58 protein-coding genes, 5 tRNA genes and 4 pseudogenes are annotated in these 48,716 nt (G+C 42.8%); 55 read left to right on the top strand and 12 right to left on the bottom strand.

Annotated elements, in window-relative coordinates; genetic code table 11:
- Positions 1-156: 156 nt before the first annotated feature.
- Positions 157-804 carry an O-methyltransferase gene (locus H2C83_RS14675; protein WP_181741944.1) on the top strand — a complete coding sequence of 216 codons (648 nt, stop codon included), beginning with the start codon at positions 157-159 and terminating at the stop codon, positions 802-804.
- A gap of 137 nt (positions 805-941) precedes the next feature.
- Here H2C83_RS14675 and H2C83_RS14670 read toward each other — a convergent pair whose 3' ends face one another.
- Positions 942-1,196, bottom strand: coding sequence for a PGPGW domain-containing protein (locus tag H2C83_RS14670; protein WP_181741943.1), 255 nt, complete (start codon positions 1,194-1,196; stop codon positions 942-944).
- A gap of 272 nt (positions 1,197-1,468) precedes the next feature.
- On the opposite strand from H2C83_RS14670, the gene msrA reads away from it, so the two are divergent.
- The 6 genes from msrA (at position 1,469) to H2C83_RS14640 (ending at position 7,321) form a co-directional block, all read left to right on the top strand.
- Entirely contained in the window at positions 1,469-1,939 is a 471-nt protein-coding gene (gene msrA / locus H2C83_RS14665) for a peptide-methionine (S)-S-oxide reductase MsrA (protein ID WP_181741942.1), read from the top strand.
- A 167-nt stretch (positions 1,940-2,106) separates the two neighbouring features.
- Positions 2,107-2,337, top strand: a complete 231-nt coding sequence (locus H2C83_RS14660) for a hypothetical protein (RefSeq protein WP_181741941.1) — start codon at positions 2,107-2,109, stop codon at positions 2,335-2,337.
- Between the two features lie 116 nt (positions 2,338-2,453).
- Positions 2,454-3,614: a cysteine desulfurase family protein gene (locus tag H2C83_RS14655; RefSeq protein WP_246333942.1), complete on the top strand. Its 1,161-nt coding sequence runs from the start codon at positions 2,454-2,456 to the stop codon at positions 3,612-3,614.
- Positions 3,611-4,807: a tRNA uracil 4-sulfurtransferase ThiI gene (gene thiI / locus H2C83_RS14650; RefSeq protein WP_181741939.1), complete on the top strand. Its 1,197-nt coding sequence runs from the start codon at positions 3,611-3,613 to the stop codon at positions 4,805-4,807. The genes H2C83_RS14655 and thiI overlap by 4 nt, the downstream gene beginning before the upstream one ends.
- Before the next feature lie 75 nt (positions 4,808-4,882).
- Positions 4,883-6,547 (top strand): M20/M25/M40 family metallo-hydrolase, encoded by a 1,665-nt coding sequence (locus tag H2C83_RS14645; protein WP_181741938.1) that lies wholly within the window; start codon positions 4,883-4,885, stop codon positions 6,545-6,547.
- 93 nt (positions 6,548-6,640) lie between these two features.
- Complete coding sequence (locus tag H2C83_RS14640; protein ID WP_220184200.1) at positions 6,641-7,321, top strand: TerC family protein; 681 nt, start codon at positions 6,641-6,643, stop codon at positions 7,319-7,321.
- 60 nt (positions 7,322-7,381) lie between these two features.
- Here the strand turns inward: H2C83_RS14640 and H2C83_RS14635 are convergent.
- Positions 7,382-7,456 (bottom strand) — tRNA-Gln (locus H2C83_RS14635).
- Between the two features lie 145 nt (positions 7,457-7,601).
- On the opposite strand from H2C83_RS14635, the gene H2C83_RS14630 reads away from it, so the two are divergent.
- From H2C83_RS14630 to H2C83_RS14580, 11 genes are all read left to right on the top strand, one after another.
- Entirely contained in the window at positions 7,602-8,717 is a 1,116-nt protein-coding gene (locus tag H2C83_RS14630) for a GspE/PulE family protein (protein WP_181741937.1), read from the top strand.
- Positions 8,707-9,714, top strand: coding sequence for a type II secretion system F family protein (locus H2C83_RS14625; protein WP_181741936.1), 1,008 nt, complete (start codon positions 8,707-8,709; stop codon positions 9,712-9,714). The genes H2C83_RS14630 and H2C83_RS14625 overlap by 11 nt, the downstream gene beginning before the upstream one ends.
- 23 nt (positions 9,715-9,737) lie before the next feature.
- Complete coding sequence (locus H2C83_RS18215) at positions 9,738-10,079, top strand: competence type IV pilus major pilin ComGC (RefSeq protein WP_181741935.1); 342 nt, start codon at positions 9,738-9,740, stop codon at positions 10,077-10,079.
- Entirely contained in the window at positions 10,066-10,530 is a 465-nt protein-coding gene (locus H2C83_RS17875) for a GspH/FimT family protein (RefSeq protein WP_181741934.1), read from the top strand. Before H2C83_RS18215 ends, H2C83_RS17875 begins: the two co-directional genes overlap by 14 nt.
- The gene (locus H2C83_RS14610; RefSeq protein WP_181741933.1) at positions 10,520-10,900 is read left to right on the top strand and encodes a hypothetical protein; all 381 of its coding nucleotides are present in this window, start codon (positions 10,520-10,522) and stop codon (positions 10,898-10,900) included. Before H2C83_RS17875 ends, H2C83_RS14610 begins: the two co-directional genes overlap by 11 nt.
- A complete protein-coding gene (locus H2C83_RS14605; protein WP_181741932.1) occupies positions 10,837-11,367 on the top strand; it encodes a hypothetical protein in 531 nt (176 codons plus the stop codon). The genes H2C83_RS14610 and H2C83_RS14605 overlap by 64 nt, the downstream gene beginning before the upstream one ends.
- A complete protein-coding gene (locus tag H2C83_RS14600) occupies positions 11,285-11,743 on the top strand; it encodes a hypothetical protein (protein WP_181741931.1) in 459 nt (152 codons plus the stop codon). The genes H2C83_RS14605 and H2C83_RS14600 overlap by 83 nt, the downstream gene beginning before the upstream one ends.
- 64 nt (positions 11,744-11,807) lie before the next feature.
- Entirely contained in the window at positions 11,808-12,002 is a 195-nt protein-coding gene (locus H2C83_RS14595; RefSeq protein WP_181741930.1) for a YqzE family protein, read from the top strand.
- A 254-nt stretch (positions 12,003-12,256) separates the two neighbouring features.
- The gene (gene ispG / locus H2C83_RS14590; RefSeq protein ID WP_181741929.1) at positions 12,257-13,366 is read left to right on the top strand and encodes a flavodoxin-dependent (E)-4-hydroxy-3-methylbut-2-enyl-diphosphate synthase; all 1,110 of its coding nucleotides are present in this window, start codon (positions 12,257-12,259) and stop codon (positions 13,364-13,366) included.
- Between the two features lie 121 nt (positions 13,367-13,487).
- Positions 13,488-13,703, top strand: a complete 216-nt coding sequence (locus H2C83_RS14585) for a DUF378 domain-containing protein (protein WP_181741928.1) — start codon at positions 13,488-13,490, stop codon at positions 13,701-13,703.
- A gap of 133 nt (positions 13,704-13,836) precedes the next feature.
- The gene (locus H2C83_RS14580) at positions 13,837-14,562 is read left to right on the top strand and encodes a gamma-glutamyl-gamma-aminobutyrate hydrolase family protein (RefSeq protein WP_181741927.1); all 726 of its coding nucleotides are present in this window, start codon (positions 13,837-13,839) and stop codon (positions 14,560-14,562) included.
- A gap of 98 nt (positions 14,563-14,660) precedes the next feature.
- Here H2C83_RS14580 and H2C83_RS14575 read toward each other — a convergent pair whose 3' ends face one another.
- Positions 14,661-14,804, bottom strand: a complete 144-nt coding sequence (locus H2C83_RS14575) for a hypothetical protein (RefSeq protein ID WP_181741926.1) — start codon at positions 14,802-14,804, stop codon at positions 14,661-14,663.
- A gap of 7 nt (positions 14,805-14,811) precedes the next feature.
- Between H2C83_RS14575 and H2C83_RS14570 the strand changes: the two genes are divergently transcribed.
- The 6 genes and pseudogenes from H2C83_RS14570 (at position 14,812) to H2C83_RS14550 (ending at position 19,318) form a co-directional block, all read left to right on the top strand.
- Positions 14,812-15,084 (top strand): DUF1294 domain-containing protein, encoded by a 273-nt coding sequence (locus H2C83_RS14570; RefSeq protein WP_181741925.1) that lies wholly within the window; start codon positions 14,812-14,814, stop codon positions 15,082-15,084.
- Between the two features lie 58 nt (positions 15,085-15,142).
- The gene (locus H2C83_RS14565; RefSeq protein ID WP_181741924.1) at positions 15,143-16,087 is read left to right on the top strand and encodes a VanW family protein; all 945 of its coding nucleotides are present in this window, start codon (positions 15,143-15,145) and stop codon (positions 16,085-16,087) included.
- A gap of 149 nt (positions 16,088-16,236) precedes the next feature.
- Entirely contained in the window at positions 16,237-17,211 is a 975-nt protein-coding gene (locus H2C83_RS14560; RefSeq protein WP_181741923.1) for a 3D domain-containing protein, read from the top strand.
- Between the two features lie 375 nt (positions 17,212-17,586).
- Positions 17,587-17,655: pseudogene (locus H2C83_RS18630) on the top strand (SEC-C metal-binding domain-containing protein); the annotation flags it as partial.
- A 3-nt stretch (positions 17,656-17,658) separates the two neighbouring features.
- On the top strand, positions 17,659-19,026 hold the full coding sequence (locus tag H2C83_RS14555; RefSeq protein WP_246333941.1) for a site-specific integrase: 1,368 nt from the start codon (positions 17,659-17,661) through the stop codon (positions 19,024-19,026).
- 97 nt (positions 19,027-19,123) lie between these two features.
- Positions 19,124-19,318 carry a hypothetical protein gene (locus H2C83_RS14550; protein WP_181741921.1) on the top strand — a complete coding sequence of 65 codons (195 nt, stop codon included), beginning with the start codon at positions 19,124-19,126 and terminating at the stop codon, positions 19,316-19,318.
- A 55-nt stretch (positions 19,319-19,373) separates the two neighbouring features.
- Here the strand turns inward: H2C83_RS14550 and H2C83_RS14545 are convergent, their stop codons facing one another.
- Positions 19,374-19,703, bottom strand: coding sequence for a hypothetical protein (locus H2C83_RS14545; protein ID WP_181741920.1), 330 nt, complete (start codon positions 19,701-19,703; stop codon positions 19,374-19,376).
- 295 nt (positions 19,704-19,998) lie between these two features.
- On the opposite strand from H2C83_RS14545, the gene H2C83_RS14540 reads away from it, so the two are divergent.
- Positions 19,999-20,838 carry a PHP domain-containing protein gene (locus H2C83_RS14540; RefSeq protein WP_181741919.1) on the top strand — a complete coding sequence of 280 codons (840 nt, stop codon included), beginning with the start codon at positions 19,999-20,001 and terminating at the stop codon, positions 20,836-20,838.
- Here the strand turns inward: H2C83_RS14540 and H2C83_RS14535 are convergent.
- Together H2C83_RS14535 and H2C83_RS14530 are read right to left on the bottom strand one after the other, a co-directional pair.
- Positions 20,835-21,269, bottom strand: a complete 435-nt coding sequence (locus H2C83_RS14535; protein ID WP_220184198.1) for a GNAT family N-acetyltransferase — start codon at positions 21,267-21,269, stop codon at positions 20,835-20,837. The genes H2C83_RS14540 and H2C83_RS14535 overlap by 4 nt on opposite strands.
- A gap of 16 nt (positions 21,270-21,285) precedes the next feature.
- Positions 21,286-21,798 carry a 2'-5' RNA ligase family protein gene (locus tag H2C83_RS14530; protein ID WP_181741918.1) on the bottom strand — a complete coding sequence of 171 codons (513 nt, stop codon included), beginning with the start codon at positions 21,796-21,798 and terminating at the stop codon, positions 21,286-21,288.
- 312 nt (positions 21,799-22,110) lie between these two features.
- Here H2C83_RS14530 and H2C83_RS14525 point away from each other — a divergent pair, with 312 nt between their 5' ends.
- The 8 genes from H2C83_RS14525 to H2C83_RS14490 all read left to right on the top strand — a co-directional run bounded on the left by H2C83_RS14525 (position 22,111) and on the right by H2C83_RS14490 (position 27,713).
- Positions 22,111-22,326 (top strand): hypothetical protein, encoded by a 216-nt coding sequence (locus H2C83_RS14525; protein ID WP_181741950.1) that lies wholly within the window; start codon positions 22,111-22,113, stop codon positions 22,324-22,326.
- 37 nt (positions 22,327-22,363) lie between these two features.
- Positions 22,364-22,440: transfer RNA gene (locus tag H2C83_RS14520), tRNA-Met, on the top strand.
- A gap of 5 nt (positions 22,441-22,445) precedes the next feature.
- Positions 22,446-22,522: transfer RNA gene (locus H2C83_RS14515), tRNA-Asp, on the top strand.
- An 8-nt stretch (positions 22,523-22,530) separates the two neighbouring features.
- A tRNA-Ile gene (locus H2C83_RS14510) sits at positions 22,531-22,606 on the top strand.
- Positions 22,607-22,623: 17 nt separating this feature from the next.
- Positions 22,624-22,698: transfer RNA gene (locus H2C83_RS14505), tRNA-Val, on the top strand.
- A gap of 268 nt (positions 22,699-22,966) precedes the next feature.
- Positions 22,967-24,028 carry a coiled-coil domain-containing protein gene (locus H2C83_RS14500; RefSeq protein WP_181741917.1) on the top strand — a complete coding sequence of 354 codons (1,062 nt, stop codon included), beginning with the start codon at positions 22,967-22,969 and terminating at the stop codon, positions 24,026-24,028.
- Entirely contained in the window at positions 24,029-25,945 is a 1,917-nt protein-coding gene (locus H2C83_RS14495; RefSeq protein ID WP_181741916.1) for an McrB family protein, read from the top strand.
- Positions 25,929-27,713, top strand: coding sequence for a DUF2357 domain-containing protein (locus H2C83_RS14490; protein WP_181741915.1), 1,785 nt, complete (start codon positions 25,929-25,931; stop codon positions 27,711-27,713). Before H2C83_RS14495 ends, H2C83_RS14490 begins: the two co-directional genes overlap by 17 nt.
- Before the next feature lie 120 nt (positions 27,714-27,833).
- On the opposite strand, the pseudogene H2C83_RS18705 reads toward H2C83_RS14490, so the two are convergent.
- The 3 genes and pseudogenes from H2C83_RS18705 to H2C83_RS14480 form a co-directional block, all read right to left on the bottom strand.
- A pseudogene (locus H2C83_RS18705) lies at positions 27,834-27,999 on the bottom strand (acetate uptake transporter); the annotation flags it as partial.
- Positions 28,000-28,328: 329 nt separating this feature from the next.
- Positions 28,329-28,562, bottom strand: coding sequence for an ATP-binding protein (locus tag H2C83_RS14485; RefSeq protein WP_376766370.1), 234 nt, complete (start codon positions 28,560-28,562; stop codon positions 28,329-28,331).
- 116 nt (positions 28,563-28,678) lie between these two features.
- Positions 28,679-28,990 (bottom strand): hypothetical protein, encoded by a 312-nt coding sequence (locus tag H2C83_RS14480; protein WP_181741914.1) that lies wholly within the window; start codon positions 28,988-28,990, stop codon positions 28,679-28,681.
- A gap of 71 nt (positions 28,991-29,061) precedes the next feature.
- On the opposite strand from H2C83_RS14480, the gene H2C83_RS14475 reads away from it, so the two are divergent.
- The 12 genes from H2C83_RS14475 (at position 29,062) to H2C83_RS14420 (ending at position 37,749) form a co-directional block, all read left to right on the top strand.
- Complete coding sequence (locus H2C83_RS14475) at positions 29,062-29,562, top strand: hypothetical protein (protein ID WP_181741913.1); 501 nt, start codon at positions 29,062-29,064, stop codon at positions 29,560-29,562.
- Positions 29,451-30,020, top strand: coding sequence for a discoidin domain-containing protein (locus H2C83_RS14470; protein ID WP_181741946.1), 570 nt, complete (start codon positions 29,451-29,453; stop codon positions 30,018-30,020). Before H2C83_RS14475 ends, H2C83_RS14470 begins: the two co-directional genes overlap by 112 nt.
- Before the next feature lie 134 nt (positions 30,021-30,154).
- On the top strand, positions 30,155-31,417 hold the full coding sequence (locus H2C83_RS14465; protein ID WP_246333940.1) for a PTS sugar transporter subunit IIC: 1,263 nt from the start codon (positions 30,155-30,157) through the stop codon (positions 31,415-31,417).
- A gap of 16 nt (positions 31,418-31,433) precedes the next feature.
- Complete coding sequence (locus H2C83_RS14460; protein ID WP_181741912.1) at positions 31,434-32,390, top strand: GNAT family N-acetyltransferase; 957 nt, start codon at positions 31,434-31,436, stop codon at positions 32,388-32,390.
- 121 nt (positions 32,391-32,511) lie between these two features.
- Positions 32,512-33,204 (top strand): PIG-L deacetylase family protein, encoded by a 693-nt coding sequence (locus H2C83_RS14455; protein WP_181741911.1) that lies wholly within the window; start codon positions 32,512-32,514, stop codon positions 33,202-33,204.
- Between the two features lie 12 nt (positions 33,205-33,216).
- Complete coding sequence (locus tag H2C83_RS14450; RefSeq protein WP_181741910.1) at positions 33,217-34,287, top strand: DUF871 domain-containing protein; 1,071 nt, start codon at positions 33,217-33,219, stop codon at positions 34,285-34,287.
- Positions 34,288-34,307: 20 nt separating this feature from the next.
- A complete protein-coding gene (locus tag H2C83_RS14445; RefSeq protein ID WP_181741909.1) occupies positions 34,308-34,619 on the top strand; it encodes a PTS sugar transporter subunit IIB in 312 nt (103 codons plus the stop codon).
- 18 nt (positions 34,620-34,637) lie between these two features.
- Positions 34,638-34,940, top strand: a complete 303-nt coding sequence (locus H2C83_RS14440) for a PTS sugar transporter subunit IIA (RefSeq protein WP_246333944.1) — start codon at positions 34,638-34,640, stop codon at positions 34,938-34,940.
- A 140-nt stretch (positions 34,941-35,080) separates the two neighbouring features.
- Positions 35,081-35,947: a MurR/RpiR family transcriptional regulator gene (locus H2C83_RS14435; RefSeq protein WP_312853933.1), complete on the top strand. Its 867-nt coding sequence runs from the start codon at positions 35,081-35,083 to the stop codon at positions 35,945-35,947.
- 278 nt (positions 35,948-36,225) lie between these two features.
- Positions 36,226-36,825 (top strand): hypothetical protein, encoded by a 600-nt coding sequence (locus tag H2C83_RS14430; RefSeq protein ID WP_181741906.1) that lies wholly within the window; start codon positions 36,226-36,228, stop codon positions 36,823-36,825.
- Positions 36,826-36,982: 157 nt separating this feature from the next.
- On the top strand, positions 36,983-37,408 hold the full coding sequence (locus tag H2C83_RS14425; RefSeq protein WP_181741905.1) for an endonuclease/exonuclease/phosphatase family protein: 426 nt from the start codon (positions 36,983-36,985) through the stop codon (positions 37,406-37,408).
- Positions 37,375-37,749: a hypothetical protein gene (locus H2C83_RS14420; RefSeq protein WP_181741904.1), complete on the top strand. Its 375-nt coding sequence runs from the start codon at positions 37,375-37,377 to the stop codon at positions 37,747-37,749. Before H2C83_RS14425 ends, H2C83_RS14420 begins: the two co-directional genes overlap by 34 nt.
- 303 nt (positions 37,750-38,052) lie before the next feature.
- On the opposite strand, the gene H2C83_RS14415 is transcribed toward H2C83_RS14420, so the two are convergent.
- Genes H2C83_RS14415 through H2C83_RS14405 form a run of 3 tightly spaced genes read right to left on the bottom strand, consistent with a single transcriptional unit; the run spans position 38,053 to position 39,767 of the window.
- Entirely contained in the window at positions 38,053-38,898 is an 846-nt protein-coding gene (locus tag H2C83_RS14415; protein WP_181741903.1) for a DUF4097 family beta strand repeat-containing protein, read from the bottom strand.
- Complete coding sequence (locus H2C83_RS14410) at positions 38,891-39,451, bottom strand: DUF1700 domain-containing protein (protein WP_181741902.1); 561 nt, start codon at positions 39,449-39,451, stop codon at positions 38,891-38,893. Before H2C83_RS14410 ends, H2C83_RS14415 begins: the two co-directional genes overlap by 8 nt.
- Entirely contained in the window at positions 39,444-39,767 is a 324-nt protein-coding gene (locus tag H2C83_RS14405) for a PadR family transcriptional regulator (protein ID WP_181741901.1), read from the bottom strand. The genes H2C83_RS14410 and H2C83_RS14405 overlap by 8 nt, the downstream gene beginning before the upstream one ends.
- A gap of 845 nt (positions 39,768-40,612) precedes the next feature.
- Between H2C83_RS14405 and H2C83_RS18625 the strand changes: the two are divergent.
- From H2C83_RS18625 to H2C83_RS17865, 10 genes and pseudogenes are all read left to right on the top strand, one after another.
- Positions 40,613-40,970, top strand: a pseudogene (locus tag H2C83_RS18625) (DUF6884 domain-containing protein).
- A 375-nt stretch (positions 40,971-41,345) separates the two neighbouring features.
- Positions 41,346-42,152, top strand: a complete 807-nt coding sequence (locus H2C83_RS14390) for a hypothetical protein (RefSeq protein ID WP_181741898.1) — start codon at positions 41,346-41,348, stop codon at positions 42,150-42,152.
- A gap of 315 nt (positions 42,153-42,467) precedes the next feature.
- Entirely contained in the window at positions 42,468-43,148 is a 681-nt protein-coding gene (locus H2C83_RS14385) for an LppM family (lipo)protein (protein WP_181741897.1), read from the top strand.
- A gap of 400 nt (positions 43,149-43,548) precedes the next feature.
- On the top strand, positions 43,549-44,049 hold the full coding sequence (locus H2C83_RS14380; RefSeq protein WP_246333939.1) for an NUDIX hydrolase: 501 nt from the start codon (positions 43,549-43,551) through the stop codon (positions 44,047-44,049).
- A 303-nt stretch (positions 44,050-44,352) separates the two neighbouring features.
- A complete protein-coding gene (locus H2C83_RS14375; RefSeq protein ID WP_181741895.1) occupies positions 44,353-44,922 on the top strand; it encodes a TetR/AcrR family transcriptional regulator in 570 nt (189 codons plus the stop codon).
- A complete protein-coding gene (locus H2C83_RS14370) occupies positions 44,903-45,763 on the top strand; it encodes an alpha/beta fold hydrolase (RefSeq protein ID WP_181741894.1) in 861 nt (286 codons plus the stop codon). The genes H2C83_RS14375 and H2C83_RS14370 overlap by 20 nt, the downstream gene beginning before the upstream one ends.
- Positions 45,764-45,780: 17 nt before the next feature.
- Positions 45,781-46,503, top strand: a complete 723-nt coding sequence (locus H2C83_RS14365; protein WP_181741893.1) for a hypothetical protein — start codon at positions 45,781-45,783, stop codon at positions 46,501-46,503.
- Between the two features lie 284 nt (positions 46,504-46,787).
- Positions 46,788-48,032, top strand: a complete 1,245-nt coding sequence (locus tag H2C83_RS18380) for a hypothetical protein (protein WP_181741892.1) — start codon at positions 46,788-46,790, stop codon at positions 48,030-48,032.
- Positions 48,033-48,042: 10 nt separating this feature from the next.
- Complete coding sequence (locus tag H2C83_RS14355) at positions 48,043-48,450, top strand: CDI toxin immunity protein (protein ID WP_181741891.1); 408 nt, start codon at positions 48,043-48,045, stop codon at positions 48,448-48,450.
- A gap of 116 nt (positions 48,451-48,566) precedes the next feature.
- A pseudogene (locus tag H2C83_RS17865) lies at positions 48,567-48,716 on the top strand (IS110 family transposase); the annotation flags it as partial.

The following is a 48,716-nucleotide window of genomic DNA, read 5'->3' as shown; positions in this document are numbered from 1 at the left end:
GGGTTTGTCATCAAGCTCAGGCATTACTATTTCATAGTAATGCCTTTTTTCGTACATATGTCAAATAACATTTTTCCAAGTAAAGCATTTGTTCTATGATTTATGAATATTTTGCATATAATATTCATATATGGTCATCGCAAAGGAGGATGGCGGTTGCTGAAAAAGGAGTATATTCGCAGATGGTTTACCAGTGAAGAAGACAACATTTTGAAGGGAATCAGCGCTGACCTGATAAAAAGAGGTTTGCCACAGATTTCAGTGCCGCCGGAAACCGGCAAATTGCTGTATATGCTGGTTCGCCTATCAAGGGCGAAAAATATTCTGGAAATTGGCGCTCTTGGCGGATACAGCACGATCTGGATGGCAAAAGCGTTGCCGGAGCACGGAAGAATCTGTTCATTGGAATTGAATCAGGAGTATATTGATTTTGCTGAAGAAAATGTGCGACGGGCCGGCTATGCCAAACAGGTCCGATTTGTTCCCGGGGATGCGATGGAAAGCATGAAAGTGCTGGAGGCTGCCAATTTGCGGTTTGATTTTTTCTTTATCGATGCCGATAAGCCGAATTATATCCGTTACCTGGAAAAGGCTATTTCCCTGGCACAACCCGGAGCCATTATTACCGCAGATAATCTGTTTCAGGGTGGGCGGATCTTTTCAGATCAGGATCAGTCGGTCTCTACCCGCACCATCTGCCGTTTTAACCGGCAAATTGCTTCAGATGAACGGTTAGAGTCGTTCATCGTGCCTGTTGGTGACGGATTGGGAGTTTGCCGTGTGAAAAAAAGCCGGCATTCATGAGCCGGTAATACTTGAGCGCCGGGAAAAACGGGAAAATGTCAGGCGCAGGCAGGGGAAAGATCAGGTTTCCCAAACTAAAAAAGGAACCCTTGTTAAATGACGGGGGTTCCTTTCGGGTTCTATCCTGAAAATCTTGCTCATTCGTGTGAAGAACTTGATTTTAACCGGAAGCGTGACAGAAAATGGGCCAGCCACAAGTCCGACGTTCGAGCCAGCTTCGGATAACGTTCACGCATTTTAAGCAAAAATCGTTCCGCCCAAGGCGATGTTTTGGAAAGAAGAATTAGTCCGATAAAGGTAAACAGGATTCCTTGAAGCATAGGTGCAAAAAATCCGATAATTCCCAGGAACAAAAAAGTCCAGCCAAGAATGGTGATCCAGATTGTCTTCATATGGATGTTCAAACCCCTTCAGTTTTTTAGGATTAGTATACCCGATCCATGAACAGGCAAAATGAAGTTTCTTTGGCAATTATTGTTTATCTGTCTCTAGATAGCCAAACCTTTTCATGGACTAATTCGTTTTGATCGTAACATACTTTACAAAGTTTTTGCAAATGATAATAGTCGTGAGAATCGTGACATCTGGCGAAAAATTCACTTGCTCTGCTTTTTAAACAGCCGATGAACTGGTAAAATATGAGGTAATGAAGGAGAGATTGCTGATGGAAATTGCAACGTTTGGTGCCGGGTGTTTCTGGGGGGTTGAAGAAACTTTTCGCAAAATCCCGGGCGTAATCAATACATCGGTTGGTTATATGGGCGGGACAACAGAGAACCCTACTTATGAAGATGTCTGTACGGATCAGACGGGACATGCTGAAGTTGTCCGGGTGGAATACGATCCGGAACAGGTATCTTATGAAGAACTGCTGGATGTGTTCTGGAACAATCATAATCCGACGACATTGAACCGGCAGGGGCCGGATGTGGGAACGCAATACCGTTCCATTATATTTTACCATTCACCTGCCCAGAAAAAAGCCGCAGAAGAGTCAAAAAGACGGCTGGAGCAGTCCGGAAAATGGAAAAAGCCGATTGTTACCCGGATTGAGCCGGCGGCAAAATTTTGGCGTGCAGAAGAGTTTCATCAACGTTATTTGCAAAAACGGGGACTGAACCATTGCCGCCTGTAACCAGCCTGGTTATATTCAAAGGCGCTGCTTCAGAGAAGCGCCTTTTTCGATACTTGTAAAAAAGCTGAAACCGGATGTAGAACCATGTCGAGAGAATACCGGGCAAGGGAAAAGTAGAGGGACAAACGCGGTATGTTCATTATCGTTCAGATACGGATGTGATTGCGATGAAGTTTGCTTGCTGCCAATACAAACCCATGCCATTTTTGCCATTTGGAAACAGCCGGTCATCCCGTCATCCGCCGGACTGGGGAGCAATGGGCGAAAAGGTGGTATTTTGCGGGGGTTGCGATGAGGAAATGACGTTTCAGGAGTATGTCAATGATTCAGGCAGTTGTCCGGCATGCTATGCAAAGACTGATGCGGGATGCAAAAAATTGGCATTATTATTATTTTGATATGGCTGGTTTTCAATGGAATGGAAAAAGCACCTGAACTCATGCCAGGTGTTTTGTTTTTGTGTTAGAATGGTGAAGTTATGAATAGAGGCAATTGCAGAAAGGAGGAGGATTGGTTGGCCTATCTCGATAATAGCGCTACAACAGAAACCGACCCGGCTGTCATTTCTGTAATGGCGGATGTGATGAAAAAGATATACGGGAATCCCTCTTCATTGCACGGAATCGGGGTAAAGGCGGAACGGCTGATGGAACAGGCACGGAAAGTGGTTGCCGATGCCTTAAGCTGTTTACCGCACGAAATCGTCTTTACTTCGGGAGGCACTGAAGCAAATAATATGGTGATTCGCGGAGTGGCAGAAGCTTATCATCATCGGGGAAATCACATGATCACAAGCCCGATCGAACATCCGTCAGTTTATCATGTTTTTCAGTATCTGAAACAGAAAGGATGGAAAATCACCGAACTTCCTGTTGACTCATCCGGGCGGGTAAACCCGGCAGATGTGGAGACAGCCCTGACGGATGAAACAGTCCTGGTTTCGGTCATGCATGTAAATAATGAAGTTGGAACGATTCAGCCGGTCGAAGAAATCGGAAACCGGTTAAAGAAATATCCCAAGGTGATGTTTCATGTTGACGCCGTCCAGTCTTTCGGCAAGATCCCGCTTCATCCATCCAGATCCCATATTGACTTTTTAACCATATCCGGACATAAACTTCATGGTCCTAAAGGAATCGGCTGTTTATACAAGCGAAAAAACTTAACGCTTCCTTCCTTGCTGCTCGGCGGGGGACAGGAACGGGGGCTGCGCTCGGGAACCGAAAACCTGCCGGCGATTGCCGGTCTGGCCAAAGCGGTTCTGTTGGCGAAAGAAGCAGAGGAAACGTTCTACCAAAAATACCAAACCTGGAAAGAAATGATCCTCACCCGGATTGAAAATGAGCTAACCGGAGTAAAGATCAATGGAGATATCGATGATGGCGGGGCTCCATATATTCTGAACCTGTCCTTTCCCGGACTGAAATCGGAAGTGATTGTACACGCCCTTGAGAAAGAGCAGGTTTATGTCTCGAGCAAATCAGCCTGTTCCTCGAAAAAGGAAGAACCCTCCAGAGTGCTGAAAGCAATGGGCCTTACTGACCAGGAAGCGCTTGGTTCCATCCGGATCAGCATGGGGCGAATGAATGTGGAGGAGGATATCAAACAATGCTGTGATGTGCTTGTCCGTACCATTCCTGCATTACAAAAAGTGATGAAGGTGCATAAACGATGAAAGCAAATTGTATTTTACTGCGTTATGGTGAGCTGGCGCTGAAAGGAAAAAACAAAAAAGAGTTTGAAAACCGGCTGGTTAAAAACATTCGTGAAAAATTGAAACAGTTTCCCGGCTGTGAGGTAACCAGAGTCCATGGCCGGATTTTTGTGGAGTTAAAAGAACATCATAGCGAACCTGTGATGGAGGCATGCTCGGAAGTGTTCGGGCTGGTTGGAATCAGTCCGGCCATTCGTACGGAAAAGGATTGGGAAAAGATCAAACAGGCCGCGCTTGCGATAACCGAAGAGCAGGGCGAACGGATTCAAACGTTCAAGGTCAACAGCAAGCGGGCTGACAAAAAGTTTCCGATCCGGTCACTGGAGATGAACCATCGGCTTGGCGGTTTTTTGCTGGGCAAACTTTCCCATCTGAGAGTGGATGTTCACCATCCGGATATGACTCTGTCTGTGGAAGTGCGCAGTACACACGCATATGTATATGGCAACAGCCTTCCGGGATTGGGTGGATTGCCTGTCGGTGTGAGCGGCCGTGTTATGTTACTTCTGTCCGGAGGAATTGACAGCCCGGTCGCCGGCTATCTGGCTCTGAAACGGGGAGCGGAGCTGCAGGCTGTTCACTTCCACAGCTTTCCGTTCACCAGTGAACGGGCGAAACAGAAGGTGATCGATCTGGCCAGGATTTTGACCCGCTTTGGCGGTCATATCCGGCTGCATGTGGTTCCGTTTACGGATATTCAGACAGAGATCAACAGACATTGTTATGAATCCTATACCATTACGGTGATGCGTCGGATCATGGTCCGCATTGCCGAACGGATCGCTGACCGCAATAAAGCACTGGCGCTGGTGACGGGAGAAAGCCTGGGGCAAGTGGCCAGCCAGACACTGGAAAGCATGCGTACAATCAATGCCGTTACCACAATGCCGATTTTGCGGCCGCTGATCGGAATGGATAAACAGGAAATCATGGATATCTCCAAGCGTATAAATACTTATGAAACATCCATTCTGCCCTATGAAGACTGCTGTACGGTGTTTTTGCCGAAGGCGCCAAAAACCCGACCTGATCGGGAAGTGGCTGAGCGGCTGGAAGCAAGGCTCGATCTGGAACGGCTGATTCAAGAGGCGGTTGATGGGACTGAAGTCATAGATTTGCGTCCGGAACAGGAAGAAGAGTTTTCCTGTTTTTGAATCGGCAGGTGTCGGCTGTACACATGCCGGATTTAAACCGGGGGCTTTCATTTTGGACTGGAGGTAGAGTCTTGTATGATTCCCTTTCAAGAAGAAGTGTACCAGTTAACAAAGAAACTGGTGGAACATCCCAGCATTGTCGGCACGTTTGGCGAGAGGGACATCGCTTATCTGATTTATGAAATTTTGCAGGAAGTTCCTTATTTCCGGGAACACCCCGATTTTTTGCGAATGACGCCAACCCGCCATGACGAATGCGAACGTTATAACGTTATGGCGCTTGTGAAAGCGGGACGGGAAAATACCAGGGAAACCGTAATTCTGATGGGACATATGGATACCGTAGATGTTGAGGATTACGGGAAATGGATCAACCTTGCATTTTCACCGGAAGAATTGGTGAAAGAATGGAACAGGAGCAATCTCCCGAAGGATGTGAAAAAAGACCTGGAGACGGGTGACTATTTGGGAGGACGCGGGGTATTGGACATGAAAAGCGGGATTGCCATCCATCTGGCCATAGTCCGCTATTTTGCCCTGAATCGCCATTTGTTGCAGGGAAATCTGTTATTTGTTGCCACTTGTGATGAGGAACGGAATTCGCGCGGCATTTTGTCTGCGCTTGCAGATATTTTACATTTGGGTAAAGAAGAAAATCTCTCCTATATTGCAGCAATCAATTCAGATTATACTTCACCCAGGTATGAGGGAGACACGTCCCGTTATGTTTATCTGGGGACTGTCGGAAAATTATTGCCGGCCTTTTATATCGTCGGCAAGGAAACCCATGCCGGTCAGGTTTTTGAGGGATTTGACCCCAATCTCATCGTGTCCGAGTTAACCTCCCGCATTGATTATAATACCGATTTGTGCGATGAGATGTTTGGCGAAATTACCATTCCTCCCGTTTCCCTGAAGCAGACCGATTTGAAGAAGCAGTACGATGTACAAACGCCGCAAACCGCTTTTGTTTACTATAACTTTTTTGTGCACAGCTGGTCTCCGCGTGAAGTACTTAACAAATTGAAGCAATTGGCGATCGATGCCTTTGAGGCTGCGGTGATGAAGTTCCAGGCAAGATACCGTTTGTACAGCGAGCTAAGCGGACATCCCTACGAAGGAATGCTGATCCGTCCGCGCGTATATACCTATGAAGAGTTCTATCAGGAGTGCAGGGAAAAATATGGCCAGGAATTTGAACAAAAAGTTTTGCAGTTTACCCGAAACATGATCAATGAGGAAACGATTGACGTGCGCGATTACGCCCGCCGGATGGTGGAGGAATTGTGGCAATGGGGGGGAGATGCGGAGCCGGTAATCATTATTTTTTACGCTTCTCCCTATATTCCGCGCGTTGTGTTAAATGAACAGGATCCACGCGATTTTCGGTTGATCGAAGCCGTCCAGAAAGCGGTTCAGAAAGTGGAGCCCTGTCAGGAAAAAGAAGTGCAGGTGCGCAAGTTTTTCCCTTATATTTCTGACATGAGTTTCGTGGCCATTAGTGACAATAAACACGAAATTGAGGCTTTTGAGAAAAACATGCCTGCCTGGGGAGCCAAATATCATATGGATATGGAAGCGATTCGGCAATTGGATGTACCCGTGGTCAACATTGGCCCGTACGGGAAAGCGGCCCACAAGAAATGGGAACGTTTGGAAGTGAGCTATTCCATGCAATGGGTACCTAACCTGACTGTCCGCGTCATCCAGCATCTTTTTGCTCCGGACCGCAAAAACTGATCTTCCGGCCAAGTTGAAAATTTCTGAACTTTGGTTATATCATACGCACTTGTGTTAATATAGAAAAATGGCAATTAGAAAAGGGGAAAGGGAATGGATATGAGTTGGGTTACAGATCCCGCTTTCTGGTTTGGTTTTTTTAACATTATCATTATTGATATCATTTTAAGCGGGGATAATGCCGTAATGATCGGAATGGCAGCTCATAGACTGCCTGAAAAGCAGCGGAAGAAAGCGATTGTTTTGGGTGCTGGTGCCGCGGTTTTGTTAAGAGCGACATTAACGGCAATTGCCGCTTATTTGCTAAACATCCCTCTGTTAATGACGGTGGGGGGAATCCTGCTGCTTGGAATCGCCGTCAGGTTATTGCTGGATAACGATAAAGAAACAAATGTCGATATCGGAGACAGTCTGAAAAGCGCCATTAAAACCATTATCGTGGCTGATGTCGTAATGAGCCTCGATAATGTTTTGGCGGTGGCTGGCGCATCCCATGGCAATGTTTTTCTTGTATTGTTCGGACTTGCTTTGAGTATTCCTATTATCATGTGGGGAAGCAATCTTATTGCCAGGCTTCTAGACAGACTGCCCTGGCTGGTTTACGTTGGCGCCGCCATTCTCGGATTTACCGGAGGACAGCTGATTGTGGAGGACCCGTTCATTCAAAATCAGGTGTTGATCGGCATGGATGTGTTAAATTACGTAATCCCGCTGGTTATGGCGGTGATGGTTGTCGTTGGGGGTTACGCCTGGAAACATAAAACGGCTGCCTGAAGACAAACTCATATGCTAGCTGAAAAAAGCGGAAGAGCGATCAGGCTCCTCCGCTTTTTTTGGCTGGGGAAGCAGGATTCGAACCTGCGCATCACGGAGTCAAAGTCCGTTGCCTTACCACTTGGCTATTCCCCACTGCTTACTTCATAGGATGGGAGAACTGGCGGGATTTTATTCAGGTCCGGATGTTTTTTAACGTACGGAGAGGAGAAGGATATTTCCGGAAAAGGGAGAAATTGTAAAAAGATGCTGTTGATTTTTGTAGAAGGGAGTTTCCAGGGTGGATGTGGCTTCTTATATTGACCAGTTGCTGTACCAGGCTGTAAGGAAGCGGGCAAGTGATATCCATATCGAACCCCAGCGCGATGAAATTCGCATTCGCCTGCGAATTGACGGACAGTTGCTGGAAACCGGCCGCCTTGATTACAGGCACTTAACAGCGCTTGTATCGCGGATCAAGGTAATGAGCCAGCTTGATATTGGAGAAAAACGACTTCCCCAGGACGGAACCTTTTCTTTTGGGAAAGCAGACCAGCACCTTCAGGTCCGTATCTCCACATTGCCAACCATCTATGGTGAAAAAGTGGTGATGAGGCTGTTGAGGCTCAGGGAAAAGTATAACATGGGCGAGTTGGGCCTTGAATCGGAACAGCAGCAGAAAATTAACAGATTGTTGGGTTACAAAAGCGGATTGCTCGTTGTGACCGGGCCGACAGGATCGGGAAAGACAACAACGCTTTATACATTGCTGCAGGTTTTAAACAGCCTGGACACCAATATCATTTCGCTGGAAGATCCTGTCGAATTGCAGTTGGAAGGCGTTAACCAGGTACAGATCCATCCTAAAACCGGCTTAACCTATTCCAGTGGCCTGAAGGCAGTGATGAGACAGGATCCCAATGTGATCATGATCGGGGAAATCCGGGATGAAGAAATTGCGAATATTGCCATTAGCGCGGCACTTACCGGTCATTTAGTCCTTACCACATTACATACCGCCGATGCCGCCAGTGCAGTCATCCGCCTCCTTGATCTCAAAATTGAGCCATACCGGCTCGCCGCGGCACTGATTGGTGTCATTGCCCAGAGATTGGTGCGGCTGCTTTGCCATGAATGCAACGGAAAAGGCTGCACCAATTGCCAGCAATCCGGATATCAGGGGAGAATCGGAGTATTTGAAGTGATGGAGGCAGACAGAACGCTTGCGGAACTGATATTGAAACAGGTCAGCCTGGAGGAATTGCGTGAACAGCTTGCAGGTTCCGGAATGAAGAGTATCAATGACATGATCAGGCACCGCATCAAAAAGGGGCAAACGACGATCGATGAATGGATGAGGGTGGTCGATGGTGTGGAGGAAGAAACTTTGGAAGGCAGAGCAATACATGGTGTTTAGCCAGCAAATGGGGCATTTGCTGGAAAGCGGGATTCCGTTGCTGGCGTGTCTGGAACTGCTGGCTTCGCAAAGGATTATTACGGAACCTGATTACAATTCGCTAAAAACCTCCTTGCAGAACGGGCGTTATTTGTCTTCATCCCTGAAAAAGCTGCTGTTTCCGCCCATGTTTATTTCTTTTATAAAGGCAGCAGAAGAACACGGGGACTATGTATTGGGCTTCAAGCAATGTGCCGCCTATTATGCGGCCAAAGCGAAATGGCAGCGGGAATTGAAAAAGGCGTACACCTACCCGCTGCTGGTATTGCTGCTGACCATTTGCGCCTTTGTCTTTATGTTTGCTGTCGTGATGCCCCGATTTTCACAACTGTATGAAACGATGGGGATCTCCTTGCCGGGGATCACGCAACAATTATTCGTGCTTTATTCCTTTATGCCCCGATTTTTGGTCTTGGGAGTTATTCTTTTGTCAGCAATACTTGTTGCAGGCCATGTTACCAAATATATTCCCGGCACAGTCCGTACATGGTTGGGGGCTCGCTGGATGCGCCTTCCGATCATTCGACGGCTGTATCAGTATCGAAATACACATTATGTAACCGTTCAGCTGGCCTCTCTCCTGAAAGCAGGCCTCTCCTTGGTCGACGCGCTTAACGTTATTCAGAATCATACTCCATGGCCTGTTCTGGTCAGGTATTTGGAAAAAGTGAAGGAGTGCCTGCTGGCGGGGAATTCCCTCTCCAGCGCACTTTATCAAAAGGCGAAACATGTCTTTTTGCCCTCATTTGCCAAAATGGCGGCCCTTGCAGAAGAGTCAGGACAACTTGACCAGGCCCTGACCAGTCTCGCAGACGGAACGGAAATGATGATCAGGTATAAACTGGAACGGATTACCAAAAGCCTGGAACCGGCCTTTATTTTTACCATTGGCCTTTTGATTGCCGTGACGGTAGTTGCCCTGTTTATGCCTCTGTTAAAGCTTGTGCAGGCACTTTAAAATTCGAAAAAGGAGTGTTCCGTATGGAAAGAAGCCGTTATCACGGCGAGAAAGGATTTACCCTTATCGAAATGCTGATTGTACTCTTTATTATTGGACTGATCCTGGCAATCGCCATCCCAAACCTGAAAGTTGCCGGCCGCAAGGCGCAGGAAAAGGCGGACCTTGCCAACAGGCAAATCATCGCAGCACAAGCCGACCATTACTTTTTGGAGTATGGGGAGTATCCGGACAGTGTGAAGGAACTGGTAAAAAGGGGTTATTTGCGTTCAATTCCTCCTTGCCCCGGCGGTCGGGGGGGATATGTCATCCACAAGGAACCGAATCTTTCCTTCGAAAGGAGAGTCACCTGTGATAAAAAATAGGCCGGGAAACAGAGGGGAGGCCGGATGGTCGCTCATTGAGACGGTTTTTACCCTGTTTCTTTTTGGGCTGCTCTTTTCTCTGTGCATGCCTGCCATATCCGTGATCGCCGAGCGGGTTGAACGGATGCTTTTGATGCAGGAACTGGCATCCCGGTTGCAATTGGCCCAGACAGAGGCAATGAGCAAGGAAACAGAAGTGACCGTGAGACTGGTTTCTGCACAGAATGAAGTACACATTGTCCAAAATGAGACAGTGCTCAGAAAGATCAGGATCCCTCCCCTGTATCGTCTGACCAGCAATTATCCCCGCCAGAGTTTTGTCTACCGCGAAACGGGGCAGGTGCAAGGCGGGACACTGTCCCTGTATTCAGGAAAACGGCTGGTAGGGAGGTTGGTTATTCAGGTAGCTTCCGGTTTGCCAAAAGTGGAGATGGTCTCCTGTGCGTTGTAGCCATGATGGGAACATCAGGGGATTTACGCTGGTTGAAGTCGTGACTGCCGGGTTTGTGGTGGGGGTATTCATTTTTTTTGCCATTCCCATTGTCAGGGAACTGCGAATCCATCATTATTCCCAAATGACGGAGATGGAGATAGAAGACAAAATGCGGAAGAAAATGGAACAGATGCAAGTCATGGATACTGTCCCATGTTCCGGACAAAAGACTTTTCAGAGCCGGTCTGGACGACGGACATTCGACTTGCGGTGGAATTGCGTGCAAATCGAGCCATTTCTTTATGAACTGGAGATGGAGGCAAAATGGAAAGGTTTCGACGGGAAGATGAAAACCAGACGGTGGCTGACACATCGTTATCATCCTTAAAAACAGAGTATGGCTTTACTTTTGTAGAGACAGGCATGGTATTATCCATCCTGGTTTTTTTCCTGCCTGCCTTGTTTTTTGCGGCCTTTACCGTGGAAAAACAAATCAGGGAAGCGTTTGGCAAAACCAGGATGCATCTGGATTATCTCTCTTTTTCAGCCTGGATTGAACGAGATATTCAAAAGGGGGTCTATTTTCAGGAAGAAGATGACATCCTGTATATTCATTCTCCGGATGGAAACGTGATTCGTTATCATCTGCGGGACCGAAATCTGATCCGGAGCGTTCAGGCCCGGGGGGAAAATCGTTTCCGGGGAACAACGATTGTGCTCAAGGATGTTTATTATGCCATTTTTTTGCCCGACATAAAAGGAGTTGGTCTGGATGTCGGATTGCAAAACTGGTACGCCCATCAGGAATTTGCAACCTATTTCTCCGCAAGAACCCAAAGCGGGCAGCCCTGGTGAACACGGCGTGGTTCTCCCTGTTGTTTTGCTGGCCATTACTTTCCTGTATACGCTTATGACACTATTTATTTTACAGATTTCCCATGCAAAGGAAATCCATCTGTTGTATGGGGAAAAAGTGGCCTGCAAATATGCAGCAGAAAGTGGTATCGCTGTTTTGCAGCAACAGTTGCGGCTTGGAAAGTGGAAGCCGGAAGAGACGTCCCGGGAACAGCTGATCCGGGTCGGTGGCCGGCAAGTTGTCATGGAAATGATAAAAAACAACTCGAAGCAGATTCATATAAGGGCGACAGCCTGGGGAAAACACGGAGTGATTCAAACCGCTGAAGCCTGTTTGGATCCGGGCACGTTTGCCATTCGGAAGTGGATTCGATAGACAGGCTTTTCCATGGTTTAAATTTTGGTTTTGCGGGTCATGCTATGGTTAAGGTGGGGTCAAAATGTCATTTAAAGATTGGATTACTTATTTGTTGCAACGTTTTCTCTGGTATGTGGAAACCCCTCGTTCCGAGCGCAAGGAATTGAAACGTTCCCAAAAAGAGCCATGGAGTACTCGCTGGTTCGGGCTGGTTCCTTTTTCAATGAAAATGGCCCTGAACAGGCAACGAAGAATGCGTGGCCGGTCCAATGAATAGTGCAAGTCAGGTGGCTTTCGGCTGACGAAACTGGATCAACAGATTCGAAGCGAAAATTGAATGAACATACAGGAGAAAAGCGGCTCTCATTGCTTATGAGGGGGAACAAAACAACTTCAGGAAAAGGAGCTGAATTGGCTCCTTTTCTGTATATAGATGTGATATACTTTTTATTACTGGGTTTTCGTACTTTTTAGTACTCATTATAATTCATATTGATGATTTGATTTATGTGAAAAAGGAGCGAATCTTTTATGGTGTTGCGTACGCAAACCAGAGCTGTGAAAGTGGGAAATATTCAAATCGGCGGAAATGACAAGATTGTTATTCAAAGCATGACAACCACCAAGACCCATGATGTAAAGGCAACAGTAAACCAGATCAAACGGCTGGAAGAAGCCGGATGCCAGCTCGTGAGAGTCGCCTGCCCTGACATGCGTGCCGCAGAAGCAATTCCACTTATCAGGAAAGAAGTTTCCGTTCCTTTGGTTGCCGATATTCATTTTGACTACAAGCTGGCATTAAAGGCGATTGAGGGCGGAATTGACAAAATACGGATCAATCCTGGGAATATCGGACGGCGTGAAAAAGTGGAAGCTGTCGTGAATGCTGCCAAAGAACGGGGAATTCCCATTCGGATCGGCGTCAATGCCGGTTCCCTGGAAAAACGAATTCTTAAGAAATACGGTTACCCGACGGCTGAAGGAATGGTGGAAAGTGCCCTGTACCACATTGGCATTCTTGAAGATCTTGATTTCCGCGACATCATTGTATCTTTAAAAGCTTCCGATGTGCGCCTGGCCATTGAGGCTTACAAACTGGCTGCACGCACCTTCGACTATCCGTTGCATCTTGGAATTACGGAATCGGGCACCCTGTTTTCGGGCACCGTCAAAAGTGCTGCCGGCCTGGGGGCACTCTTGGCTGAGGGAATTGGAAACACCATGCGGATCAGTCTGAGTGCCGATCCCGTTGAGGAAGTTAAAGTTTCCCGTGAACTGTTAAAATCATTTGGACTGGCGGCCAATGCTGCAACACTGGTTTCCTGTCCGACATGCGGCCGGATTGAAATCGATCTGATCAGCATAGCCAATGAAGTGGAAGAATATATTTCAAAAATCAAGGCTCCGATCAAAGTGTCCGTTTTGGGATGTGCAGTCAACGGCCCCGGTGAGGCCAAAGAAGCCGATATCGGAATTGCGGGAGCACGTGGCGAAGGTCTTTTGTTCCGCCACGGCAAAGTGATTCGCAAAATCCCTGAAAAAGATATGGTGTCTGAACTGAAAAAGGAAATTGACAAACTTGCCGAAGAATATTATCGGAAGCAGCAGGAAGAGGATAAGATGGAGCTTGTAAACGTATAAGACACTGGTACAAAGCCATCCTTTTCGTGGATGGCTTTTTTTGCAGCAACAGACGAGATGTATAATTTATTCCTTTTTTCGCGATACTATTTGTGATCCCACGAAAAAAGGAGGGACTGTCATGAGAAAATTGGCATTAACCCTGGTAATTGTTGGTGCGTTAAATTGGCTGTTAGTGGGACTATTCCAATGGGATTTGGTATCGGCCATTTTTGGGGGCGAGGCATTTAGGGAATCCTCCTTCGTTAGCCGTATAATCTACACCTTGGTTGGAATTTCAGGAATTTATGCCATTCGCTTCCTTTTTGATGATCGGACACAGGCCGAATATCAATAATAACCTGTTGCAAACTCCGGGCAGGCTGTCTGGAGTTTTTTGCCGAATAAATATATCAGATCATTTTATCAAATACAAACATAATATAAAATCTGAATAAATGCAGTCATCTGGAAACCGGGGTGTTATGATCATGAAACCACTCATTGGCTTGACCATGTCTTTGGAAGAAGAGAAAAAACAGTGTCTGGGCAGGAGTTATACCGATTCCGTTCTTCAGGCGGGAGGAATTCCACTGCTCATTCCTTATATTGTTGATGATCAGGCGCTGCAGCAATTGAGCCGAAAACTGGATGGATTGATCCTTACAGGCGGAGGAGATATCGATCCCACTTTGTTTGATGAAGAGCCGCACCAGAATCTGGGGGAAATCATTCCCGACCGCGATGACATGGAGATCGCATTAATCGAACAGTTCATGGTTCAGAACAAACCCATTTTTGGCATTTGCCGCGGTTGCCAAATCCTGAACATCGCTTTGGGTGGCGATATGTATCAGGACATCTGCAGCCAGAAACAAACCATGCTTCAGCATACCCAACGCGCTCCGCGGCATCATCCCTCCCATACGATTACCATTGTTGAAAATACCCTGCTCCATTCAATTTACGCAAAAGGTCAGGCAAAAGTAAACAGTTTTCATCACCAGGCTGTCAGGAATGTCAAGCCTTCCTTTCAAATTTCAGCAGTAGCCAAAGACGGGATTATTGAGGCATTTGAAAGCAGCCGGCATGATTTTGTTCTCGGCGTACAGTGGCATCCTGAGGAAATGGTGCCAAATGATACAGAAGCTGTCAAGCTTTTTCAGGCTTTTGTCAACGCCTGTATCAGAAGAAAGGAAAAACAGATTGACGGTTGAACCTGTCCTTTAAGCATTTTTGGAATCGGCCTGTCTCTGTTACATACATGGAAGGTCCGGAACACTTATTGCTGTTTCTTTCAGGCGGACATAACTGCTTAACTGGCATCAGGAAAAATCTCTTTCAAAATCACTTTCTCCTTCCTGGTGACATGGTCAGCCTCCGGATGTTCGGCATTTGAAACCGGACTCGGTTTCAAATGTTTTTTTATTATGACATTTGCCAGGACATGTGGTAACATACGGAATATGATGATATTTTTGTTTATTTGCCTGTACATTTTGCTCAATCTGTTTTGTTTTTTGCTGATGGGCTGGGATAAAACCCAAGCGATTAAACGGAAACGGAGGGTAGCGGAATACGTATTTTTCTTGCTGGCGTTTGCCGGGGGAGCGATCGGTGTCTGGATCGGGATGAAAGCTTTCCGTCATAAAACATTGCATAACGCATTTCGGTTGGGAATACCTATATTGGTTGCCTGGAATCTGTTCTTTTTGTATGTTTTGTGGGAATGGCCATGACGGGTCTTAATAGCCTGCCTCTTTTTGACACAGACTAAGGTCAAGAGGGGGTTTTTTTATGCACTCGCCAAAGCTGAAATTATTCTTTCTGCTCTTTATAAGCACTCTGTTTATTTCTCCGCCAATTTCACGGGCGGTCCAGCCGGTAATCAATCAGGAAACGCGCCTGATCATCCGTTTTGGACAACAGGAATGGATTTTGGATTTACGGGAAATCGGATTTGACGGAGTTGATCCGACGACACTGAATCACGATGCATTGATGAACATGTTTCGGGAAACGGTGGTGAAAAAAGTAAACCGTCCCCCGCGTTCGGCATTCTACAAGGAGCGGAAGGTGGTCTCCCATGAATTGGGAAGGACCGTGGACGAAAAAAAGGTACGCGCCTGGTTTGACCAGATCCATGCCTACGTAAATCAGCCGGTTGATCTGCCGGTCAGGTGGTCCAAACCGGAATTGACGACAGGGGAACTCATGCAGTTGAAACAGAAACTGTTGGGAAGTTATACGACTTATTTCAATTATCGCAATGTCAACCGGTCACACAATATCAAGCTGTCTGCAAAGGCCATTGATCATAAAGTGCTGATGCCCGGGGAAATTTTCTCGTTTAATGAAGTGGTCGGAATTCGCACCGTCAAGCGCGGCTATCTTCCGGCGCGTATTATTGTAAAAGGGGAATACAGTGAGGGAGTGGGGGGTGGAATTTGCCAGACATCTTCCACATTGTTCAATTCGGTAGACCAGGCGGGAATGGAAATTGTCGAGCGGATGAGCCACAGCCGCCGGGTAGCCTATGTGCCAAAACACCGCGACGCAACCGTGTCGTGGGGAGGGCCTGATTTCAAGTTTAAAAACCCGTTGTCCAGCCCTGTCCTGATCGTGGCGGAAGTAAAGAAAGGAAGGCTGTCCATCTATGTGTATGCGCCACGTTCTGCCCATTACTTTCCACGCCGGATTCCCAAAGCGCCAAGCGAAAAAGAGTCCTTAAGGGAGGAATAAAGAGAAAAAACACGGAATAATCAACGAAATTTGCTCATATCCATAACGAAAATAGATGAATATTTGACAATAGCCGGAGAATCATAGAAGGATCGGGGAACTTTTGCTATAATCTAATCATTGTTCAGGCTTAACCAAGGAGGTATTGGATGAACAAGATCCTTCTCAGTAGCCTTGCGATGATTCTCATCCTGCTTGCAGGTTGTTCCGGATCTTCCCAAAAAGTGGAGGTTTATTTCAGCGATCAGCCCACAATGATAAAGCTTGACCGCTCTGAAGACAGCCTGGCTGAAGCCTTGGAAGATGCTGGCCTGAATGTGACTGAACTGAAACAGAAATATCAGCCGAGCATACCGTGGAACCAGCCATTGGAAGAGCAAAGCCGCGTTGATTTATCATGCAATTGTAAAGTATCTCTCCAGGTTGGCGGGAAGAAAATGGGGACATTCCAAACATTGGCAACGACGGTTGGGGAAGTGTTGAAAGAAAAAAACATACCAATCTCGGAGTGGGATGAAGTCAATGTTCCCCTCGATCAAAGAATTACAGATGGAACACAGATCATTGTGGATCGGTTTGAACATCGGCTCCAGAAAAAAGTAGAACTTGTTCCTTATAAAACCAAGGAAATTGAAGATGATAAGATAGCAAAAGGCGAAAAGGAAGTAGAGCAGGAAGGGAAAAAAGGCAAAAAAATATATGAAGTGGTCATGATGTATAAAAACGGGCAGCCATTGTTGCAAAATGGCAAGCCGGTTGTAGAGAAAAGGCTGGTGGATACCGTCAAGCCCGTTGAGGAAATTGTCAAAATTGGCACGAATGAAGCACTGGCCAAAGAAGATGTAAAACTCTCCTCAGCAGGCACACTGACTGTTCAAGCGACGGGATATACCCACACCGGCGGCAGAACGGCAACAGGTACTTATCCACATCGGGGAACAATTGCTGTAGATCCGGATGTCATTCCTTTGGGTACCAAACTTTATGTTCCGGGGTATGGATATGGAGTGGCAGAGGATACGGGAGGAGCAGTGCAAGGTTATATTATTGATTTGTTTTTCGAATCAAGAGCAGAAGCGATTAAATGGGGACGAAGAACAGTAACGATCAAGATTTTAAAATAGTTAACAAAAAAAATTAACCTGCAACTGAAATAGCGGCAGGTTTTTTTTTATTGACAGGGAATTATTTTTATAGTAGGGAGTTTGAATGAGTTTTTTTCAGCAATTTTCCACAATTAACTCAATTGTTGCCATGGTTAAACCTCCCCGCCCCTTGACACAAAATCCCATGCCGCGCTTTTGAAATACGCATCTGACCCGACCCGTTTTTATTAGTATTGGTTTAAAGGCCCGGAGATAGAGGAATATTACAAATAACATGTATTTATGTTATTGGGAAAGATAAGCAAAAATATGGTATTTTTTGTGAATTTTTCTTTGTTTTTGGTGGCTTGTTAAGCTATACTTGAAAACAAGGAAAACTGCATCCGAGGTGTGATGATGGTAGGTCGGAATGAACCTTGCCCATGTGGCAGCGGAAAAAAGTACAAAAAATGTTGTGAAAGGGTTGTGACTCTGTCTGTTGTAGAAAAAGCGCGCGAAGATCGGGAAAGTCAACTGAAACATGAACTGCTAAATGAGTTGAACCAATGGTTTTATCGACGAATGTCAGCAGAAATGCAACTGGAATGGATTGAACGTTTCAAGAAACTGCTGCAACTTGAGCCGAAACGGCCAATTTCGTATGATATGTCCGCATTTTTTCGATTTTGGTTACTGTTTGATGCCTCATGCTTGAACGGTAAACGTCCCGTAGAAATCTGGTCTTCTACACTTCGCAAAGATCCCTATAAAGAAAGAGTCGCCAAAAACTTTTGCGCCTCCCGTGTTTCCTTTTATGAATTGGTCGACAGGACCGGAGAAAAGCTGATTTATCGGAAGCTTGTGGATGGGAAGAGAATCATCGTTAAACATCCTGAGAAACATGTACTCGAGCCATTGATTTTTGCACGGTTTGTTCGAATCGGTAACCATTATGAAATGTTTGGCCCTTATACATCCTTCTTGCATGAGATGAGAGGGGAGATACTCGTGCAACTAGAGAAATATAATCATCTTGAAGAAGAAAATAACAGATTTACAGCCTGGGAAAACGGATGGAAAGTTTATGGCTGGTCCATTCATCGTGCAGAAGAACGGAAGAACTCCACGACGGTTTCCTCAGCTGCGACGAAAACACCGGTTGAAAAATCTTCCACATGGCCGCTGGCAGAAAAAAAAGGAGAATTGCCCATACGGATCATGCAACAATTCGAACAGTTTTTTGTAGAACATGTCGCAACATTACAAAAGGGGACACAACTGTTATATTGCAAATCAATGGAAGAATTCCACCTCTACCTGTCGATGCGTTTTGGCAGTGCTTTTGACTGGTCTTTGCTGGATGAAGAAACGATGATTCACTTTTTAAGTGTATGGTATCTTGATCAGGGGAAAAACACGCCGCAAGGTGCGCGGGTCTTTCTCAATACGCTGAAGCATTTGTTCCGCTGGCTGGAAGAAGAGAAGATTGCCAGCGTATACCCTGTATTCCGGAAAGTGTACATTCATCTGATTCGAGCGCTCCCGAGTGCTGTGGAGATCAGGAAATGGCTGCTGGACCATGGCATTAACCGGGAAATGGCCGGTGAGGAAATTACGGACGACAGGAAAGAAACCTATATGTTTACCGTTTCATCAACAGGACCAATTGTGTTAATTGAAGGAAAATGGAGGCAGGTTCACATGTCGCCTCTACCCTCATTTACCACCGAACAGCGTTTCTGGATTCACGGCAAACTGGAAAAGCGTGAGACCAGTTGCTATTTTACCCAAATCGATGGGGTTTATCCGGTATTGATGCTGGACAATCCGCTGCAAATTCTTAATTTGAAATAAAAAAAGAAGCCATAGAAAAGAGTGGCTTCTTTTTTTGTATGTAAAAAAGAAATGAAGAAATAATAAGAATATCACTCAACAAAAGGGAGGTCTTCTTATGTTCCGCTTTTTGAATAGATTTATGGGACAGGAAAACCAGCAAGAACAACATGGAAAGAAAAAAGACCAGGTAGAAGAATTAATAAATGAAGTGGGTCGTGAGCTGGGGGTTAATGAGAAAACCCGATCAATCGACACCGATCCTGGTCAGTTTGCGGAACGGATAAGTGAGGAGATCAAAAAACGCAAATAATGCAGTTGAGTGAGAAGAGCACCCTGATGACGGGTGCTCTTTGTTTTTTATTTTATCATTTAAGATAGGACACAATCTCTTCCAATTTTTCGTGAACTGCGAAAACAACAGAATCAGGAATGTTGGAAAGAGATTGGCATCGATTGTTCGAATCCGGTTCCAAAACAGGTTCATCCAATTGCAAGTATTCTTCTTTGTATTTCTTTTCTGTCAGGTAAGTCGGGACTTTTAAGCGGTACACTTGCCCAGAGGCAATATCCCGGATTTTGGTGTCATATGTTGGAGGATAGTTGTGCGTTGATCGAAAGCCTTGGGATTTTAACAATCGGTCTATTTGACCATAAGGACGGGCCACACTTGACAACGTTTTCATTCTCAGTTTCATGCAGAATCCTCCTTAACAGGTATTAATGATTGGATACCCGTTTTTCTAAAAAAACAATCTTGTTTTTGCAAAAATATTTGGCTGTTGCTTGTCAATTTGTTGAACAAAAATTGAATAAATGGTGATAATGAAATCAGGAGATCTTGCGTTGCATTCTTGTTCTATACTTGAATTATGCTTGGTAAAGAGTTTATCCATAAGATAGGAATAAAGGGTATTGATGGAAAATATCTACCGCTGGTCAGCCAGTGGCATGAATGGCTTTGTTGAAAGAAAGGAACGGAGGTTCTACTGTATGGAGAAAGTAGATTTGCATACTCATACGACTGCTTCTGACGGATTGCTGTCTCCTGCAGATCTGGTGAGACTGGCTGAAAGGCTTGGCTTAAAGGGAGTGGCGATTACAGATCATGATACCGTCGATGGAGTGGAAGAAGCACTTCATGAAGGCAGGAAAAGAGGTATAGAAGTTGTGCCGGGTGTAGAGATCAGTACGTTATGGCATGGAAAAGAAATTCATATGCTGGGGATGTATGTAGACTACAGAAACAACAATCATTTCCTGGATCTGTTGGCAAAGCAGAGGGATGTCCGGTATCAGCGCGATTTGAAAATGATTGGCCGTTTGAATGAACTGGGGATCGATATCACGATTGAGGAAGTGATGGCAAAAAAGGGGAGGGGCAGTCAGGAGAAGAATGTGGGCCGTCCACATATTGCTGAAGTGCTGATTGACAAAGAAATCGTCAACACAATGAATGAGGCGTTCGACCTGTATCTGGGGAAAAAGGGCAAAGCTTATGTGGTACCGGATCAGATGTCCCCGTTTGATGCCATTGAGGCCATTCACCAGAGTGGAGGAGCAGTCGTCATTGCCCATCCGGGTCTTTATGAGCAAGACGACTTGATCCCACTTCTGGGGGAGAATGGATTGGATGGTATTGAAATCAATCATCCTGATCATACTTCCAGTAAAAAAAGGCATTATCAGGAAATGACCGAAAAAATGAATCTCCTTGCAACAGCGGGCTCCGATTTTCACGGTGAGCGGCATGGTTCCATGTATCACGCACAGTTAGGCACCTGTACCACCGATATCCGAATCTTAAAGGACCTACAAAGCTTTTGCTCCTAGCGCAAAGATTTTTCCATTTTCATGTGCGGAATGCCTGCATCGTCAAATGGAGTACCAAACGGCTCATACCCCAGCTTTTTATAAAAAGGGATCACCCGAACCTGTGCATAGAGCAGAATCTTTCTGGCTCCTTTTTGCCGGGCAACATTCTCCAATGTTTGCATGAGGAGTTTCCCGGCTCCTGTTTTCCTTTTTTCTTTCAGTACTGCCACCCGTTCCGCTTTCGCCGTAAACGGATCAACAAATCGTAAACGGCATGTGCCGATGGGCAATTCGTTTTCCCATGCCAGAAAATGGGTCGATTTTTCTTCCCACTCATCAATTTCCAGATCTTTTGGCACATTTTGCTCCTCTACAAATACTTTTGTCCGAATGGAAAAAACATGGTTTAAATCTGAGTCTGTAATCGCTTTCTTAACAATGGTTGTCAATCTGCAAACTCCCTTTCTAGTCTTTCGCCAGCAAAAAGGATTGAAAGATGCTCCAGGAACCGTTTTCCAATTCGTACATCAGATGAAACCGGTCAATTCCGGTTTCCAGTTCGATTTCCTTCATGCGCAGCCGTCCATAGATGTCATGCAGCTCATCATCCGACATTTCCTGTCCGATCGTGAGATGCGGAACAAATTGGTGGGCCGGTTTGACCGGTTCAAAAAGCTCGTTGATCCTGTCATGCAGTTCAACTAACGGTTCCTTGTCTTTAATCGCCAAATAGATCGTGTTTGTGATTGGATAAAAATGGCTGACTTTGTTAAATTTTACGTGAAATTCCCTGACTTCTTTTGCTACCCTCTCCAGGCTCTCAACAGTTTTTTCAAAGGTTTCATCGGAAAGTTCGAATTTTTCTTTTAACGTGATGTGTGGAGGAATGTAACAGTATTGGGGGTCATAACGTTTTCGCAAGGAGTTGGCCCAGTCCTGCACTTTTTTTTGCGGAAAGGTAACGATGCTATAGTTCATTAACATCCCCTCCTTATCCATTTGGAAGCTTAATTTTATTATAACTTTTTTATGTGAAAGAATACACCTGCCCAATTTGTGACATAAAAGAAGCCAATTTGTGACAGAAAAAAGGTCCGGCAACCCGGACCTCTTCATGAGAGGAGGGAACATATTCGTTATTAGGAGCTGAACATAACAAGCGCTTTTGCTTGTTTGTTTCATGTTATGCACAAAAAGAAGGTGCGTTAGTTCTTTTCCTCAAAATGTGCATTTACCCTGGCATGAAAACGCGAATATGTGGAAAAATACGGGTGAAAGGATGGGATGAGTATGTCAAAATGGGTTTATTGGGCCAAATTGTACGACAGCCGCTTTCAGGCCAACTGTCTGGCAGCCCGTATGCAGGAAGACTGGTGGCTGTATGGATATGACAGTCCGGAAGAGGTGGAAATTTTCCGTTCAAAAAAGGCAGGTACGGTGTGCGGTACATTTGGAGTAAAAAATCTTGAAAATAACCCTTGCACAAACAAAATAACTGTTGTATGATATTAATTGTCGCTGATAACTTAACGAATCAAATTGACGCGGGGTGGAGCAGTCAGGTAGCTCGTCGGGCTCATAACCCGAAGGTCGCAGGTTCAAATCCTGTCCCCGCAACCAGATATGGAGCTGTGGTGTAGAGGCCTAACATGCCTGCCTGTCACGCAGGAGATCGCGGGTTCGAATCCCGTCAGCTCCGCCATTTGGAATGGGCCTATAGCTCAGTTGGCAGAGCAGTCGGCTCATAACCGATCGGTCACAGGTTCGAGTCCTGTTGGGCCCACCAATCCCTTATCCCGATTTGGGCAGTTAGCTCAGGGGGAGAGCGCTTCCTTGACACGGAAGAGGTCGTTGGTTCGATTCCAATACTGCCCACCAAACTTGTGTAAAAGCCGCTTTCTGACATGAAGGCGGCTTTTTTTATTAAAGTATACTTGTTTGAACGCTCTTGGTTAAAAATTAATTCTGAAATAAAAGAAAAATAATTATATTTAAAAAATATAGATAAATAATAGTGTGAAAAAACATCTCATAATCTAAAATAGATTCTTCACAAAAATGATTATTTTCTGGGTTAACATACGAATATAATAATGAATAGGAAAAATTTTAGCTAATATTTATTTTGGTGTATAGGAGGCATCACATGGACAAGGAAATATGGACTTGGATTCTCAAAAACATACCAGATGAACAGTTAATTCTACTATCTAAGCAAATAAAGGTTAAAATAGCCGGTTTTAGAGAAACCAGTTTTCGAAAAAACATCAGTTTGATCAAGGATAAACTAGTACAACAAATGGTAAATAACAGAAACATTCTTAAAGTAAAGGGTGTGTTTAATCAATGGCTTAATGAGCATGAAGAATGGATAATATTTAGAAGTAAAAAAGTAGAATTTTTATTTGAATATGTATTAATTGAGAAATCAAAGGCCTTATTGGTACTCTTGTCTTTAGTTTCAAGTCAAAATAATGATGAATACCTTACAGGAATAGCTTTATACAATCAATTAAAGCTGTCAAATCGATTAAATGAGCTAGAAAAAATTGTATCGTCATTCAAGGATAGCGAAGATAAGCAAAAAGAATTGGAAGAGAGGATTAGAAAGTTAGAACTGATTATAAATGAAAAGAGTAAGAACCTTGAGATGAAGAAAGAAAAAATTCGATTTTTAATGGAGGAGCAAAATAATCTGAAACAAACAATAGAAAGCTCACAAAAAGAATCGGATGAAACGAAACAATTACTCAGGAAAACGTTAGATGAATTGTCTAACGTAAAGACAAATTTAGAAGCGAAGACATGTTTGATTAATGATCTTGAAGAAAAAAATAAAAATTTAAAGGAAGAACTGGAAAAGAAAGAATCAATTATTCGTTCCTTAGATGAAAAAACTCCTGTCTTACCTTCAGATTTGCCTCAACCAAATCATAAAGAAAAAACTGTAGTATTAATTGGAAATGAACTGCGTAGGAAAATAAAAAATAAACTCGAGTCACATGGTTTTGCTGTAAAAATTTGTAGAGATTTAGAAAATATGAATTTATGTATGGATTGTGACTATATCTGGCTTATCGAGTATCAGATTTCAACCAGACTTAAACGTGAATTGCAGAAACTGCCCTGTTTTGGGAATATTACTATGATTGAAGATCATCTGAGACTGGTTGAATTAACTGATAAATTAATCAAGGGGGAAATATAGATGCTGAAAACATGGGATCTAGATGTGGTGGGGGTCTTGGCAGACGATGAATATGTAAAAGAAAAAGTAGGAAAAGAAACTGTATTTATTAATAGACAAGGGGCAATTCAATTTTATATTCGAATTATTTCCCAAACTCCGGAAAGTTTTCCAAATGAAAAATTAATCTGGTGTTATTCTACCCTTTTGGAAGAATGGGGGTTCGAAGATGATTTAACTCTCTTGAAAGCTGAAAGGATTCAAAATCTTAAAGATTTCTTGGATAGATATTTTATTATTTTTGGTCTTCAAAGAAAAACAACTGCTGAAGGTAATACTATTTGTCAAGCAACTAATGTAAAGTTAAAAGCGAAATTTGATAGTTATTTAGATAATATGTTTTTTCTCCCTATCCCTGTTTTTAGTGAAGGTTCTTATAATCCCAGTTTTGAAGAGTTTAAAAATAAACTGGCTAATTCAAAGTATATAGGTAAAATTAATCGTTTTTCATATGAGCTGTCTGATACTCCAACCTATATTTTATGGCGACATAAAGATGGCAGATATACAGTTTTTGGTGAATTTGAAAAACACCATTATGCACATGGAGGCTTCCAACTATTCTATGAGAATCTCAAACAGGAGGATATGCCTGAAGACTGGCTTGAAAATGTAATTGAAGTTCCTAGAAACAAGGATATTTTGTTTGTAAGTCTTGATATCTACAACAACTTCCAAGATTTGTTGCAATACGCCAAGCCTATGAAGATTATTTCTCCAGAACCGGTTATACCGGTTAAGTCGAATGGAGTTTTGGATTTAGAGAATTCAGAGGATGAAAACACATTTATTAATTATTTTTATCAAATCACTCAAGAGTATGGCTTGCTTTATGATAAAAAAGACTTAATAAACTTCCATACGGCTATGAAATCCTCGAATTTGGTGATCCTGTCCGGAATGAGCGGAATAGGCAAGTCGAAGTTGGTGGAAATGTATGGTAAAGCATGGGGGATGGACGACCAGCAATTGAAAATAATCTCTGTACGGCCTTCCTGGACAGATGATGCTGATCTCATTGGATACGTAGATTCTATTCATATGGTTTACCGTCCTGGAGATTCCGAATTAATTAACACTCTTGTTCATGCATCTAAAGAAGAGAATAGTGACAAACTTTATATTATTTGTTTTGATGAGATGAACTTGGCACGAGTTGAGCATTACTTTTCTCAATTTTTGTCGGTGTTGGAGCTGGAACCCCCGAGACGTCAATTAAACTTGTATAACGAGGAATTGGAGTCTCGTCTATATAACTCAAGCAAATATAAGCCTTCCATTGTTTTAGGAGATAATATTTTGTTTGTAGGAACAGTAAACATTGACGAATCTACTTATCATTTTTCTGATAAAGTGTTGGATCGGGCGAATGTTATTACATTGAGTAATAAAATGTCTTTTCAGGATCTCAATTGGTCAAAACCAAAAAAAATGAATTTAGAAAAAAAATCGTTTACTGCTAACCATTTTCGAGAGTTCAGAAAAAAAAGTGATGCTCCTTTTTTATCAGCTGAGGAACTTCAAATACTGGACGAAATTCATTATGCTTTGCACTCCCTACATGATCAGTATGGTATAGGATTTCGAATCGTAAAACAAATAGATTTGTATTTGCGTAATCTTCCTAATTGTAAAGAATTAACAAGAAGAGATGCTTTTGATCTTCAACTGGTTCAACGCGTACTAACCAAGTTAAGAGGTCCCGAAGAACTATTGGGAGGGATTATTGGCAATTATAACAAGGAAGCAAAGGTGGTAGAAAATAGTTTTTTGCTTACGTTATTTGACCAGTATACCCAGGTTTCTGACTTTGTTGAAAGCAAAAGAGTAATAAGTAATAAAGCTAAGGAGCTTGCGATTAATGGATACACGAGCTAATAGTTACCCTTTTGAATTAACTTTTTATCAGAAAGAAAAGGCCATTCCTGTAAACAAATTCGGGAAAGATGAAGATTTTTTTGATGAAACTGCAGTAGTTGTAAAGGAAAATACTGAACTTGGTTTACAATTTATCTGTCCGGACAAGAAAGCAAAGTTATATATAGCGGGATTAGAATTGCTTGATAACCCTGAAGTGGATGGAGACGGAAAGATTTACCTCGAGCCTTCTGAGGAGATACGAATTTTGTTTCAGAATTATAACACCCATTACCCTCTTATTCCTGGATTTTATCCAATAAAGGTGGTTGCCTTTGGTGAACATTTTTTCTCTACGATGCAAATTGAGCCAAAACAAATTACTCGTGCCCAATGGGAGTATATGAAAGATGAATTAGAAAAGGAACTTAAAGGACTGGCTCAAGATTTTATTCGAAACAGATTTGGGTTGGGATGCTCTAATGTACAAGCTATTCCAGTCAAGCTTCTGTATCAATTTGAATTGCTGCTAAAAAACTATAACAAGGTTATGATATCTTTAAATGATATTGACTTAAAACCAAGATATAACTTAAAAAAAGAATATAAGTTAACTTGGTTGAGTCGGGCTAAATATATAGATGAACAAAGTTTAAGGTATCAATTGACTCATCCGGATAAAAAAGAAATTATCCAGACCTCTTTTAATAAAGTAGATTATGATTTATTGGAAAACAGATGGCTAAAAATGATCTTAATTAACTTTATCCAGTTACTGAATCATTTTATTGAAGCTGTAGATTCATCCATTATCGAATTTGAAGAAGAATGTAAGAAGATGGAAAAGTATTTAAAGTCACAAAGAAACACACAAATTAAGTATTACGAAAAGAAAAAAACTATTCACATACTTAATAAGTACAGAGAAAAAGGTCGCTTAATGAAAAAGAACTTTGAACGGTTTTGTCAATCTAACTGGGTCAAACAGGTATCTAAATTCAAGGGTAACTCCTTTTCAAACATTTTAAATCTGGATTCAAGATATAGATTAATTTATCAACTTTATAGAAAAATAGTTTCTGGTCAGTTTCACATTAGTATAGAAAGCAGTTTTACTTCCCAGTGGAAAAAAACTGATTTATTATATGAAATATGGGGTTATATGCATATTTGTAAAACATTAATGAACATTGGTTTCAAACCCATGCAGGGTTGGATTTTCAGTTATACTAAGAACTTTTTTGTTCCGACTTTGAAGCCTGGAACCATAGTTAAATTTGAAAAAGGGGATTTAACTCTCAATCTAGTTTATAATCAAGCTATTCCTAAAAAAGAAGAAAAGACCGATCTGGAAAATATACCTTTATTTAGTATAGGTAACCATAACTGTCCAGATGGCCGTATGGATGTATATAAAGAAGGTGTATATATAGGAAGTTTAATTTTTGATCTGAAATATAGGCAACTAGATAATATCTGGAATAGAAAAAATGATCCGAAGTTAATTGAGCAGTTAACGGATTACAAAATGAAAATATTGTCTCCTTATATATATGGTGAGCTAGTACCCACTCAAATGAAATATCGCCGTTATAACCCTGTTTCTGTAGTGTGGGGTTTATACCCGAGTAGAGATTTATCTTTAGAAAAGAGAAGTCAGAAAGAGTGGAATGGAATTGTACGTTTGTTAAGGTTATGTCCAGGGGATAATTCCAGCTTTATTGCTAATGAATTAGAGGATGTTATTAATAATATGTTGCAAGATTATCATGATGTTGCAAGAAATTAATAATAACATGGTAAGGAATTAGTAAAAGATAATCTTGTTATAAAATTTGATAGTGGTCCAGCTATCGGGTTACTGTTGAATGAGAAAATGATTATAGTCGATAAGTTTATATATATACTAGATGCATGCAAATAGTTGAGCAAATCCCCCTAAAAATATCGCCCACGGAATACGAATGAAATTTCGCATGTGATTCCGAGCTTTTGTGAGGATGCTACCAGGGTTACCAAAGCAGTCCGATTACCCCTAAGGTCAATGGATCGCTGTTAGTAATTTTAACATCCATTTTGTGTTTGGCTGGTATTCATTATGAACCTCCCTAACAAATGATATATTGGGAATCTTATCTGAATTTGTTTTAACTATTAACTGTTTGTTGCATTATTAACTATTAGAAGGTCTACTGTGTAGTTTCCCTGAATTGGTAGATCAAACTGGAGAAGGAAATTGGTGTGAAGCATCTACTCCGTTTAATTATAAAAAATATTTTATTTTCCCGTCCATACATGATAAAAAGTGTGAATGTCAAACAAAAAGTTGACCGCCGTGATCATCAAAAAATTGACCACCTGGGTATTAAATTATCCACCCGGAGGGTGGGTAACTTTTTGATGATCATGCTCTTTTTATGCTTTGCTTAAAACGATAGCTTTCGCCATTCATGGCAAGGATGTGAGCGCGATGGGTAAGGCGATCTGCCAGGGCAGCTGTCATTTGTTCATCCTTAAAGACCTGAGTCCAGTTAGAAAAGTCCAGATTGCTTGTAATGATCATGCTACCTTTCTCATAGCGCGAGGAACAAAATTGGAACAGGAGCTCCGCTCCTGTGAGCTTGATGACAAACCCCAAGCTTTTTCGCAAGAAAAGGGCTTGGGGTTGTATATTTCAGGGAGATAAACAAATTAAGGAAATTCAAGCGGAACGAAAGCTTCAGGTTCAGTGACCTTTAGTTCTCTTACAAAAGATCAAACCGTTGATTCACCTCCGGTGAATCCGTACTCTTCAACCAGCCTTTGATAAATGCGTCGTGCCGTATGACGTTGCTTGGGTGGAGCCTGTTCGTCCTGGCGTAGCCACTCCTCGATGATGTGCTTGACAGAATCCATGACCGGCTTTTGTTTCTGTTTGGACAGCTTGTATTTTGGGAAATCTGTTGATTTGAGTGCTTTTCGAATGATCTGGCGTGAATAGCCAGTCTCCCTTGAAATCTGTCGAATGGACTTTCCTAGCAAAATGTGTTGCTTCCTGATAAACTCGTAATTGGCCATCTGTAACATTTCCTTTCCTCCTTTAGTCCGGTATGGGCTTATTCCGAAGACTGGACGGTCAATGCCCTGCCTGCCGGATTATGGACAGCCGATCTGTTGGGTTACTTGCAGAGGAGGACATCGACGCGGTTGCCTATTGGGCATTGATGAATCCCTATCCGCCGGGAAGCGGTGATTACGGGTTGCTCAGTCCTGAAATGAAGTCTTATGTAAACTATTATGCTTTTGAACTGTTTGGCCGGCATTTTGGGGATACGCTGGTTGAAAAACAATACAAAAGGGATAACAATTTATCCATTTATGCAAGTACTGGCGAAAAAGGGAAAAACCTGTATATCATTGCCATTAACAAGTTGCCGGACAAAGACAGGAAAGTGGAATTTGACTTGTTAAACTTCAAGCCAAGAGGTGATGCGGCTGCCTTGATTCTGGACGGGCCTGCGGTACCGGATCACGTCTATGATTATGGATTGCGAAAAGAATCGTTGAAAGTGGGAAAAAACGGGAAACTTTCCTGGACCATCTCGTCCTATTCGGCAGTCGCCATCAAAATTCCTGGCAGGGTAACAACCTTTCCCTGAAAGAAAGTCCCAATCTGGCTGAAAACAGGACGGCTTCCGCTTCATCTTCCGCATTTGACACGGATTACAAATATGGGAGTACCAGTCATTTTACACCGGGTCGTGCCATAGACGGCGACAGCCATACCCGATGGGCTTCCAAGTCCTTTCAACAGGACCCGGAATATTTTGCAGTGGATCTGGGACAAAAACAGAGGTTTAACCAAATTAAAATTGAATGGGAATACTGGGCGGACCAATATGAAATATGGGTGTCCAATGATAACAGGACATGGAAAAAAGCGGCTGACCAGTCCATGGCAAAAAGGGAAAAAGATATTCCGCAGCCCAGGGATGCAATTTATTTTGCTTCTCCGGTCGAGGCACGCTATGTGAAAATTGCGAAAATTGCCATGAACAAGAGACCCGCGAAAACCGGTGCCGCAGCAGAAACTTCGCAATGGACGCCTGTCTTGTAAAATATAAATTCATATTTGTTACCTAAGATATTGAAATATTATTTTTATATCTTCTATACTATAGTTGAAAGCGATTCCAAACTTTTTTATTGCCGGAAGGCATTGGAAAACCATAAAGGAGGGCGAACGAAATCATGTCTTTCATGGATGGCTTGACCAATGTTGTTGAAAACAGAATTGCGCCGCCTTTGATTAAAATCTCAAAAAATCGCTATATTGACTCCATTCAGAAATCATTTATTGCGTTAATGCCCATTATCATTATCGCTTCGTTTTTTGTCCTGATTGCTTCATTTCCCGTCCCGGCATGGCAAAAACTGATCGAACCGGTCAGTTCCCAATTTTGGGGGGCCAACAGTGCAACGATGGGATTGCTTTCAATCGGATTGGCGCTTGGAATCGGTTACTTTCTGTCAAGCTATTACAAGCAGACGGATAACAAAGTGGATCCCTTTTCCGGGACGATCATCAGTCTGTTTGGTTTTCTTATCCTGTTTCCGGTAGGAGTGAATGAAAAGATCGGCGCTTATTTGCCGGCAAATAATCTCGGAAGTACCGGCATGTTTGCCGCCATTGTTGTCGGGATCATCAGTATCGAAATATACCGGTTCATGATCAAAAAGAATATTACGATCAAAATGCCTGACGGTGTTCCTCCCATGGTGGCCAATGCCTTTTCCTCATTGCTGCCGATCTTCGTCACGATTATGCTGTGGTGGACCATCCGTTATCCTATGCAAATTGACCTTGTGGGGCTCATCATGGAAGGGTTTGCCCCGATTGTTGCAGGCGGTGCCAGCTTTATCGCCCAATTCGTCGCCATGTTTATCGACCGCTTGTTATGGTTTGTCGGGATCCACGGAACCAATGTGGTCACATCCGTCATGCAGCCGATCTGGCTGGACATGTTGGGAAGTAACGTTGCCGCGGCACAGGCTGGCCAGGAAATTCCATATATCGCCAGTGAACAGTTTCTGAACTACTTCGTGAGGGTAAGCATGCTCCCGCTGGTCATCCTGATGCTGATGTCAGCAGTAAAAAGATATAAGACACTTGGCAAACTGGCCTTGTTTCCATCCATATTCAATATCGCAGAACCGGTGCTGTTTGGTTTGCCGGTTATTTTAAACCCGATTTTGTTTATCCCCTGGATATTCGGTTACCTTTTCATTTTTGCATTCAGTTATGCAGTCATCGCGGCCGGTTTCGTGCCTGCGCCATACATCCTGCTGCCGTGGACCATCCCGGGCCCGATCGGGGCGTTTCTGGGAACAGGCGGAAGCCTGGCCGCTGCCGGATTATCGACATTAAACTACGTGCTTATGTTCTTTATCTGGCTTCCCTTCTACAAAATTGTGGAAAGGCAAGCCCTGAAAGAGCAAAATATAAATCAATGACGCTGGAGGCGGAAAAATGGGTTTATCCGGAATCAGGCCTTATCATTACAAAGATGAAACAGAAGTGATTGATTTATGGAACCGGTGCCTGTTCAAAGATCCGGTCAGCCGGGATATCTTCCACAGGAAAATATTGCTTGATCCCAATTTTGACCCCGATTTATGCCTGGTTGCCGAGGGTGAAGACCAGACCGTTCTGGGTTTCTGCCTGGGAATGGTTCGCAAATATCCCTATGAGGAAAGGGGATTTGAACCGGAACGGGCATGGATTCCGGTCATGTTTGTTCACCCGGATTACCGGCGGCAGGGGATTGGAAAGCGGTTGATCACAACATTGGAAATGCAGTTCAATGAACTTGGCAAAAAGAACATCACCCTTGGAGCATACAGTCCCAACTACTTTTTCCCCGGACCGGATCAGGATGCATATGGTGACTCCATATTATTCTTCCGGTCCCTGGGGTATGAGGTTCTGGGAGAAGCGGTCGGTATGGATCGGGTTCTGTATAATTTTAAAATCCCGGAAAAGATCAGACAGATTAAAACGGAGTTACTGGAAAATCATGGCATTCAAATCCTCCCCTTTTCCAGGATTTATACCCTGCCCCTGCTGCAATTTCTGAAGGACAATTTTCCGGGCGGATGGGTGAGAAATGCCAGGGAAACGTTGGAGAAATGCAAAGGGGAGGAAAGAATATGGCTGGCGATTGATCAGGATTCGAAAATCATCGGATATTGCCAGCGTGCCATTGATGATTTGGAGGGGCATTTCGGACCGTTTGGCGTTTGTAAAAACATGCGCGGCAAAAAGATCGGCAGTGTGCTGTTTTACGAAATGCTGATGGATATGTACAAAAGAGGAATTTACCACGTATGGCTTGCCTGGACGGACCATGACGCACAGAGATTTTATGGAAGAGCAGGCATGAAAGTCATGAAACGGCACGCGGTGATGAAAAAATTTATGAAATGATGTCGGAAAATCTGTCTCAAGATTCAGCAGGAAGAAAAAGGACCCGGGAGCGATTTTTCCCGGTTGTTTTCCCGGGCTTATCGCCAGTTCAGCAATTCTTGACAAACAGGAGGAAGTTTCATTGAAACAACATCATGTGATGACCATCGGAGCCCATGCGTTGGACGCAGAATTGATGGGTGGTCCGGTGGCAATCAAATACACAAGAGAAGGACATAAGGCAACATTTGTCCATATCACGAGAGGAGAACGGGGTAACAGGAAGAAATCACCCGAAAAATACGGAAAACAGTTAAATGAAGAAATGCCGAAAGTGGCAGAAGCAATGGGTGCAACTTCCCATTGGATGGGATATCTCGCCGGGAAGCTGTCCCCTAAAGAACAGATGCAAATGGATCTTTGCAAACTTCTCAGAAAAGAAAAGCCGGATATTGTTATTACTCATTGGCGCGGCAGCCTTCATCCCCGGCACGTACTTACTTATGATGTGGTGCTGGAAGCAGTCAGGATGGCCGCAAATGATGCCATTGAAACAGGCCAAAAAGCGCATGCCGTGGAATACTTATACTTTGGGGAAAACTGTGAGGATCTGGATGGATTTATCCCGCAGGTCTATATTGAAATTGAAGATACCTTTGAGCAATGGTTTGCAGCCATGTCCCACTATGAATCGTTCAGAGCAAATGTTGCCAATGTTCCTTATCAGGATTACTATCGGACCATGGCAACGATCAGGACCGTTGAAATTGGCACCCAGAAACTTTCCAAAGCCTTTATGGTTGCCAGACGGGCTCAAAACTATCTGCATTTTTGACGGAGGTAGACAATGCTGGGGATTTCTGTTTATTTATCAAGGGAAAACGAACGTTTTAACCGCGAATGGATAAAAAGGGCACACGAAAATGGGTTTACAGCTATATTTACTTCGCTGCACATTCCGGAAGAAGATCCAAAGACCTACAAGGAGTTGCTTCTGGATCTGGGAATGCAGGCGAAAAAATACCAAATGGATCTGTTTGCCGATATATCTTCTGAATCGCTTGGCTATCTTCAGATCGGGATCGACCATGCCGAACAATTGGCAGAGTGGGGAGTAACCGGATTAAGGCTGGACTACGGATTTGGCATCAGCGAGATGGTCACGCTGTCCCGTCAGCTCAAGCTGCAGTTAAACGCCAGCACACTGACGGAAGAGCTCATGGAAACTCTGCTTAAAGAAGGGTTAAATGCAAACAATATCGAGGCCTCCCATAATTATTACCCTCGTCCGGAGACTGGTCTTGACAGAGAGTATTTTCTCCGGAAAAACCGGTTTTTAAAAAGCTGTGATATTACGATTTCTGCCTTTATTCCTGGTGACGGCATCAAGAGGCAACCGCTTTATCAGGGTCTGCCCACCTTGGAAATGCACCGTTGTGTCTCTCCGGTTCATGCCTGTCTGGATCTGACGGAGAACTGTCTGGTTGGTTCCGTCTATGTGGGAGATCCGTCATTACGTGATGAAACATTGGCGAGATTTCCCATGTTGAAGAAAAAAATTATTCCGCTCCGGTATCAGGCGGTAAATAAAGAAGAATTCGCTCATATTCATGAATATCTGGGCAGTATACAGTCCAACCGCATCGATCCGGCAAGGGATGTTATCCGTGTGGAAGATTCCCGTGCCGCATTTCACCATAGCCGGATTAAGCCAAATAACATCACCGGACGCCCCGAAGGCACCATCACCATCGACAATGAAAAGTATGGCCGGTATGCCGGTGAAATCCAAATCACCCGAACCGAACTGGAGCCGGATGACAAGGTAAATGTGATTGGCCGGGTTATTGATGAAGACATTCCGCTGCTTTCCTATATCGGTGGAGGCCGGAAATTTTTGCTGCAAAAAGTGAATTGATAACAAAGGAGAGAGGCGAAATGAACATTCTGTTGGTTTGCAGTGCAGGCATGTCGACCAGTTTGCTGGTGACAAAAATGGAAAAGGCGGCCAGGGAACAGGGGAAAAATCATAACATTTGGGCTGTTGCCGAGGCGGAAGCCGGACTTCACATTCAAAACGCTGATGTTTTGTTAATTGGCCCGCAAATGAGGTTTTGGAAAAAGGATGCTGAAAGGATTGCCGCTCCATACCATGTCCCTGTGGCAGTTATAAATACGGTGGACTATGGAATGAACAACGGAGAAGCGGTACTGGAATTCGCAGAAAAACTGGTTTATCAAAAGAAATGAGGGGTTTTCGTGGAAGAAATGGAGTCGGTCTGCTTTGGCATCATTACCCATGCGGGAACAGCAAGATCCCTTTTGATGGAGGCAATCCGGGAAGCCAGGGAAGGAAACCATTCCGAGGCGGGGAAAAAGTTGACTGAAGCCGGCGGACACTTTGCCAGGGCCCATCAGGTGCATGCCCGGCTAATCCAGACCGAAGTACAAGGGGATCACGTTTCCTTCTCTTTATTGCTTATTCATGCCGAAGACCAGTTGATGAGTGCCAAGACGATCAAGCATCTGGCCAGGGAACTGGTTTGCATATATAAACGATTGGAGAACTGACAGAAGACACCGGCTCAACTTTCGCATCGAACAAACATTTCAACTGAAGGGGATATGTGCTATGATACAAGATGCCGCTTTTGTTTGCGGAAGTTGAGCCATGGATATTTTCAATAAAAGTGAATAAAGGGGGTGAGCCAGTGTCAACAACCGGGGGACTGGAACTGATCAAGGAAATGTTGCCCATGTTGCCTCCTTCCGAGAAAAAAATTGCAACCTACATATTGGAAAATCCCAGAGAAGTGATTTCCCTGACTTCCATGGAATTGGGGAAAAAAAGCCAGACCAGCAGCGCCGCGGTGATCAGGCTGTGCAAGTCCTTGAAATTGCAGGGATTTCAGGATTTGAAAATTCGCATTGCCGGCGATCTTCAGAACACAAAGGAAACCAGATTTCGCGAAATCCAGCCCAATGAATCACCCGTCTCGATTATCGAAAAAACAGTGAACAACAATATACAGACTCTTCGCAAAACTGCCGAATTTATTAATGTGAAAGAGCTGGAAAAAGCGATTGAACTTTTGACCAACGCCCAAACCATTCATTTTGTCGGCGTTGGGGCTTCCGGCCTCATTGCCCAGGACGCACAGCAAAAGTTTCTCAGAATTAACAAGACTGCTTTCGCATTTACCGATATGCATCTGGCTATTACACAAGTGGCCAATACCGGCAGGGAAGATGTCGTCGTCGGCATATCCTTCTCAGGCATGACAAAAGAAGTTGCCAAAATCCTGCAGCTGGCAAAGAGAAAAAAGGCCAAAACCATCAGCATCACCAAATATGGCGATTCGCTCATTACCGAACAGGCCGATGTCAAATTGTATACCTTCGCCCCGAGTGAACCCATTTTCCGAAGCGGTGCCACCTCTTCGCGCATGGCACAGCTGCAACTGATCGATATCCTTTTCATGTCAGTCGTATCCCTGAGATATGACGAAGTGGTCAGACACCTGGATGAAACAAGAGAAGCCGTGCAATTCTTCAAGAAGGATGGGAGAAAGGACTGAAATTTCTCTTATTATTTTTAAAAGAGCATTCCGGTTGGAGTGCTTTTTTTATTGGCGGGAAAGGATTTTAGATTTAATTTGAATATAGTTCATGGGTTTGTGTTTTTCATGAATAAGATAACACAAAGTCAGAATGATGTTCGAATTAATAGAACAAATAGTTTTTTCTTTTATTAATTTGGATAAAAAATGATATGTTTTTGAATCTCCTTATCAAATTTCCTATTTCTATTATTTCCTGTCTTGTACAGGGCAAATTCTTTAATGGGGGGATTGTTGTGAAAAATTATGGAGAAGAACTTGCTTATTGGTATTTACGTCTAAACGGTTTTTTTGTATTGGATAACTTTGTTTATCACAAAATTTCCAATGAACGAGATGGAGATGCTGATTTACTTGCCATTCGTTTACCAAATGTTAAAGGGAAAATCGGCGGTAGAACGGATGACTGGGATGAAACACTGTTTAAATATTTTGGGGAGTATGAAATTGCTGCGGTTCTATGTGAAGTGAAAACAGGAAAGAATCCTGACTTTAATAAAGCATTTAAGGATCGTAAATTGAAGTATGCTCTAAATAGGATAGGCTTTGCCAAGGATGATATCGATCGAATGTTTTTCGAACAACAAAAACGTTATTTTTTGTTGAAAAGTGGAGATAAAAAATTCTTAAAACTAGTTATATCAGAATATGTTAAAAAAAGGCAACTACACAATGATAGTAAACTTCCTTTCTTAGTATTTTCTTTACAACATATTGAAGATTTTATTTATAAAAGAATAAATCGTTACAGTGAGAAGTATTCAGCCAGACATATGTTCCCATCTTCATTGTTGCAGTATATGATGTATAAGCAAAGAGAGAATTCGAAGAAATAAACAGTCTGTCAAGCGAAAGACACAGAAATCTGTTAGAAAAAATCATTGAGAAAATCAAAGCATTGGATAACGCTTCCAGATTGAAAAACAAGTTTTAGAAAAGGCTACTGGTTTTAGAAAAGACTGCTGACCGCAAAACAAGAAAGGAAGCCTACATATGAGAGTTGCAACATGGTATGTCAATGGAAGTAAAATGAATATGCATAAGGATCTAATTCAACAAGTTAATCCTCATATACTTGCTGTTCAGGGATTGACACTGGCTGGATATGATAATATTACGAGAATGGGGAACTTTGATGATTGGCGATTTTCCATGAATTTGACTGAAAAAAAATATACGGGTCGTGACCGTGGTGTGGGTATCTTTGTGAAGTATCCTTATACAATTAAAAATGCATATCTTATTCCAAATACTCCATTTGCTGAAAAAGCCTTGGCTACAGAGATAATAGACAGAGATACTCTATTCTTACTGGGTACTGCTGACATTCCAAATGGAGAAGATTATAGAGAACTAAAAGCTGCCTCTCTCCTTGCTTTTACTCAATGGATGAAAGAAAAAAAGGAATACCAAAATTAGGTTGTCTCAAATATACGGGACCGAAAGTTGATCATCCTGATCTTTCACAAATAGAATTTTGGGGAGAAATTGATTCTGAAGGTGGCAGTGAACTCCTTCAATACAATAATCATTTATTTCAAGATGCTTACCGTGATTTTCTGGACCAAAGGTTAGAGATTAAACAGGAAATTATAGAGAAAAGACCCCAAGGGCCGTTGGCGATTACTTATAAAATACCTAGTAATCCGTATCGTTATGATTACATTTTTAAAAGCCCACACTTTCATGTGAATTTTATGGATCATCTTTGGGAAGAATCAAAAAATCTAAGTAGCCATGCTTTGGTATATGTGACCTAACCATCTTATGAGGAAAATGTGAGCTATTCATTTGTATGCTGAAAGTTGTACAGAGATAAGGGAGCATAAGCCTCTTCAAGCCCCTGGTCAGAAGGCAGGCATAAACAACTCTGAACTGTAAAATAAATAAACAGATATACCATGCGCTTAAAGCATAAAACAGCATTCCGGTTGGAGTGTTTTTTTTATGATAAAAAATTCCGAAATGGATAAATGATAAAAACGGGCATACCAGGTTGATATGCTCATCTGGTGTATTCATATTTTGGGAATTCAAATGTGACGTTTTTTATTGCCTGACGGTTATTCTACGGTAATACTTCCAGCACCTGTTGACAGTTTGATCAAATTTTCGCCTTTGCCAATAGTAGTACTGCCAGTGTATTGATCAAGGATATTAATACTTCCGGCACCTGTATGCACGTCAAATGTTACATTGTCCGGTTTCTGTTCAGTTTGAACCAGGATTCTTCCAGAATCTGTTTTAAACTCAACAGGCCGATTTAAACTTTCTGTTTTTAAGATGATTTGTCCGGCTTGCGATTCCCCTGATATTTTTCCCTGCACATCTTCCAGATTGATTTGTCCGTGAGCTGTTTTCACATTAACATCCGTCGCAGCAATTGAATTCAGTTTTATCCACCCGTTGGTTGTTTTCACATCAAGATCTGTTGCGACGATTGATTTCAGCATTATCCATCCATTGGCTGTTTTGGTTTTGATATCATTAACCTTCATATTTTCTGCTTGAATTGATCCGTTAGTGCTATCTATGTGCATTGTTTCGTACTGCTTGTCGGGCAAATATATTGTTACTCTTAATGCAGTTGGATAAATGTTAATCCACGAATGGTGGCTTTTTTCTGCCTCGACAGAAAGTGTGGTTCCCTTTACATCAGCGGAGAAGTTATAGGTTTCGTTTGATTTGTGTCCATGCAATCTGACTTTGGCAGTTTTTTCTTTAGTAGGCACAACTTCTACTCCTACATCTTTTGTGTTTACTTGAATAGCTGAAAAGTTGTTGCCAAAACTTTTCTCTTCTGTAACAGCTGTTGCTTTATCAAGGGAAGAAAAGGTAATCACATTTCCAACAATACCAACAAATATAAGAATGAGGGCGAACATTGATATCTTTTTGAGGTTAATCATATTTGTAACCACCTTTTACAATTTTCACGTTGAATTTCAAATAACGGACAAAACCCCTTGCTACTGCTTTTGTTGCGATATACATTCCGACGGTGACAAGGAATCCAAGTCCACAAAGCGTGATCGAAATAAACAGGAAAAAAGACTGGAATGTTTCCGGATGCGCGATTGCGTCGGCCATAACAATTACAGGGGAAAGAACAAGTGCGATCCCTGATATCCAGCCAGCGACCATCACACCTGTCAAAGCAATAAATGGCCCAAGGACAAACACCAGATTTAAAAAACCTAATCCAACTACAGCCCACATGGCACGCAGAATATTTCCGGTTGATGTCTTTGTTTCGACTTTTTCCAAATGATAAGCGGCCAATAATTCTTTTGCGATTTGAGTTGGTGAACCAAGAGAAGCTGCGATCTCTTCCTCTGTATTTCCTTTTTCCAGGCCTATATCAAAATGTTCCCGATAATCTTGCAAAATGTCTTGACGTTCATCAGCGGGGAGACTTTTTAATGCTGAATCCAACCTGCTCAGGAATTGCTTTTTAGTCACAGATTTCACCTTCTTTGATTAATTGATCAACACCGCGGGAAAATTCTCGCCACTCAGCAATCAATTGCTGTAAGTAGTCTTTCCCCTTGTTTGTTAATCTGTAGTATTTCCGGCTTGGCCCCTCGTTTGATTCCTGCAGGTAGGTGGTGGAGTATTCTTCCCTGGTCAAACGACGGAGTATTGGATATACGGAACCTTCGGATATTACAATTTGATCGGTTATTTTTTTGACCAGTTCATATCCATAACGATCCTGTTTATTCAGCAATGCAAGCACACAAAGTTCCAAAACGCCTTTTTTGAACTGTACGTTCAATTGAAATCTCCCCTTTTTCGCAACTCCGCTATTATAAAATGCTTACTATTATTCAATGTATAGTAGCAGACGACAAATAATACATTGCGAGCACAGTATACCATACACTACTGTTTATTACAAGGTACTGTTTTATCAATTAATGTTGGTTGCACTGAAGAAGTTAAACCTGTTTTGTCGGACTCCAGTGATCAGGCCTATTATTTGGGAAGTTGCTGGTATCTGAAAATGGTTTTGGCAAAATCCAGGTACTTCTAAAGGCAGCAACAATCCGTATTAATCAAAGATGGTTTAAACATTTGAGAAAGAGATTCCGTAATGACAAAAGCTGATGTGATTTTTGCAGCGGGAGGATTTTCCTTATTATTTTCCAAATCGGTTATTTTTTTATATTAACCGGTTTGGTGCTCCTTAGCATGATGCCAAGGTAGTTAATGAGCAAATTTTAGTAAAAAAATTGTCGATAATTATTTATAAAATCAATAAATAATTTTTATATAATTAATTTAATGAATTAAATAAACTGCCCTTCCTCTTTTTAATTAAAATTGTTTATTTTTCTAAAAATGGTTTTTATTGATATGAGCCTGCTGGAGCGACTCGGGACGGAAGTGTGTAAACATTGTCAATTCAATTTCCCCTGACAAATATGTGATGCCCATCAAATGGACTCCACCAAAAAGACTGGTAAAATCAATGAATGAATCATAATGAACGGAGATTTAATGAAGGGTCCCTCCTTTGAACAAGGTTTTGATCGGAAATGATGGAAAGGAAAAGGAAATCTGATATGCAAATAGCTTTTATCAGTTGCACCAAGAAGAAATCCATGTTCTGCCGAAAATATGTATTCAGCCTCGACCTTGTTTCGCAAAGCTTTTTCCTGTTGCAAGGACTGTTATGACCAGATCTATATTCTGTCAGCAAAATATGGCCTGCTCAAACCGGATGAAGAAATTGAATCGTATGATGTAACGCTCTACAATATGTCACCTAAAAAAGAAATGGGCAAAACAGGTGTACGGACAACTTCGGGATGAGATGGGCAAACATGCCTGGATATGGGAAGAGGTGGAGTTTGTCTTTCATGCAGGAAAGGAATATCGAAAGTTTCTGATTAAATTGTTTCCGGATACGGTTCCAGTCATTGTTCCGTTAGAAGGTTTGGGGATTGGGGAACAGACTGTTTTACACAGGGTATAGTACTGGATAGGCTCTGATTAAATTTAAAAAATGACGGCTTGTAAGTGGATGTCCGAAGTACCAGAGTATCATAAGTTTTGTGTCTTTTTTGCAGCCAATGATAACTTGCTGGTCGAAACCCGGGGCATTGCAATGAAGAAAATATATTAAAAACTTACAGGAAGATAAGTACAAATTTGCCGGATGAGGAGACGGAGTGGCTTATCATATGGAAAATTTGTGCCGGGTTCTGTTTAAATTTGAAGCGTACAAAAAGCTTCAGAGAATTATAAAAGATGAAGTCCCGGATCTGATTGGTTTGGCCTTAAACACTGTGAATCAACGTTATAAAATATCAATGGAGTGAAGAATTGTTAAAGAAAAGGGAGGAAAAAAATGGATTATTGTCGTGAAAAAATAAGGAAACTTGCAAAACTTTTTGCCGAGCATAAGACGCATCCTTATGAACGTTACCGGGACAATTCCCCTGCGATTGTTTTTCAAAAGATGTTTCCTGACAACCATTACAGCAAGGATTTGAATATTTTTTTTCATTATCAGGATTATAGTACCGATCAGATCGGTGCGGATCTGCCATGGTGGGGGAAAAAGTATTTTACCAATCAGGCCGGTTTCCGCACCATGATTGTTTCACAGGACTCCTTGGAAAGCGATGTCGGAAGTGTCGTTTTCTTTGCCCACTTGTTGCCATGCATTCAAAGCAGCGCCGAATATGCCGAATATAACGACAGGCTTGACCACAACCAGAAATACCGTTACCGCAGCTGGAAAATGGTCAGGGAACATTTGATCAAGTGGAATCTGGACTTTGACTTTCTGTATATAACCGATGCCAGAAAGGTTTATAAACCGGATTCTCTCCAATATAAAAACATTGACCGGCAAAAAAGAAGAAAATATTTCAACGAAGCATTAAGCAAAAGATTGCTGGAAGCAGAAATAGATTTTTGCAAACCGGATCTGATTATCCTGCTGGGCGCCCCTCCTTTGAAGCTGTTGGACAGAAACCGGAAATATGCTGCCATTGTGGATAACAATGAACCGATCCTGATCAAACAAAGAAAAACCATTGTCGCCCCGTTCCCCAGCAGTTTGAGCAAAACCCAGCCACGCTTTACAGAACGGATGTCAAGTGCAACAAAACTGATATTGGCAAAAGATTGTCAAGCTGATGCTTCGTAGAAAAGTAGCGCAAGGCTAAGGATAAGAACCGCTTTCTGAACCAGAGAGCGGATTTTTTGTATTGAAAGGAAAAACAACAGAATTTACAGCTGAACATGAGCAGATCAAAATGAGATTACCGGATTGCATCTGATCCAGGATAGTCTGTAATATGAAAAGTATAAATTCAACATTTTATATAGTCTGTCATGGATGGGTATTTATCTGTAAATCATTAAGCGGTGCTTTTATTTCATAACATTAATCGCTTTTCTCTCCATCAGGCATGATCAGATTGTATAAGTGCGCATGTAGGAATTAATGGGAGGCCAAAACATGAAAAGAAAACTGTTATTGACTTTGGTGCTTTGCATCGTTTTTGTATTGTCCGGCTGTATGAAAGCAGATTTTAATGTAAAAGTGAATGAAGACGGTTCCGTGGATTTAAATCACGTCATAGCGGTGCAAAATGAAATGTTGAGCCTGATGGAGGGAGAGAACCCGATCCAGAAACAGGAATTCGAAACCATGGGGTACAAAGCTGAAGATTATCGGGAAAATGGATATACTGGCGTTAGGGTATCCAAACATTTTAAAACGGCTGATGAGATGAACGCATTCCTGAACAAACAAAAACAACAGGGCGAGACCACATTCAATATAACCAAAGAAGAAGGATTCTTTAAAGATAAATATGTTTTCAAGGGAAACCTGGATATGACAGACATGACCGAAGGAAATGCGGGCGAAGATGAGATGGGCATGCAAGCCTTTATGTCCCAACTGGACTTCAAGTTTAACCTCACTTTGCCGATGAAGGTTACCAAGCATGATGCTTCCAGGGTGAATGGCAATACATATACCTGGGAACTGGTCGCCGGACAGCCCAATAACATGCAGCTGGAAGCCGAAAAGACAAACATCGCAAATATTGCTCTTGTTGTGGGCGGTGCCGTAATTGTTCTGGCTGGAATTGGTTATCTGCTGATTCGCAGAAAAAAACAGGTGACCGTTTAAATGCAGGGGGAAAGGAGACGATTTCAGCGTCCTTTCCCTGTTCTATCCGCTTTTTCAATGTTAAAGCTGGTGATAGTCAAGATGGCAGAACAACCATCGATGATGCTAACAGGATTTAAGTATTGATTGTCAACTGCAGGTGGTTGTATGCGGACCTGTAGGAAGAATGAGAGTTGTCTTTCAAGGAGGATGCGAATTCGGGTTTGTGTGTGAGATAAAACTTCTTTCCTTTAGCCTTTTGCCGGCAAAAACCCGACAAAGAAAATGATTGGCGGAGTGCTGGCGGTTGAGTGAAACAAAGTGTTCATTCCAAGAAATGAAAAGTTTTATTTAAAGAAAACAGTTATATTAGCCGTTTAGGATATCACAAATCTTGCTCTGCACAGAGAGGAGAATGGAATTGGGTCAACCTTTCTATGAAGATTTGAAATACACCATTTGTTTTATCAGAAGCGGTGATGAGATATTATTGTTGAATCGGGAGCATCCAACTTGGATGGGGAGGTGGAATGGCGTTGGCGGAAAGATCCGGCCGGGGGAAACACCTCATGAAAGTGTGTTGAGGGAAGTAAAGGAAGAAACAGGGATTTTCCTTGAAGAAGCAAAATTTAAAGGGGTGGTCAGCTGGATCTCGGATGAGGTGAGAACTGGTGGAATGTACTTGTATTTTGCTGAACTGCCCCGTGATTTCCGCTTGTCAACCCCGGTGAAAACAGAAGAAGGCATTTTGGACTGGAAGAAAATTTCCTGGATTCTTCACCCCCGGAATGAGGGAGTAACAGACAGCATGCCCAGGTATTTTCCTGCGATGTTGAACGAAGCAGGGTATTTTGACCACCGTTGCGTCTATCAACAAGGAGTGCTGATTTCATTTCAATCGATTCCGCTTGGTAATGTATGAATCAATATATTAAGTTATTAAACATAACCGTTAATGATTTAAATTTTATTATATTAACTAATTTGTTTTACTTCATCCTTTCTGAAAAAGTGGCTTGATAGTGCCGCTTTTTTATTTTTTGGCTACTCTCCTGCGTACAAGTTTAAAAAATCACCGTTATATTTTTTTGTTCATTATGTCGTAAAACATCATGAAGGCAATTGCCTGCCGATTGAAGTTATAATTTGGTAGTAATCAACCACTTACTACAGAAGGAGGTTTATTATGGGCAGGCCTCGCTGTTTTACAGATGAGGAAATTTTCATGGCAGTGTTTCATGCTTTGAGAAAGTTGGGTTATGATCATCTTACATTAGAAAAAATCGCTAACGAAATATCCATTTCTCCAGCCGCCTTGTCCAAACGGTTCGGTTCGAAACAAAAATTGCTGATGGCATATATTCGCTTTACGATCCAGCAAACCAAACTGGTTTTTGAACGGGCAGAGCAAAGCCCGTTATCCCCTCTTGCCGCCTTGAGGGAGGTGTTTGTACAATATTCCCGCATCGATCCGGTAAGTCTTGCCAATATTACTTCCCTTTACCTGGCGGGAATCGCTGACCCCGATATGTACCGGTTATCCCGGAAACGCTTGCAAATCATCGACGCTGAAATACAAAAGCTGCTGGTCAAGGCAATGCAAAACAGGGAACTGAAAAAGTGCAACCCGGCACTCATCAGTCGGACACTCATCTCATCGTTAACGGGCAGCATTTTTGTCTGGATGAGGGATCAGGACCGGGATTTGGAAGAATGGATTGACGACTGTTTTGATGTAGTATTGAAACCATATAAAATCAAGGGAGGAGCAGCAAATGAAACCCGGAAACATTGACAGCCGTTTTTTCACCGTCAGGCAGATGAAAATTCATTGTTATGTGGCAGGGAAAGCATCGGGGGAAACACCTGTCATTTTCCTGCATGGAGGGGGCATTGATTCAGCGTGGCTCTCATGGGGTGAAGTGATGGGCCCGGTTTCCGGAAAGTTCAGGGTTTTTGCTCCCGACTTGCCCGGTTATGGAAAAAGTGACAAACCGGATATTACTTATTCGCTGGATTTTTATGTCGATTTTCTGAATGAATTGATAAACCAGCTGGGATTAAAAAAAGCGCATCTCGTTGGATTGTCACTGGGGGGCGGTCTGGCGATCCGCTATTCCCTGATGCATCCCGACAAAGTGGATCGTCTTGTTTTGGTAGCCCCTTATGGCATTTTCAGCAAGCTGGTTTCACATAAACTCTCTTATTTCTATGTAAAGACTTTTCTCAATGAATTATCTTACCGGTTGTTAAGAAGCCGGAAATTTACCCGCTGGAGTTTGTTGTCCGGGGTGATTTATGATGCCCGGAAACTGACCGACGAATTGTTTGAAGAAATATACCAGGCCGGACTTGAGCCTTTCGCGGGCAAAGCATTCATGTCTTTTCAGAGAAGTGAGCTTACTCCGGCAGGAATCCGTTCAGATTTGACCGGACAATTGTCTCAAATACAAGCGCCGACCCTGATCATTCAAGGAAAGGAAGATCCCGCCGTACGTCCGGTTTATGCCCGTAAAGCCCATGAAAAGATTCCCCGTTCCAGACTGTGCCTGTTTGAGAAGTGCCGGCATTGGCCGCAACGGGAACATCCCGAAAAGTTTATCCAGGCCGTTATCGAATTTCTGACGAACCCATAAAAAAGCAGGTGATTCCCATGAACTATCGTTACGAAACGGCAAAAAAAGATTATACCGACCTGGCGAGCGGGCGCGTTTTATATCATGCCCCCGGGTCTGCTCCCTTTCCGGTCCGGCTGGCTAGCGAGATTTTTTGCCGGGCCTTGGCGCTGTTAAAACAGGACCAGGAGAAGAAAGGATACAAAATTTATGATCCTTGTTGCGGCTCCGGCTATTTGCTGACAGTCCTCGGTTTTTTGCATGCCGGAAAAATCCGGGAAATCTGGGCAACCGATTATGACGCGGAAATTTTGGAAACAGCCGCCAGGAATCTTTCGCTATTAACTCCGGCGGGCCTTCGCAAAAGGGAAGCAGAGATCAGGGAATACATCAAGAAGTATGGGAAACCATCCCACGTAGACGCCCTGGCCAGCGCCAAAAAATTAAAGTCCCTGCAAAAGCAGGAACCGGTAAAAATCACCTGTCGGCAAAGGGATATCACCAAACCGGGGGAAAATCCGGTCAATGATGCCAACATGATTATCACCGATCTTCCCTATGGAAATCTGGTTTCTTGGCAAGGGCATGAAGAAAACCCTATCAACCGTCTTTTTGAGAATGTCTGGCAGGCACTTTATCTGGACAATGCTGTTGTCGTGATTGTAACCGATGGGCAGAAACTGAAGCATCCCCAATTCCAACGCGTTCACCAGCTGAAAGCAGGCAAAAGACGCGTCTCTTTTTTCAAGCCGCTGGTTTGAGTTGAAACTGGCAGGCAAATGGCCTGACCCGGATTTTAAAAGAGAGATAAAAAACAGTTATCCCCAATAATCAGTACAAAGTTCAAGTCGTTAAACGGAAGCATCATCTTTTTACTACAGAAACGAACAAATAAAAATTGCAACGATAGACAAAATTAACACAAAATATATTATAAAATGAAGTATATAATTTCAGGATTACCTTTTTTAATCTACCGAGAGGAGTTTTAACAGACAGATATGGGGAAAGTTCTCAGGCATTTTATGATTCTTTTTTTATTGGCATGGGAGCCTTGTTTCCTGCAGAAGTTTTTGCCGACAGAGGATTTCAGGTTCCAGAGATACAAGAAGACTTCGGGCAGTATGACTGCGTGCCTGAACCGCAAGAGAAAACAGAGTCAATCTCTCAAAATACGCAGGAAGAAAACGGAACCTGGGACTGGATCACTGAGCCCGTAGCTCAGGGTTGTAAGTGGGCTGAGGAAAAAATTTCGGCTGCCTGGGATTGGACGAAAGAAAAAGCCTCTGCTTTTTGGGAAGGGATTGAAAAAATCCTGGCCTTGCTCACTTCCGTAGTGATCGTCGTCGGCCACTTCTTCAAGGGGTTTGGCAAACTGTTTGTGGATACAGTAACTGGAATCTGTGACATGTTGACCAATCCGATTGAAAATTTGATGGGCTTGATTCATGCTATCTCGCATTCCATTGAGACAGGAAAAGCGATTTGGCAATCCATTTCTGAATCCTGGATAAGAGATGTTGTGAAGGGAGATGCCAAGAGCCGGGCAGAATGGTTTGGCTATGCCGCAGGGCAAATTGTCCTGGCTATTGTCGGAACGAAAGGAATTGACAAAACCGCAAAATTGGCCAAAGGCAGCAAAGTCGCGCAAAGTAGACGCCGTCTGACCGACCGCCTGCCCGCACCAGTGCAAAAGTTCTTCAGCAAAGACGGCTGGAAAAACATGGCCGACTACTACTTGCGCGGGCAGAAAATCAACTGGAAAAACACTCTCATCACCGGTGCAACAGGTATTTCCTTGTTGGGGATGGGTGCCTTTGGCGTTCCCAAGGTTGTAAAATTCATCAAGAAGATTGATATTGATTGCTCCTTTGCCTCCCAGCAATCTTCTGACAGCTACCTGGCAGCCATGCTGATGCCGAAACTGGACTGTGATTTTTCGTATGATAAAGATGGGGGAAATATTGCTAAAAGTGAACAAATACTTGCAAAGGTAAAAACATATGAACAAGCTAGAAATAAAGCTCTAAAATTAGTTGGCAATTTAGGACCTAATTCAAAGCCATATATAGGGAATCTCAAATCCAGTATTGGGTATAGAAAAGTTGTAGGAAGACAGTCTTCTGATGGAAAAGTAAGATGGAGATTGGATTATGACCCTAAGAAAGGCCCACATATTAATGTAGAAGATTTCCGTAATGGTAAAGGTGCTAAAGCAAAAAAATATGCAATACCTTTTGAGGGTGATGAGCTTACATTTAAAGTTTACTTAAAACAATTAAATAGATAGGGTGTTTAAGATGACTTTATTTGATGAATGTATTGAATCTTTGGGTGAAAACAGCAAAATTTTAACTGATGATGAAAAGAGAAATATACTTCATATTTTTGAGAGTTTATTTTCATTTACTGATTGGGGGCGAATTGATTGGGATCAAATTCACAAGAAAAAAAAGGTAAATACCGTAAATGAAATCTTTGATTTTCTGGAAAAGTATTGTAAAAAAAACAATACTGCGATTTATATCATTTGGGATGAGGAAACTTTACCCATTGTACAGACTGATATAAAAAATGTTTTTCCCGTTATTGAAGATGTAACTGCAGTTAGCTTTGATACTTGGATTTTTTCTCCGGAGCTTGGTTTTGTAGTAGAAATATATCATGAAGGAGAAGTGTTTGTTGGTATAGACAATAGATCTAGTTAATGGAGCATTCCTGTATTTGAAAAACAAAGGGGGTTGAAAAAGAAAAGTACCTCCTGCTAACATACGAGGTGTCCCACTGGCCAGTGGACCCTTAAATAGCGAAGGAGGTACCCAAATTGAAGTATAAGCAAAATCGTAAAATTGAGCAAATCAACGAATCGACTTTAATCATAGGCGCAGATATTGCTAAACACAAGCACATTGCAAGGGCTGTAGACTTTCGTGGGATTGAATTAGGCAAGACCCTTGCATTTAGCCAATCTCAA

Source organism: Thermoactinomyces mirandus (assembly GCF_013868055.1).
Lineage (GTDB): Bacteria > Bacillota > Bacilli > Thermoactinomycetales > Thermoactinomycetaceae > Thermoactinomyces > Thermoactinomyces mirandus.
Note: the sequence above shows the minus strand (reverse complement) of the source record. Positions and strands in the feature narration are given on the sequence as shown.

Coding starts and splice junctions, on each gene's coding strand:
- H2C83_RS14670 (WP_181741943.1), bottom strand. CDS start 1,196: ATGAAGACAATCTGGATCACCATTCTTGGCTGGACTTTTTTGTTCCTG.
- msrA (WP_181741942.1), top strand. CDS start 1,469: ATGGAAATTGCAACGTTTGGTGCCGGGTGTTTCTGGGGGGTTGAAGAA.
- H2C83_RS14660 (WP_181741941.1), top strand. CDS start 2,107: ATGAAGTTTGCTTGCTGCCAATACAAACCCATGCCATTTTTGCCATTT.
- thiI (WP_181741939.1), top strand. CDS start 3,611: ATGAAAGCAAATTGTATTTTACTGCGTTATGGTGAGCTGGCGCTGAAA.
- H2C83_RS14645 (WP_181741938.1), top strand. CDS start 4,883: ATGATTCCCTTTCAAGAAGAAGTGTACCAGTTAACAAAGAAACTGGTG.
- H2C83_RS14640 (WP_220184200.1), top strand. CDS start 6,641: ATGGATATGAGTTGGGTTACAGATCCCGCTTTCTGGTTTGGTTTTTTT.
- H2C83_RS14625 (WP_181741936.1), top strand. CDS start 8,707: ATGGTGTTTAGCCAGCAAATGGGGCATTTGCTGGAAAGCGGGATTCCG.
- H2C83_RS18215 (WP_181741935.1), top strand. CDS start 9,738: ATGGAAAGAAGCCGTTATCACGGCGAGAAAGGATTTACCCTTATCGAA.
- H2C83_RS14605 (WP_181741932.1), top strand. CDS start 10,837: ATGGAAAGGTTTCGACGGGAAGATGAAAACCAGACGGTGGCTGACACA.
- H2C83_RS14600 (WP_181741931.1), top strand. CDS start 11,285: ATGTCGGATTGCAAAACTGGTACGCCCATCAGGAATTTGCAACCTATT.
- H2C83_RS14595 (WP_181741930.1), top strand. CDS start 11,808: ATGTCATTTAAAGATTGGATTACTTATTTGTTGCAACGTTTTCTCTGG.
- ispG (WP_181741929.1), top strand. CDS start 12,257: ATGGTGTTGCGTACGCAAACCAGAGCTGTGAAAGTGGGAAATATTCAA.
- H2C83_RS14585 (WP_181741928.1), top strand. CDS start 13,488: ATGAGAAAATTGGCATTAACCCTGGTAATTGTTGGTGCGTTAAATTGG.
- H2C83_RS14580 (WP_181741927.1), top strand. CDS start 13,837: ATGAAACCACTCATTGGCTTGACCATGTCTTTGGAAGAAGAGAAAAAA.
- H2C83_RS14575 (WP_181741926.1), bottom strand. CDS start 14,804: ATGTTACCACATGTCCTGGCAAATGTCATAATAAAAAAACATTTGAAA.
- H2C83_RS14570 (WP_181741925.1), top strand. CDS start 14,812: ATGATGATATTTTTGTTTATTTGCCTGTACATTTTGCTCAATCTGTTT.
- H2C83_RS14565 (WP_181741924.1), top strand. CDS start 15,143: ATGCACTCGCCAAAGCTGAAATTATTCTTTCTGCTCTTTATAAGCACT.
- H2C83_RS14560 (WP_181741923.1), top strand. CDS start 16,237: ATGAACAAGATCCTTCTCAGTAGCCTTGCGATGATTCTCATCCTGCTT.
- H2C83_RS14550 (WP_181741921.1), top strand. CDS start 19,124: ATGTTCCGCTTTTTGAATAGATTTATGGGACAGGAAAACCAGCAAGAA.
- H2C83_RS14545 (WP_181741920.1), bottom strand. CDS start 19,703: ATGAAACTGAGAATGAAAACGTTGTCAAGTGTGGCCCGTCCTTATGGT.
- H2C83_RS14540 (WP_181741919.1), top strand. CDS start 19,999: ATGGAGAAAGTAGATTTGCATACTCATACGACTGCTTCTGACGGATTG.
- H2C83_RS14530 (WP_181741918.1), bottom strand. CDS start 21,798: ATGAACTATAGCATCGTTACCTTTCCGCAAAAAAAAGTGCAGGACTGG.
- H2C83_RS14525 (WP_181741950.1), top strand. CDS start 22,111: ATGTCAAAATGGGTTTATTGGGCCAAATTGTACGACAGCCGCTTTCAG.
- H2C83_RS14500 (WP_181741917.1), top strand. CDS start 22,967: ATGGACAAGGAAATATGGACTTGGATTCTCAAAAACATACCAGATGAA.
- H2C83_RS14495 (WP_181741916.1), top strand. CDS start 24,029: ATGCTGAAAACATGGGATCTAGATGTGGTGGGGGTCTTGGCAGACGAT.
- H2C83_RS14490 (WP_181741915.1), top strand. CDS start 25,929: ATGGATACACGAGCTAATAGTTACCCTTTTGAATTAACTTTTTATCAG.
- H2C83_RS14480 (WP_181741914.1), bottom strand. CDS start 28,990: ATGTTACAGATGGCCAATTACGAGTTTATCAGGAAGCAACACATTTTG.
- H2C83_RS14475 (WP_181741913.1), top strand. CDS start 29,062: ATGGACAGCCGATCTGTTGGGTTACTTGCAGAGGAGGACATCGACGCG.
- H2C83_RS14465 (WP_246333940.1), top strand. CDS start 30,155: ATGTCTTTCATGGATGGCTTGACCAATGTTGTTGAAAACAGAATTGCG.
- H2C83_RS14460 (WP_181741912.1), top strand. CDS start 31,434: ATGGGTTTATCCGGAATCAGGCCTTATCATTACAAAGATGAAACAGAA.
- H2C83_RS14450 (WP_181741910.1), top strand. CDS start 33,217: ATGCTGGGGATTTCTGTTTATTTATCAAGGGAAAACGAACGTTTTAAC.
- H2C83_RS14445 (WP_181741909.1), top strand. CDS start 34,308: ATGAACATTCTGTTGGTTTGCAGTGCAGGCATGTCGACCAGTTTGCTG.
- H2C83_RS14440 (WP_246333944.1), top strand. CDS start 34,638: ATGGAGTCGGTCTGCTTTGGCATCATTACCCATGCGGGAACAGCAAGA.
- H2C83_RS14425 (WP_181741905.1), top strand. CDS start 36,983: ATGAGAGTTGCAACATGGTATGTCAATGGAAGTAAAATGAATATGCAT.
- H2C83_RS14420 (WP_181741904.1), top strand. CDS start 37,375: ATGGATGAAAGAAAAAAAGGAATACCAAAATTAGGTTGTCTCAAATAT.
- H2C83_RS14415 (WP_181741903.1), bottom strand. CDS start 38,898: ATGATTAACCTCAAAAAGATATCAATGTTCGCCCTCATTCTTATATTT.
- H2C83_RS14390 (WP_181741898.1), top strand. CDS start 41,346: ATGGATTATTGTCGTGAAAAAATAAGGAAACTTGCAAAACTTTTTGCC.
- H2C83_RS14385 (WP_181741897.1), top strand. CDS start 42,468: ATGAAAAGAAAACTGTTATTGACTTTGGTGCTTTGCATCGTTTTTGTA.
- H2C83_RS14375 (WP_181741895.1), top strand. CDS start 44,353: ATGGCAGTGTTTCATGCTTTGAGAAAGTTGGGTTATGATCATCTTACA.
- H2C83_RS14370 (WP_181741894.1), top strand. CDS start 44,903: ATGAAACCCGGAAACATTGACAGCCGTTTTTTCACCGTCAGGCAGATG.
- H2C83_RS14365 (WP_181741893.1), top strand. CDS start 45,781: ATGAACTATCGTTACGAAACGGCAAAAAAAGATTATACCGACCTGGCG.
- H2C83_RS18380 (WP_181741892.1), top strand. CDS start 46,788: ATGGGAGCCTTGTTTCCTGCAGAAGTTTTTGCCGACAGAGGATTTCAG.
- H2C83_RS14355 (WP_181741891.1), top strand. CDS start 48,043: ATGACTTTATTTGATGAATGTATTGAATCTTTGGGTGAAAACAGCAAA.